Source organism: Chryseobacterium sp. FP211-J200, from assembly GCF_001643375.1.
Taxonomy (GTDB): Bacteria; Bacteroidota; Bacteroidia; order Flavobacteriales; family Weeksellaceae; genus Epilithonimonas; species Epilithonimonas ginsengisoli.
The window spans coordinates 57,672-111,890 of the sequence record NZ_LSHB01000004.1; the positions used below are offsets into that span (position 1 = coordinate 57,672).

General features: G+C 38.3%; 56 protein-coding genes and 2 tRNA genes (1 of these 58 cut by a window edge). 20 read left to right on the forward strand and 38 right to left on the reverse strand.

Annotated features, from left to right (window positions below):
* Positions 1 to 334, forward strand: partial view of a pantetheine-phosphate adenylyltransferase gene (coaD, locus tag AXA65_RS01485; RefSeq protein WP_063968369.1) — the 3' portion only. It extends 140 nt beyond the left edge of the window; 334 of the gene's 474 nt are visible here — the last part of the coding sequence; its start codon lies beyond the left edge, outside the window; the stop codon is at positions 332 to 334.
* Between the two features lie 42 nt (positions 335 to 376).
* On the opposite strand, the gene AXA65_RS01490 is transcribed toward coaD, so the two are convergent.
* From AXA65_RS01490 to AXA65_RS01510, 5 genes are all read right to left on the reverse strand, one after another.
* On the reverse strand, positions 377 to 586 hold the full coding sequence (locus AXA65_RS01490; protein ID WP_063968370.1) for a hypothetical protein: 210 nt from the start codon (positions 584 to 586) through the stop codon (positions 377 to 379).
* 95 nt (positions 587 to 681) lie between these two features.
* Positions 682 to 754 (reverse strand) — tRNA-Phe (locus tag AXA65_RS01495).
* A 69-nt stretch (positions 755 to 823) separates the two neighbouring features.
* A tRNA-Phe gene (locus tag AXA65_RS01500) sits at positions 824 to 896 on the reverse strand.
* Between the two features lie 94 nt (positions 897 to 990).
* Entirely contained in the window at positions 991 to 2,835 is a 1,845-nt protein-coding gene (locus tag AXA65_RS01505; RefSeq protein ID WP_063968371.1) for a lysophospholipid acyltransferase family protein, read from the reverse strand.
* Positions 2,836 to 2,842: 7 nt separating this feature from the next.
* Entirely contained in the window at positions 2,843 to 4,081 is a 1,239-nt protein-coding gene (locus tag AXA65_RS01510; RefSeq protein ID WP_063968372.1) for an aspartate kinase, read from the reverse strand.
* Positions 4,082 to 4,319: 238 nt separating this feature from the next.
* On the opposite strand from AXA65_RS01510, the gene fbp reads away from it, so the two are divergent.
* Together fbp and AXA65_RS01520 are read left to right on the forward strand one after the other, a co-directional pair.
* Positions 4,320 to 5,339, forward strand: coding sequence for a class 1 fructose-bisphosphatase (gene fbp / locus AXA65_RS01515; protein ID WP_063968373.1), 1,020 nt, complete (start codon positions 4,320 to 4,322; stop codon positions 5,337 to 5,339).
* 61 nt (positions 5,340 to 5,400) lie between these two features.
* Positions 5,401 to 6,408, forward strand: a complete 1,008-nt coding sequence (locus tag AXA65_RS01520) for an o-succinylbenzoate synthase (protein ID WP_063968374.1) — start codon at positions 5,401 to 5,403, stop codon at positions 6,406 to 6,408.
* 11 nt (positions 6,409 to 6,419) lie between these two features.
* On the opposite strand, the gene AXA65_RS01525 is transcribed toward AXA65_RS01520, so the two are convergent.
* Complete coding sequence (locus tag AXA65_RS01525) at positions 6,420 to 7,811, reverse strand: MFS transporter (RefSeq protein WP_063968375.1); 1,392 nt, start codon at positions 7,809 to 7,811, stop codon at positions 6,420 to 6,422.
* An 86-nt stretch (positions 7,812 to 7,897) separates the two neighbouring features.
* Here AXA65_RS01525 and AXA65_RS01530 point away from each other — a divergent pair, with 86 nt between their 5' ends.
* The 7 genes from AXA65_RS01530 (at position 7,898) to AXA65_RS01560 (ending at position 16,298) form a co-directional block, all read left to right on the forward strand.
* Positions 7,898 to 8,269 carry a winged helix-turn-helix transcriptional regulator gene (locus tag AXA65_RS01530; protein ID WP_063968376.1) on the forward strand — a complete coding sequence of 124 codons (372 nt, stop codon included), beginning with the start codon at positions 7,898 to 7,900 and terminating at the stop codon, positions 8,267 to 8,269.
* An 11-nt stretch (positions 8,270 to 8,280) separates the two neighbouring features.
* Positions 8,281 to 10,668, forward strand: coding sequence for a M1 family metallopeptidase (locus tag AXA65_RS01535; protein WP_063968377.1), 2,388 nt, complete (start codon positions 8,281 to 8,283; stop codon positions 10,666 to 10,668).
* 182 nt (positions 10,669 to 10,850) lie between these two features.
* Positions 10,851 to 11,129, forward strand: a complete 279-nt coding sequence (gene groES / locus AXA65_RS01540; protein ID WP_034977079.1) for a co-chaperone GroES — start codon at positions 10,851 to 10,853, stop codon at positions 11,127 to 11,129.
* A gap of 104 nt (positions 11,130 to 11,233) precedes the next feature.
* Positions 11,234 to 12,856: a chaperonin GroEL gene (groL, locus tag AXA65_RS01545; protein ID WP_063968378.1), complete on the forward strand. Its 1,623-nt coding sequence runs from the start codon at positions 11,234 to 11,236 to the stop codon at positions 12,854 to 12,856.
* 154 nt (positions 12,857 to 13,010) lie between these two features.
* Positions 13,011 to 15,056, forward strand: coding sequence for a M48 family metalloprotease (locus AXA65_RS01550; RefSeq protein WP_063968379.1), 2,046 nt, complete (start codon positions 13,011 to 13,013; stop codon positions 15,054 to 15,056).
* Positions 15,057 to 15,146: 90 nt separating this feature from the next.
* Positions 15,147 to 15,644, forward strand: coding sequence for a hypothetical protein (locus AXA65_RS01555; RefSeq protein WP_131797733.1), 498 nt, complete (start codon positions 15,147 to 15,149; stop codon positions 15,642 to 15,644).
* A 144-nt stretch (positions 15,645 to 15,788) separates the two neighbouring features.
* A complete protein-coding gene (locus tag AXA65_RS01560) occupies positions 15,789 to 16,298 on the forward strand; it encodes a hypothetical protein (RefSeq protein ID WP_063968381.1) in 510 nt (169 codons plus the stop codon).
* A gap of 31 nt (positions 16,299 to 16,329) precedes the next feature.
* On the opposite strand, the gene AXA65_RS01565 is transcribed toward AXA65_RS01560, so the two are convergent.
* Entirely contained in the window at positions 16,330 to 16,695 is a 366-nt protein-coding gene (locus tag AXA65_RS01565) for a diacylglycerol kinase (RefSeq protein WP_063968382.1), read from the reverse strand.
* A 259-nt stretch (positions 16,696 to 16,954) separates the two neighbouring features.
* Between AXA65_RS01565 and dnaN the strand changes: the two genes are divergently transcribed.
* The 4 genes from dnaN (at position 16,955) to AXA65_RS01585 (ending at position 23,175) form a co-directional block, all read left to right on the forward strand.
* On the forward strand, positions 16,955 to 18,085 hold the full coding sequence (gene dnaN / locus AXA65_RS01570; RefSeq protein ID WP_063968383.1) for a DNA polymerase III subunit beta: 1,131 nt from the start codon (positions 16,955 to 16,957) through the stop codon (positions 18,083 to 18,085).
* Between the two features lie 135 nt (positions 18,086 to 18,220).
* The gene (gene pheT / locus AXA65_RS01575; RefSeq protein ID WP_063968384.1) at positions 18,221 to 20,620 is read left to right on the forward strand and encodes a phenylalanine--tRNA ligase subunit beta; all 2,400 of its coding nucleotides are present in this window, start codon (positions 18,221 to 18,223) and stop codon (positions 20,618 to 20,620) included.
* Positions 20,621 to 20,917: 297 nt separating this feature from the next.
* The gene (gene hemN, locus AXA65_RS01580; RefSeq protein WP_063968385.1) at positions 20,918 to 22,294 is read left to right on the forward strand and encodes an oxygen-independent coproporphyrinogen III oxidase; all 1,377 of its coding nucleotides are present in this window, start codon (positions 20,918 to 20,920) and stop codon (positions 22,292 to 22,294) included.
* A gap of 53 nt (positions 22,295 to 22,347) precedes the next feature.
* Complete coding sequence (locus tag AXA65_RS01585; RefSeq protein ID WP_063968386.1) at positions 22,348 to 23,175, forward strand: alpha/beta hydrolase family protein; 828 nt, start codon at positions 22,348 to 22,350, stop codon at positions 23,173 to 23,175.
* A 29-nt stretch (positions 23,176 to 23,204) separates the two neighbouring features.
* Here the strand turns inward: AXA65_RS01585 and AXA65_RS01590 are convergent, their stop codons facing one another.
* A complete protein-coding gene (locus tag AXA65_RS01590) occupies positions 23,205 to 23,672 on the reverse strand; it encodes a hypothetical protein (protein WP_063968387.1) in 468 nt (155 codons plus the stop codon).
* Between the two features lie 100 nt (positions 23,673 to 23,772).
* On the opposite strand from AXA65_RS01590, the gene queD reads away from it, so the two are divergent.
* Together queD and AXA65_RS01600 are read left to right on the forward strand one after the other, a co-directional pair.
* Positions 23,773 to 24,225 carry a 6-carboxytetrahydropterin synthase QueD gene (gene queD, locus AXA65_RS01595; RefSeq protein ID WP_063968388.1) on the forward strand — a complete coding sequence of 151 codons (453 nt, stop codon included), beginning with the start codon at positions 23,773 to 23,775 and terminating at the stop codon, positions 24,223 to 24,225.
* Positions 24,226 to 24,310: 85 nt separating this feature from the next.
* Positions 24,311 to 24,940 (forward strand): OmpW family outer membrane protein, encoded by a 630-nt coding sequence (locus tag AXA65_RS01600; protein ID WP_063968389.1) that lies wholly within the window; start codon positions 24,311 to 24,313, stop codon positions 24,938 to 24,940.
* A gap of 48 nt (positions 24,941 to 24,988) precedes the next feature.
* Here the strand turns inward: AXA65_RS01600 and AXA65_RS01605 are convergent, their stop codons facing one another.
* On the reverse strand, positions 24,989 to 26,185 hold the full coding sequence (locus AXA65_RS01605; protein ID WP_063968422.1) for an exo-beta-N-acetylmuramidase NamZ domain-containing protein: 1,197 nt from the start codon (positions 26,183 to 26,185) through the stop codon (positions 24,989 to 24,991).
* 4 nt (positions 26,186 to 26,189) lie between these two features.
* On the opposite strand from AXA65_RS01605, the gene AXA65_RS01610 reads away from it, so the two are divergent.
* A complete protein-coding gene (locus AXA65_RS01610; protein ID WP_063968390.1) occupies positions 26,190 to 27,419 on the forward strand; it encodes an ABC transporter permease in 1,230 nt (409 codons plus the stop codon).
* A 322-nt stretch (positions 27,420 to 27,741) separates the two neighbouring features.
* Entirely contained in the window at positions 27,742 to 28,725 is a 984-nt protein-coding gene (locus AXA65_RS01620) for a PLP-dependent cysteine synthase family protein (protein ID WP_063968392.1), read from the forward strand.
* A gap of 137 nt (positions 28,726 to 28,862) precedes the next feature.
* Here AXA65_RS01620 and AXA65_RS01625 read toward each other — a convergent pair whose 3' ends face one another.
* The 5 genes from AXA65_RS01625 to AXA65_RS01645 are packed head-to-tail and all read right to left on the reverse strand — an operon-like array spanning position 28,863 to position 31,707.
* Positions 28,863 to 29,111, reverse strand: a complete 249-nt coding sequence (locus AXA65_RS01625; RefSeq protein ID WP_063968393.1) for a hypothetical protein — start codon at positions 29,109 to 29,111, stop codon at positions 28,863 to 28,865.
* A gap of 9 nt (positions 29,112 to 29,120) precedes the next feature.
* Positions 29,121 to 29,447, reverse strand: a complete 327-nt coding sequence (locus tag AXA65_RS01630) for a DUF2752 domain-containing protein (protein WP_063968394.1) — start codon at positions 29,445 to 29,447, stop codon at positions 29,121 to 29,123.
* A 49-nt stretch (positions 29,448 to 29,496) separates the two neighbouring features.
* A complete protein-coding gene (locus AXA65_RS01635) occupies positions 29,497 to 29,952 on the reverse strand; it encodes a hypothetical protein (RefSeq protein ID WP_063968395.1) in 456 nt (151 codons plus the stop codon).
* A 12-nt stretch (positions 29,953 to 29,964) separates the two neighbouring features.
* Positions 29,965 to 30,807: an isoaspartyl peptidase/L-asparaginase gene (locus AXA65_RS01640; RefSeq protein WP_063968396.1), complete on the reverse strand. Its 843-nt coding sequence runs from the start codon at positions 30,805 to 30,807 to the stop codon at positions 29,965 to 29,967.
* A 3-nt stretch (positions 30,808 to 30,810) separates the two neighbouring features.
* Entirely contained in the window at positions 30,811 to 31,707 is an 897-nt protein-coding gene (locus AXA65_RS01645; RefSeq protein WP_063968397.1) for a cyanophycinase, read from the reverse strand.
* 353 nt (positions 31,708 to 32,060) lie between these two features.
* On the opposite strand from AXA65_RS01645, the gene cphA reads away from it, so the two are divergent.
* Positions 32,061 to 34,688 (forward strand): cyanophycin synthetase, encoded by a 2,628-nt coding sequence (cphA, locus tag AXA65_RS01650; protein WP_063968398.1) that lies wholly within the window; start codon positions 32,061 to 32,063, stop codon positions 34,686 to 34,688.
* A 65-nt stretch (positions 34,689 to 34,753) separates the two neighbouring features.
* Here the strand turns inward: cphA and AXA65_RS01655 are convergent, their stop codons facing one another.
* From AXA65_RS01655 to AXA65_RS20055, 3 genes are read right to left on the reverse strand one after another with little or no spacing between them, the layout of a single operon-like run.
* Positions 34,754 to 35,071 (reverse strand): hypothetical protein, encoded by a 318-nt coding sequence (locus AXA65_RS01655; RefSeq protein ID WP_063968399.1) that lies wholly within the window; start codon positions 35,069 to 35,071, stop codon positions 34,754 to 34,756.
* A gap of 19 nt (positions 35,072 to 35,090) precedes the next feature.
* Positions 35,091 to 35,597, reverse strand: a complete 507-nt coding sequence (locus tag AXA65_RS01660) for an SDR family oxidoreductase (RefSeq protein ID WP_228391598.1) — start codon at positions 35,595 to 35,597, stop codon at positions 35,091 to 35,093.
* Positions 35,572 to 35,763 (reverse strand): SDR family NAD(P)-dependent oxidoreductase, encoded by a 192-nt coding sequence (locus AXA65_RS20055; RefSeq protein WP_228391597.1) that lies wholly within the window; start codon positions 35,761 to 35,763, stop codon positions 35,572 to 35,574. The genes AXA65_RS01660 and AXA65_RS20055 overlap by 26 nt, the downstream gene beginning before the upstream one ends.
* Before the next feature lie 123 nt (positions 35,764 to 35,886).
* On the opposite strand from AXA65_RS20055, the gene AXA65_RS01665 reads away from it, so the two are divergent.
* Entirely contained in the window at positions 35,887 to 36,270 is a 384-nt protein-coding gene (locus AXA65_RS01665) for a winged helix-turn-helix transcriptional regulator (protein ID WP_063968400.1), read from the forward strand.
* A 45-nt stretch (positions 36,271 to 36,315) separates the two neighbouring features.
* Here the strand turns inward: AXA65_RS01665 and AXA65_RS01670 are convergent, their stop codons facing one another.
* From AXA65_RS01670 to AXA65_RS01770, 21 genes are all read right to left on the reverse strand, one after another.
* Complete coding sequence (locus AXA65_RS01670; protein WP_063968401.1) at positions 36,316 to 36,912, reverse strand: dual specificity protein phosphatase family protein; 597 nt, start codon at positions 36,910 to 36,912, stop codon at positions 36,316 to 36,318.
* 79 nt (positions 36,913 to 36,991) lie between these two features.
* Positions 36,992 to 37,447 carry a hypothetical protein gene (locus AXA65_RS01675; RefSeq protein WP_063968402.1) on the reverse strand — a complete coding sequence of 152 codons (456 nt, stop codon included), beginning with the start codon at positions 37,445 to 37,447 and terminating at the stop codon, positions 36,992 to 36,994.
* A gap of 16 nt (positions 37,448 to 37,463) precedes the next feature.
* Entirely contained in the window at positions 37,464 to 38,045 is a 582-nt protein-coding gene (locus AXA65_RS01680; RefSeq protein WP_063968403.1) for a hypothetical protein, read from the reverse strand.
* Positions 38,046 to 38,072: 27 nt separating this feature from the next.
* On the reverse strand, positions 38,073 to 38,510 hold the full coding sequence (gene arr / locus AXA65_RS01685; RefSeq protein ID WP_063968404.1) for an NAD(+)--rifampin ADP-ribosyltransferase: 438 nt from the start codon (positions 38,508 to 38,510) through the stop codon (positions 38,073 to 38,075).
* Positions 38,511 to 38,532: 22 nt separating this feature from the next.
* Positions 38,533 to 39,903, reverse strand: coding sequence for a hypothetical protein (locus AXA65_RS01690; protein ID WP_063968405.1), 1,371 nt, complete (start codon positions 39,901 to 39,903; stop codon positions 38,533 to 38,535).
* Between the two features lie 45 nt (positions 39,904 to 39,948).
* Positions 39,949 to 40,140, reverse strand: a complete 192-nt coding sequence (locus AXA65_RS01695; RefSeq protein WP_063968406.1) for a hypothetical protein — start codon at positions 40,138 to 40,140, stop codon at positions 39,949 to 39,951.
* Positions 40,141 to 40,204: 64 nt separating this feature from the next.
* The gene (locus tag AXA65_RS01700) at positions 40,205 to 40,822 is read right to left on the reverse strand and encodes a hypothetical protein (protein ID WP_063968407.1); all 618 of its coding nucleotides are present in this window, start codon (positions 40,820 to 40,822) and stop codon (positions 40,205 to 40,207) included.
* A gap of 77 nt (positions 40,823 to 40,899) precedes the next feature.
* Positions 40,900 to 42,066, reverse strand: a complete 1,167-nt coding sequence (locus AXA65_RS01705; protein WP_086048032.1) for a serine hydrolase domain-containing protein — start codon at positions 42,064 to 42,066, stop codon at positions 40,900 to 40,902.
* A 357-nt stretch (positions 42,067 to 42,423) separates the two neighbouring features.
* Positions 42,424 to 42,906, reverse strand: a complete 483-nt coding sequence (locus AXA65_RS01710) for an SMI1/KNR4 family protein (RefSeq protein ID WP_086048033.1) — start codon at positions 42,904 to 42,906, stop codon at positions 42,424 to 42,426.
* Positions 42,907 to 43,044: 138 nt separating this feature from the next.
* Complete coding sequence (locus tag AXA65_RS01715) at positions 43,045 to 43,542, reverse strand: hypothetical protein (RefSeq protein ID WP_063968409.1); 498 nt, start codon at positions 43,540 to 43,542, stop codon at positions 43,045 to 43,047.
* Between the two features lie 12 nt (positions 43,543 to 43,554).
* Positions 43,555 to 44,151, reverse strand: coding sequence for a hypothetical protein (locus tag AXA65_RS01720; RefSeq protein WP_063968410.1), 597 nt, complete (start codon positions 44,149 to 44,151; stop codon positions 43,555 to 43,557).
* A 154-nt stretch (positions 44,152 to 44,305) separates the two neighbouring features.
* Positions 44,306 to 45,439 (reverse strand): hypothetical protein, encoded by a 1,134-nt coding sequence (locus tag AXA65_RS01725; protein ID WP_063968411.1) that lies wholly within the window; start codon positions 45,437 to 45,439, stop codon positions 44,306 to 44,308.
* A 142-nt stretch (positions 45,440 to 45,581) separates the two neighbouring features.
* Positions 45,582 to 47,030 carry a serine hydrolase domain-containing protein gene (locus AXA65_RS01730; RefSeq protein WP_063968412.1) on the reverse strand — a complete coding sequence of 483 codons (1,449 nt, stop codon included), beginning with the start codon at positions 47,028 to 47,030 and terminating at the stop codon, positions 45,582 to 45,584.
* Between the two features lie 74 nt (positions 47,031 to 47,104).
* Complete coding sequence (locus AXA65_RS01735) at positions 47,105 to 47,941, reverse strand: helix-turn-helix domain-containing protein (RefSeq protein ID WP_063968413.1); 837 nt, start codon at positions 47,939 to 47,941, stop codon at positions 47,105 to 47,107.
* Between the two features lie 31 nt (positions 47,942 to 47,972).
* On the reverse strand, positions 47,973 to 48,581 hold the full coding sequence (locus tag AXA65_RS01740; RefSeq protein ID WP_063968414.1) for a hypothetical protein: 609 nt from the start codon (positions 48,579 to 48,581) through the stop codon (positions 47,973 to 47,975).
* 126 nt (positions 48,582 to 48,707) lie between these two features.
* Positions 48,708 to 49,661, reverse strand: a complete 954-nt coding sequence (locus tag AXA65_RS01745) for a DUF6624 domain-containing protein (protein WP_063968424.1) — start codon at positions 49,659 to 49,661, stop codon at positions 48,708 to 48,710.
* 17 nt (positions 49,662 to 49,678) lie between these two features.
* Complete coding sequence (locus tag AXA65_RS01750) at positions 49,679 to 50,041, reverse strand: hypothetical protein (RefSeq protein WP_063968415.1); 363 nt, start codon at positions 50,039 to 50,041, stop codon at positions 49,679 to 49,681.
* A gap of 195 nt (positions 50,042 to 50,236) precedes the next feature.
* Positions 50,237 to 51,013, reverse strand: a complete 777-nt coding sequence (locus AXA65_RS01755) for a toxin-antitoxin system YwqK family antitoxin (RefSeq protein WP_131797734.1) — start codon at positions 51,011 to 51,013, stop codon at positions 50,237 to 50,239.
* 187 nt (positions 51,014 to 51,200) lie between these two features.
* The gene (locus AXA65_RS01760; protein ID WP_063968417.1) at positions 51,201 to 51,989 is read right to left on the reverse strand and encodes a GLPGLI family protein; all 789 of its coding nucleotides are present in this window, start codon (positions 51,987 to 51,989) and stop codon (positions 51,201 to 51,203) included.
* A gap of 238 nt (positions 51,990 to 52,227) precedes the next feature.
* Positions 52,228 to 52,818, reverse strand: a complete 591-nt coding sequence (locus AXA65_RS01765) for a DUF6624 domain-containing protein (protein WP_063968418.1) — start codon at positions 52,816 to 52,818, stop codon at positions 52,228 to 52,230.
* Between the two features lie 700 nt (positions 52,819 to 53,518).
* Positions 53,519 to 53,815, reverse strand: coding sequence for a hypothetical protein (locus AXA65_RS01770; RefSeq protein ID WP_131797735.1), 297 nt, complete (start codon positions 53,813 to 53,815; stop codon positions 53,519 to 53,521).
* Positions 53,816 to 54,219: the final 404 nt, after the last annotated feature.

Below are 54,219 nucleotides of genomic sequence, written 5' to 3' on the forward strand. Positions count from 1 at the left end.
GGAGCAACGTAAAGAGTTCATTAGAAAATCTTTCGCAAACTTCCCCAATGTAGAAGTGGATGATTTTGAAGGATTGACGATCGATTATTGTAAAAGTAAAAATGTGAATTTCATCTTGAGAGGCTTACGCAATCCAGCTGACTTCGAATTCGAAAAATCCATTGCACAAACCAACCGGGCTTTGACACGAGAAAACACGATCGAGACCATTTTTCTGTTGACGTCGTCCGGGAAATCCTACATCAGCAGCAGCATTGTGAGAGAGATCATCTCTTTCGGTGGTAATTATGAGATTATGGTCCCCGATGCGGTGAGAGTGGAGAAGAAGCAATAAAATAAAATCCTGAATATTGAAATTCAGGATTTTTTATTTAAATTAATTTTCCAGATAGTCGATTGCAAATTGCAACCGATCTTCCACTGATTGATCCAAATAAATATCAGGCTCAATTCTGATGTTATCAATTGGATATTCTGGCAAACGCATCACTTTGTAAGTTGGCAATAGAAGCTGGTATTCCTGGCATCCAAAATCCGTGTAGATCGCATTCCCATAGTCCAATGCGCCGTAACTTGGGATTCCCATTAGTTTTACTTTCTTGCTTTGTTTGACAATGTAAAAACATTTGTTGATTCAAATGCATAAACAAAAAAACCGCCTAAAAATTAGGCGGTTTTAAGTGGTTTCTCCAGGGATCGAACCAGGGACACATGGATTTTCAATCCATTGCTCTACCAACTGAGCTAAGAAACCATTGTTTTTTTTGAGCAATGAACTCATTTATTAGTTTCAAATGTTAATTATAAAATAAACATTCTATTGTGGTTTCTCCAGGGATCGAACCAGGGACACATGGATTTTCAATCCATTGCTCTACCAACTGAGCTAAGAAACCATCACTCGCATTGTTATTTTGAGTGGTGCAAAAATATAGCCTTTATCCTTACGATGCAAATTATATTGGAAATTAGTCAATATTTATACAAAAATCATTGATTTTCAGACGATTTTTTTTCAGTTTGGGATTTGAAAAAGTCACTCAATTCTTCCAAAACAGGTTTTATCGTATCTTCCGGAAGATCACTGATCCGGATGTACATCAATCCATCAATGGCGTCGTTGAAGTTTGGATCCACGTTGAAGGCGATCATTTTCGCATTTTGCTTGATATATTTCTTGATCAAAACCGGCAATCTAAGCTCTGGTTCCAGATCGTCTATGATCTTATCCAATTTGTTGAGGTCGGCATCAATATCTTCGAAGAACAACGCTTTATCGCGCTCTTTCATCACCACCTTGAATTCATTCTTTGGATGGATATATTGCGCAACAGCGGAATCGTAATAATGAGAACGCATAAACTCGATCATCAATGATTTTGAGAATTCAGAAAACTTGTTGCTGATACTCACGCCACCCATCAGGAATTTGTGTTCCGGATTTCTAAGGCAGACATGGACAATGCCCCGCCAAAGCAAGAATAAAGGAAACGGTTTTTGTTGATACTCGATCGAGATATAGGCTCTTCCCATTTCTATTACCTTTCGGAAAAATGGTTGCAATTCCGGATCATATTCGAAGAGTGAACTGGTGTAAAATCCATCTATCCCGAACTTCTTCATCACTTCGGAGCCCAAAGCCATTCTGTAAGCGCCAACCAGCTTTTTATCAGCATTATCCCAAAGGAAAAGATGGTGATAATGGTTGTCGTACTCGTCCAGGTCAAAAGGGAGATTAGTCCCTTCGCCAATAGCACGGAAAGTCAATTCTCTTTGACGTCCGATCTCTCTCATGATAAAGGGGATTTCGCCCGATGTTGTAAAGAATACATCGTAATCGCCGTGCGAGAAAAGTTTCTTGTTTTCTGTACTTTTAAGCGTATTGATTTCGTTCACGATATCTTCTGTTGGTGTTGCATCGATGATATTTTGAACGATATTATTTTGTTTCTGCAGCGGAAGCTTGAGTGCCATGTTCGGCAGTTTCAGTTTCTCGGTGATGCTTTTTCTCTTTTCATAGTAGGACTTCAGCATGTAGACCTTATTGTAAAGATAATCGCCAAGTTCTTCAATAGTTTCCTCCTCTGCCATCTGTTTCACGGAGATTGCTTTTCCGATCCTGATCCTGATGGGTTTGTCTCTTTTGCGCATCATTTCTGTAGGTAGCATCAGTGTTTGCAGGTCAGGATGTAATTTGGAAACATTATAAAAGATCTTGCTGTTGGTCGCATGGAAATACATAGGAACCACTGGTACTTTTGCTTTCTTGATAATTTTTAAAGCGGTTTTGCCCCATGGTCTGTCAAGGATCTCGCCGTATTCATTATTCTTATTGGAAACCTCGCCAGCGGGAAAAATTCCCAAACAACCACCTTCCGATAAATGTCTGAAAGTTTCTCTCATTCCCGATGAACTGCTGTATGCGTCTTTCCGCTCTTCAAATGGATTGACAGAGATCACAAAAGGTTCCATCGGTTTGATCTTGGATAGAAGGAAATTTCCCATCACTTTGAAATCCGGACGAACACTCAAAATGATCTTGCACATCAATATCCCATCCAATGCACCCAAAGGATGATTGGAAACAATGATAAAAGGTCCTGTTTTAGGGATCTTGGAAAGGTCTTCTGCAAAAACAATATAGCTGAGTTCTTGCGCCTTTACAAACTCATCAAAGAATTCCACACCTTTTGTGTGGATCAATTTGTTATAAAGTGCATTGACCTCATTTATTTTGGTAAGATTCATAATAGCGGACGCAACGGGTCTCTTGAGAAAACCAATTTTATCGAGTCCGGCTGCTTTTATCAAGTCTTCTTTGGAAATTAAGCTCATAGTGTTTTTACATGGTTACCATTTGGAAGGTTTTTTTGGAGATCTGCTCCAGAAGTACTTTTTTGTCTTTGTAGAATTTCTCTAACTTGTCCAATTCCGCATTTCTAACGGTAAACAAGGATACATTTTTCGTCATTTGTGTGATGAAACTCTGCTGTAATTCCTCATTGAATTCATTCGCGGTTCCGAATTTATCTTCCAAACATAAAGCTAATGAAATTGCTGAATTCTGCATCAAAGAAACTTTAATTTTATATTTTGCCAAAAGGGCGAAGATCAAACTCATGTGATCCTCGGCTATGAAAGAGAAATCGCGGGTTTCAACATTCAACAAAGTTTGATTTTCTTTCAGGATGTAACTTTCGATGGATTCATTTTCTGTGGAATTCCCAACCTTGGTTCCCGGTTCTTTCGGCTCTACAAAGGATTTTACAAAAAATGGAATATTTTTCTGTTTCAATGGCTGCAAAGTTTTTGGGTGGATGACAGATGCACCGTAATAAGCCATCTCGATTGCTTCTTCGTAGGAAATGAAGGACAACAATTCTACATTATCAAATTTCCTAGGATCACCGGTCATCACACCTGGAACGTCTTTCCAGATCGTCATTTCGTCAGCATTAAGGCAATAAGCGAAAATCGCTGCGGTGTAATCGGAACCTTCACGACCAAGAGTCACTGTAAAATTATTTGCTTCTGAACCGATAAATCCTTGAGTGACGTAACAATTGATTTTATCCAATTTGGAAATATTCTGTTCTGTTTCCTGCCAGTTGACGATTCCTTCTCTATAATTGCTGTCGGTTTTGATGTAATCTCTTGCGTCCAACCAATGGTTAAAGAATTGAATTTCATTAAGATATTCGCTTAATATTTTAGAAGAGATCATCTCACCACAACTTACAACCTGATCGTAAACGAAGTTGTAATTCGGAGATTTGTTTCTTCGCAAGAAAGAGTCGATGTCATCAAAAAATAATGAGATCTCTCCGAAAACCGGGTGGTTTTCTGAAAATAAACCTTTTGCAATGGCGATGTGGTCGTTCTTTATCAGTTCGATCTCCTTCTGGTAATCCTGTTTCTTGAAATAATATTCGACCACCTTTTCCAAGGCATTCGTCGTTTTTCCCATTGCAGAAACTACCAACAGACATTTTTCAAACCCTTGAGTTTCCAGAACCAAGGCCACATTTTTCACACCTTCTGCATCTTTTACAGATGCACCACCAAATTTGTAGATTTTCATTAGATTTTTAAGACTTAAAGCAGTTGATTTTAATATGACAACATTGTTAATTTATTATTAACCCCCAAAAATATCAATAATGAACGAAATATGAAAATTGACATTGATTTTTTTAATGCCTCAGAATGAAACATTAAACCATATTAATAAGAATATGATAAGTATCATCAATTAGTGATAAATTTTGTTTTATTTAATTAAAAAATATAATAGTTTTGTAAATCTGAAAATCAAAAACATGTCAAAGCAAGCTTTACAAACTCTGGGAGAATTCATCATCGATAAACAGGATGATTTCAAATATTCTACTGGAGAACTTTCCCGTCTTATCAGTTCTATCAGAATTGCGACAAAAATCGTCAACCGCGAAGTGAACAAAGCCGGAATTGCGGACATCATTGGGAACGTTGGAAATATGAATATCCAAGGCGAAGATCAGCAAAAGCTGGATGTTTTGGCCAATGACATCTTCATCGCCGCACTTTCTCAAAGAGAGGTTGTCTGCGGGATTGCATCTGAAGAAAGTGATGATTTCATCGAGGTTAAATGCACAGAAAACGCACACCTGAGCAAATATGTCGTTCTGATCGATCCTTTGGACGGTTCTTCCAACATCGATGTGAATGTTTCTGTAGGAACAATTTTCTCAATTTACAGAAGAGTTTCTGATCCAGGAAGTCCGGTGGAATTGAGAGATTTCTTACAAAAAGGTGTGAATCAGGTGGCTGCAGGTTATGTGGTTTACGGTTCTTCTACAATGATCGTTTACACAACAGGAAACGGCGTTAATGGATTCACTTTAGATCCTTCGATCGGGACTTATTACTTGTCTCACGAAAACATCAAGTTTCCAACTACAGGAAAAATCTATTCCATCAACGAAGGAAATTACGCCAAATTCCCTCAAGGTGTGAAAGATTATATCAAATATTGCCAGGAGGAAGAAGGCGACAGACCTTATACTTCACGTTACATCGGATCTTTGGTTTCCGATTTTCACAGAAATATGTTGAAAGGTGGGATCTACATCTATCCGCAAACCTCACATTCTCCAAATGGAAAGTTGAGATTGCTGTACGAGGCCAATCCAATGGCTTTCTTGGCTGAACAAGCGGGTGGAAAATGCAGCGACGGTTTCAAGAGAATCATGGAGATCGAACCGACAGAGTTGCATCAGCGTGTTCCGTTTTTCTGTGGAAGTGCCGCAATGGTAACGCAGGCTGAGGAATTTATGGCAAAAGCTGTGAGTCAAAACTAGAATTAATTATTTTAAATCATACAAAAGACCGATTTCTTCGGTCTTTTCTTATTTTTGTAGGATGAAGACTGCAACATTCAACCAATATATCTTAAACTTCAAACAGCCAAGTGGAACATCGCGTGGTATTTTGAATACCAAAGAAACTTATTTCATCGAGATCACGGAAGATGACAAAAAAGGAATTGGAGAATGTGCACTTTTCCGAGGATTGAGTTTTGATGACGATGACGATTATGAAAACGCTTTGGAATGGGCTTGCCGAAATATCAATTTGAGTTTTGAAGAGTTGCAGGAAGAACTCATCAATCATCCATCGATTATTTTTGGGATCGAACAGGCGCTTGCAAATCTTGATCAAGAAAAAGATATTTATTTCCCGAGTGATTTTACAGAAGGAAAAGATTCTATCAAGATCAATGGTTTGATTTGGATGGGAAATGCCGATTTTATGCAATCTCAAATTGAGGAAAAACTGAAAGATCATTTCACGTGCATCAAACTTAAAATTGGTGTTGATTGGAATTCTGAGAAAGAAGTCATCAAATCAATTAGAAATCAATTCCCGAAAGATCAGATTGAACTTCGCGTGGACGCCAATGGTGCTTTCTCTCCAGAACAGGCAAAATTGGTTTTGGAAGAATTGGCAGAACTGGAAATCCACTCCATCGAACAGCCAATACAAGCTGGAAACTGGAAAGCGATGGCCGAACTTTGCAAAAATACGCCAACGCCAATTGCTTTGGACGAAGAACTGATTGGCGTTTTAAATATCGGTTCCAAAAAAGACCTCCTCACAGAGATCAAGCCTCAATACATTATTCTAAAACCAAGTCTGATCGGCGGTTTTTCAGGCTCTGATGAATGGATCGATCTGGCGGAAAAAAATAATATCGATTGGTGGATCACCTCCGCATTGGAAAGCAACATTGGTCTAAATGCGATTGCACAATACACCTACCTCAAAAAAAATCCAATGCCACAAGGTTTGGGAACTGGCGGGCTGTTCACTAATAATTTTCCTACGCCTTTGATCCTGAAAAATGACCATTTGTTTTTTACAATTTGATGAATTGGAAATTAAAATTTTGAAGGTTTATTTTTTGATCTGAAATCTGAAATTAAAAATATGCTAATGGTAATCAACAGTAAAACAATCATGACTAAAGTTGCCATAAAATATCCATCATCAAAATTAAAATAAATCCGCCCAACCAAACTCACCCCGAATCCGATAGAAATCTGCTGAATCGTCAAATAAACGCCGCTCGCAAGCGAAGTGACTGAGAACGGCAATTTTCTCATCGCATTGGTAAACATAGAAGGCAACACAATTCCGCACCCGATTCCGTAGAAGAATAGAACTGCAGATATTGCTTGTAAATTGATTGTCGTTGAATTGACAACATAAAGATGACCAGTAAGTCCTAAAATCATTACAACTAAGCCGAAAATAATAAATTTCTCCTGATATTTATTTAAAAATCTCACAGATAAAAGAGATGCCAGAACATAACCAATTCCCTGACAAGTAAACAATAATCCTGTGGTTGTGGAACTCAAATGATGATGTTCTTCAAAAAAAATGGCGTTGATGAAAAAATAAGAATCCTGAACCAAATAATAAGTCACCGCCGCCAAAAGTGCTACTTTAAAACTTGGATATAGAAAGGGTTTCATATTGATCAAAACCTCTTTTCCTTTTTTAAATTTCCTTTTCTGATTTAAAATAAAAATAATCAAGCCTGCAACAGAAAAAAGCAGCAACAGAATATTGTTTGTCTTCCAGCCTTCTTCGCCGCCGATGACAATTTCGTACATCAAAATAATCAGAAGGGTGATCAATATCATTTGTGGAAAGATCTGTATGGATTCTTTTGTTTTAATTTCAACTTCTTTCAGATATTTATTCGCCAAAATAATGACCAAAAGTGAAATCGGAATATTGATAAAGAAAACAAGTCGCCACGCATCAAAACTAAAATGAAGGTCGGGAATGATCCCTCCCAAAACCTGCCCTATAACCGAAGCGATTCCTGCAATCGCACCATAAATTCCTAGAGCTTTCACTCTTTCTTCTTCAACTGTAAATACATTGGATATCAAAGCAACACCTTGCGGAACCATAAAAGCCGCTGAAATACCCTGAAAAAGCCGACTTATATTCAATGCAGTTGCAGAAGTAGAGCTTCCGCAAAAAAATGAAAACAACATGAAACTGAACATTGAAATGATGAAGGTTTTCTTGTGTCCGTATCTGTTCCCTATTTTGCTTCCCGTAATCAAAAAAGCACCGTAACCGATGATGTAAAAAACAATAATAAACTGCGTTTCGGCTGTACTTGCATTAATGGAATTTCTAATAGACGGAATCGCAATATTGACAATAAAAAGATCCAGAACACATAAAAAAATCGACATCGAAATGATAATTAAACTCAACCACTTGTTAAACTCTTGAAAATTTCTCATTTTTATTGATAATATTTTAACTTTACGACTTCAAAAGTAACAACATCAAAACCTGCAGTCAAGTAGGTGGAAAAGATAGACTCAGTATGAATTTTAGTACTAATTCTGATAATGAACTCGTTAGCTGCACGGAAAATTTTCTTTTTCTGGCAAATAATTGCTACGCAGAACATACTTTGAAGATGATCAACGGAAAATGGAAGATTTCTCTGATTAAAATCATCGGTAACGAATGTCCAAAAAGATTCGGAGTTCTGAAAAAAGAATTGGATAATCTAGCACAGGGAACCTTAAGTACGATTTTAAAAGAATTGGAAAATGACGGTCTTATTCTGAGAACGGCTTACGCTGAAATTCCCCCAAGAGTAGAATACAAATTAACTGAAAAAGGCATTGCCTTTTTACCAATTATACAATCAATGGAAGACTGGTGGCTAGCTTTTCCTGAAAACAAATAAAATTATTAATTATGAAATTTAAAATTGCTGTACTTTCAGTTCTAATTTCAATTGGTGCGTCGGCACAAAATATCCAGAACAATCCAGGGAGCAATCACGGGAACAAATTTGAACAGCTGGGAACAATCCTTCCAACGCCAAATACCTACAGGACAGCTTCTGGAGCGCCAGGGAATCAGTATTGGCAGCAACGTGCGGATTATGATATTTCCGCCTATTTGGACGAAGACAAAAGAAATCTGAAAGGTTCTGAAACGATTACTTACTACAATAATTCGCCTGATAACTTAGAATATCTCTGGCTTCAGCTGGATGAGAATCAGCAATCTTCTGTAAAAAATGCAGATTATCCGGCTTCATCCACATTGCCAAAAGGAGCAAACATTGATAAATTAAAAACTTCCGAACTTCCTATTAAAGATGATGGTTACGGTGTAAATCTCGAAAAAGTGACGGACGCCAACGGTTCTCCTATAAAATACGTCGTGAACAAAACGATGATGAGAATCGATCTTCCGAAACTATTGAAAGCTGGAGAGAAATTCACTTTCAAGGTGGACTGGAACTACAACATCCCGAACCGAATGGAAAAAGGCGGTCGCGGCGGTTACGAAAACTTCCCAGAAGACGGCAACGACCTTTACACCATGACACAATGGTATCCAAGAATGTGCGTTTACAGTGATTTCCACGGCTGGCAAAATCACCAGTTTACAGGTCGTGGAGAATTTGCTTTGGTCTTTGGAAACTTCAAAGTTGCAATGAACGTTCCTGCGGATCACATCATTGGTGGTACGGGAGAATGTAAAAATTACAGTGAGGTTTTGACTTCGGCTCAATTAGCAAGGTATAAGCAAGCTGAAAACGCAAATGAACCTGTTGAAATCGTAACACTTGATGAAGCTAAAAAAGCAGAGAAAAATAAATCTAAGGAAAGAAAAACCTGGAAATTCGAAGCGGAAAATGTCAGAGATTTTGCTTGGGGTTCTTCTCGTAAGTTCGTTTGGGACGGAATGCGCGTGACGATTCCTGAAAACAACAACAAAGTGATGGCAATGAGTTTTTACGGAAAAGAAGCGTATGGACTTTACAGAAAATTTTCTACAAAAGCTGTGGCTCACACCATCAAAACTTATTCTGAATTCACAATTCCTTATCCATATCCTGTTGCGCAGTCTGTAGAAGCCTCCAACGGAATGGAATATCCGATGATCTGTTTCAATTATGGACGAACTGAAAAAGACGGCACTTATTCCGAAGCCATCAAAAACGGAATGTTGGGCGTGATCATCCACGAGGTTGGACACAATTTTTTCCCAATGATCATCAACTCAGACGAAAGACAATGGTCTTGGATGGATGAAGGTTTGAACACCTTTGTAGAATATTTGACAGAAGAAAAATGGGATAATAAATTCCCTTCCAAACGTGGACCAGCTTGGACCATCGTAGATTATATGAAACTTCCGAAAGACGAATTGGAACCCATTATGACCAACTCGGAAAACATCGCGAGATTCGGACCAAACGCTTACTCCAAACCAGCGACTGGATTGAATATTCTTCGTGAAACGATTATGGGAAGAGAACTTTTCGATAAAGCTTTCAAAACGTATGCGCAAAGATGGGCGTTCCGTCATCCGGAACCTGCTGACCTTTTCCGAACGATGGAAGATGCGAGCGGCGAAGATTTGGATTGGTTTTGGAGAGGTTGGTTTTACAGCACTGATCCTGTAGATATTGCTATTGACAAAGTGACTGTTGCTCTTCCTGTTTTTGATGTTACTCCAACAAAAGCATTAGAAATTAAATATAAAGTCGACGCGCCACTTCAAAATGAATTTGAAGACATTTCAAAAGTCAAAAACAGAGAAGATAAAAACATCAAGTTTTATGTCGATGGCGACAAAGACGTTCAGGATTTCTATTACAGATATGATAGAGGACAAGAGAAAATTGATGCTTCAAAAGAATTTATCTTAAAAACTGAAACGCCGCAATCATTATCAAATGAAGAAAAAACGAATGGTGTTAATAAAAATATTACCGCTTATCAAATCGATTTTACAAATAAAGGAGGTTTGGTAATGCCAATTATTTTGGAATTCACTTTTGAAGATGGAACAAAACTTAATGATAAAATCAATGTTCAAATCTGGAGATCTAATGAGCAGAAGGTTTCTAAGACTTACTATTTCGGGAAGAAAATAAAATCCATCCAATTGGATCCAATGAAAGAAACCGCTGATATTGACACTTCCAACAATTATTGGGCAGCAACTTCGTCAACAGAGGCGCCTTCGAAATTCCAAGTTTTCAAACAGTCTCAAAGAGAAACTGCTAGAGGTGGCGCAAGTGGAAAAGTGAATCCGATGCAGGCTGCTGGAAAGAAAAATTAATTTTTTAAAACTTAAAAAAAGTCATTCATAACGAATGACTTTTTTTTTCTGCCAAAATTTCAGTCTCAAAATAAAAATCTGCCAAATCGAACAATCAACCATCAACAATCAACCATCAACAAAGTTGGCACATTGTTGGAGATGTAGGAATGAGAATAAATATTAAAAAATCAAATATAATTATGTCAGTAAATTTCAAACCATTAGCGGACAGAGTTTTGGTAGAACCAACACCTGCAGAAACTAAAACAGCATCAGGAATCATCATCCCAGACACTGCAAAAGAAAAACCTCAAGAAGGAACAGTTGTAGCAGTTGGTCCAGGTAAAGTAGATGAGCCAACCACTGTAAAAGTTGGTGACAAAGTGCTTTATGGAAAATATTCAGGAACAGAACTTAAGTTTGAAGGGAAAGATTATCTTATCGTGAAAGAGGGCGATCTTTTAGGAATTATTGGGTAACAAATTTGTAAAAAAAGTAAAAGCTACTCACGTAAAATGATTTAAGTTTTCGTGAATGCAAAATTCATTAATACATTGTACAAAGTACATTAATACAACAAAAAATGGCAAAAGAAATTAAATTCGATATTGAATCAAGAGACGCTTTGAAAAGAGGTGTTGACGCATTGGCAAATGCAGTTAAAGTAACTTTAGGACCAAAAGGTAGAAATGTTGTCATCGAGAAATCTTTCGGTGCGCCACACGTTACCAAAGATGGTGTAACAGTTGCAAAAGAGATCGAACTGGAAGACAGAGTAGAAAATATGGGTGCTCAAATGGTGAAAGAAGTAGCTTCTAAAACCAATGACATTGCTGGAGATGGCACAACTACCGCTACAGTTCTTGCTCAGGCTATCGTAAGAGAAGGTCTTAAAAACGTTGCCGCTGGTGCAAACCCAATGGACTTGAAGAGAGGAATCGACAAAGCTGTTTTGGCTGTGGTTGAAAACTTGAAGTCTCAGTCTCAGGAAGTTGGAAACAACTCAGAAAAAATCAAACAAGTGGCTTCTATTTCTGCAAACAATGACGATACGATCGGTTCTTTGATCGCTGAAGCTTTTGGAAAAGTAGGGAAAGAAGGTGTAATCACTGTTGAGGAGGCAAAAGGAACGGATACAACGGTAGATGTTGTAGAAGGAATGCAGTTTGACAGAGGTTTCCAATCTCCATATTTCGTGACCAATCCAGAGAAAATGGTAGTTGAATTGGAAAATCCTTATATCTTATTGGTTGAGAAAAAAATCTCATCTATGAAAGAATTATTACCAGTTCTTGAGCCAGTTGCACAAGGTGGAAAATCTCTTTTGATCATCTGTGAAGAAGTTGAAGGTGAAGCTTTAGCAACTTTGGTGGTGAACAAATTGAGAGGTTCTCTTAAAATTGCGGCTGTGAAAGCGCCAGGATTTGGTGACAGAAGAAAAGCAATGTTGGAAGATATCGCAATCTTGACAGGAGGAACTGTAATCTCTGAAGAAAGAGGTTTCACAATGGAAAATATCACTATCGATATGTTGGGAACTGCTGAAAAAGTAGTGATAGACAAAGACAATACGACGCTTGTAAACGGTGGTGGTGAAGAAGCTCAGATCAAAGGAAGAGTTTCTCAGATCAAAGCTCAGATGGAAACAACCACTTCTGATTATGATAGAGAAAAACTTCAGGAAAGATTGGCTAAATTGGCTGGTGGTGTAGCTGTACTTTACGTAGGTGCTGCTTCTGAAGTGGAAATGAAAGAGAAAAAAGACAGAGTTGACGATGCATTGCACGCAACAAGAGCTGCTGTAGAAGAAGGAATCGTTGCTGGTGGTGGTGTTGCTTTGGTAAGAGCAGTTGCTGCCCTTAACTTCGAAGGTGCTAATCCTGACGAAACGACTGGTATCAAGATCATCAAAAGAGCGATTGAAGAGCCATTGAGACAAATCGTTACCAATGCTGGAGGCGAAGGTTCCGTAATCGTTGCGAAAGTAGCGGAAGGAACTGGAGATTTCGGTTACAACGCAAAAACTGATGAATACGTGAATATGCTTGAAGCTGGTATCATCGATCCAACTAAGGTAACTAGAGTTGCTCTAGAAAACGCAGCTTCTGTTTCTGGAATGCTATTGACAACTGAATGTGTGATCACTGAAGTGAAAAGTGCTGAACCTGCAATGCCAATGGGCGGCGGAATGCCAGGAATGATGTAGTCTTGAAGCTATATAAATAAACATTAAACCGTTCAGATTTTTCTAAGCGGTTTTTTTGTGGATTTTATTTGAAATTAAATTTAATGTCAAATTATTCGAAAATTTTAAATGGTTTTTTTATTTTTATTAAAAATTAATAACTAACTGAAATTCCATGTTGATTCAAGCTTCAAATGACTTCCGAAAGAAAGGTCAAGCCGCCATTTTTTCTATCATCCTTTTCATCATTGTTTATATCTTACTTTTCATCTCAGCCATTGCCTTGACGGTCGCCTGCGTGACTGGAGGAATTATGATGATTGCCGCAAAGCCAATGTTTTTCACATTGATGATCGGACTTGGACTAGCGAGTTTCGGATTGTTGATCTTTTATTTTTTAATTAAATTTCTTTTCAAAAAACACATCAACGACAGAAGTTTTCTCACCGAAATAACACAAAGAGACGAACCTGAACTTTTTGCCATGATCAGCGAGATCGTGAAAGAAACCGGAACAGATTTTCCGAAAAAAGTTTACCTGAGTTATGATGTCAATGCAAGTGTTTTTTACGATTCCACTTTTTGGAGCATGTTTTTACCGATCAAGAAAAACCTCACCATCGGAATTGGACTTGTCAATGCTTGTACAAAACAGGAACTGAAGGCAATTATCGCCCACGAATTCGGTCATTTTTCCCAAAGATCGATGAAGGTGGGAAGCTATGTTTATAACGTGAATCAAATCATTTTTAATTTAGTGAATGACGATGAATCCTACAGAAATACGATTCAAAATTGGGCAAATGCGAGTGGCTATTTTGCAATTTTTGCTGAGTTGGCGCTGAAATTCACCCAGGGAATCCAATGGGTCCTGGCCAAGATGTATTCTTTTGTCAATATCAGACATATGGCACTTTCCAGAGAGATGGAATTCCACGCCGATGAGGTCGCTGCAAATATCGCTGGATCGTTGGCTTTGGAAGAATCTCTTCTGAGAATGGACCTGGCGGACAATTCCTATAATAACGTCATCAATTTTTACGAGAGCAAGATCAAGGATAGCAAAGCCAGCAAAAACATTTACAAAGAACAAGCTTTCGTCATGGGATTTTTGGCAAAGGAAAGCGAGTTGGAAATGAAACATGATCTTCCGGTGGTAAAACTTGAGGAAGCAGGGATTTTCAACAAATCGAAACTGAATATAGAAAACCAATGGGCATCGCATCCATCCACAGAAGACCGCGTAGCCAGACTTAGAAGACTGAATATCCAAAAAGAATCTGATAACAGGACGGCAAGGTCATTATTCAAAAATTTTGAACAAACGGAAGAGAAGTTGACCCAAAAACTGTTCTCAAATGTCCAATATGAAAGTGAAAGATCGAATCTGGAATTTGATCACTTCAAAGAAGAATTCGAAACCACTTACAACAAAGACACCTTTGACAAGATCTTTAATAATTATTATGACAACAAAAGTCCGGACCGTTTTGATCTGGAAACATCAATTCCTTCTGATGAAAATTTAAGTTTCGACGAGCTTTTTGGCAAAGACAAAGTGGAGATCGCATACAATCTGATAGCCTTGGAAAACGACAAAAATACAATTGAGTCCATTTCCAAGAAGGAATTAAAGATAAAAACCTTCGACTACGACGGCACGAAATATAAAGCTTCTGAAGCTAAAAACCTGATCCCGAAGTTAGAAAATGAGATCAGATCTTTGAAGGAAGAAGTCACCGCAAATGACATCAATATCTATCATTATTTCTTGAGAAAAGCGAAGGAACAGAATAGGGAATATGAGTTTCGAACTTATTACTCTGATTTCGTCAATTACGAAGCATCTTATGAAGAACAATTCAAGTTATATCTGGAGTTGAATGACGCATACGCTTTTGTGAGTGTGACGACACCTTTTGAACAGATCAAAAAGAACTTCAGAAAACACATTCCACTCGAATCAAAACTAAAAGATGAACTAAAAAACATCCTCACAAATCCTTTATTGGAAAGTGATATCACTGAGGAGGCCTGCAAAGATCTGCAATACTACGTGGACAACCAGTTGATCTATTTTAATAACAACGAATATTTTAATGATGATCTACAACATCTATTTTTCGCGATCAATAGTTACCAATATTACACTGCGAGAAATTATTTTCTTTTGAAGAAAAGACTTTTGGATCAAATGTCGATCTTGGAAAAAAATGTTTGATGCTGGTTTTCAAATATTGGCCTGCAGATCTTCTGTGCGGTTTTTTTATAATTCATTTTAAATCTTTAAATTTAGAAAAACAAAAATACCATGATTTTAGACCTTTTATTACAAAGTTTTAGTCATTATTCATTTTCAGATTTTTATATGATAGATTCTTTCCGGAACGATGATGATTTTTTAGTATGGCTTCTATTAATGGGTGCTTTGTTTTTTCTTTTGGCACTTATTGTGGGGACGGCTCTGGTGATCATTTTTTTTCTTATTCTGTTTTTCCTTGCTACTGGCGGTATTCTGTCGGCCTCTGTTTTGGTCGGTGTGCAACAAAGGTCTGTGAGCAAAGGTTTTAAGACCTTGTTTCTATCCATTTCTATTTTAGGAAGCACTATTATTTCCCTGATATTCTTTTTGATCGTGAACTCGATGAAGGATTGGTGGGAAAACAATATTGCGATCTTTGCAGGGATCCTTTGCGGTGTGCTTTCGGGTTGGCTTTTGGGGCTTCTGATCTTCGAAGCGACCAAAAAACTAGCGATTTTGATTAAGGACAAATATGAACAGCGAGCAAATTCCAAAACCATCAGATAACAAAGATTCTTTACTTTAAAAAATTTCTGAAGTTCACGTTCGCTGATTGTTTTGGATCAAATATTGCATAGAAATAAAACAATCATGTGACCTCGTAAAAAATATATTAATACTATGGCTGTCAAGATTTTACAAATCATTTTAATGACAAATATACTGATAGGTTGTGAGAAAAATGCTGGCGGAAAGCAGACAGAGGTAGAGAATTCTAAACAACTGAAAGAGGAGGCCATTAAGGAATTTGTAAGTCAACTGAAGCCAAAAGATACGCTTTTTATTGTCACCTCAAGAATGTTGGGTGTCTGCGGCAATGATGAAAGGTATGATGGTAATACAACAGTGCAAGAAAAACTTGAAGAGAAGAAGTACATCCGGGATAATCCGTATTATGTGGATGTTCAGAAAGATTTTTTGGAGAAATATGATATTGGCAAGTCGGTCGTCATCACGGGAAGCGCTTTTGATAATGAATTCTCGTCAAATCTTATCACTTTTAACAACGACTCTTTGAAAGTGAAAAAAAACGTTTACGACATTCAATTTTCAGACGTTAGGAAAGATACAGTTACCGTTTCAGGTTTCGATTTTATCAATAATAAAAATGCTTTGCAATTCAAAATGGTGTTGCGAAATTCACGTTGGAAAGTATTGTGAGAAACGTAATTGTTTCTAAGTAAAAAGATTATCAATAAACAAATAATTTAAAATAAGGCCAGTAAACCAAAATTCCAACCACAATTGCAGCGATTGTCGCCAGTAAAACCGCTCCGCCAGCCAAATCCTTAATAATTCCAATTCTTGTATCAAATTCGGGTTGGATGTAATCACATATCTTTTCAACGCAAGTATTCAAAGCTTCCGTCACCAAGACGAAGAACGAAACCAGAATGATCAACGCACTTTCAAAATTTGAAAGTCCCAAATAGACAATCAAAAAAAGATTAATGATCAATCCCAAAATATGGATCTGGAAGTTTCGTTCGTTCCTTAAGATCCACAAAATTCCACGGATCGTGAACTGAACGCTTTTATGAAATGGCGGTTTTTTCATCTTGATTTTTATAATTAAATGATGGTGTTTTTAAATCTTTGATGAGTTTTACGTCTTTGTGAACCTTTAAAAATATCTTCAATAATTTCAAAAAAATCTTGGTGGACTTTGCGTTCAAAAGAATCATCATTAATAAACTTTGACAAAGTTATCCAAACTTATTTTACTCCAAATGAATAATTGTTAATAACTAAATAAATACAGCTTTTAAAATCACATCAAATTCATTATCTTTGTAGAATTGAAATAAATACAGTTTATGAGATTTATTGTTGCCAGTGGCGATTTGCAAAAAGCTTTACAGACAGTTAGCGGTGTGATTTCCGGTTCACAGTCTAGACCAATTTTGGAGAATTTTCTTTTCGAGTTAGATCAGAACTTGTTGACTGTTACCGCATCAGACGGCGAAACAACACTGATCACTTCTCTCGAGGTGAAGTCAGATGACAAAGGAAAAATAGCAGTTCCGGGAAAGATCTTTCAGGATTTCTTGAAAACTTATGGAGAGCAGCCTTTGACTTTGGCCGTGAAAGATTCCGAAGACGGGAACGGAAGCGTTCTGGAGATCTTGGATGAGAAAGATAACTTTGCAGTAGCGCTTGACAATGCAGACGATTATCCGGAATTGCCGGAGTTCGATGCGTCTCAAAAAGTGACCATCTCTGGTGGCGTTTTGGCAGAAGCTCTGGCGAACACTTTGTTTGCGACGAGTAACGATTCTCTTCGTCCAGTGATGACAGGTGTTTTATTTCAATTCAAAGAAGATGAGACCAATTTTGTGTCCACAGATTCTCACAGATTGGTGGTTTACAAAAGAACAGATGTCACGCATCCTGAGACTTTGGAATTCATTATGCCGAAAAAACCATTGGCTATCTTCAAAAATATCCTGAACAACTCAACAGAAGATGTGTTGATCGAGTTCAGCGATAATATGGCAAAATTCACTTTTGGGAACAACACTTGGATCTGTCGTTTGATCGATGGGAAATATCCAAACTACAACGCGGTGATTCCAAAAGAAAATCCAAACGTTTTGACCATCAACAGAGGTCTGCTTTTGAGTTCTATCAGAAGAGCGTCCATTATGTCAAACAAATCGACCAATCAGGTAAGATTCAAATTGTCTGGAAACGTGCTTCATCTTCACGCAGAAGATACAGAATACGCAAACAAGGCAGATATGCAGATTCCTTGCGATTACAACGGCGATGATATCAACATCGGTTTCAGTTCAAAATTCCTGACAGAGATGTTATCCGTTTTAGCTTCTGACGATGTGACGATGAAAATGTCTCAACCAAACAGACCAGGAATCGTAGAACCAGTTGACGGATTGGAGGAAAACGAAAGTATCCTGATGCTGTCAATGCCAGTGATTGGACTTTAAAATCATCATCGGTTAGTGATAATTGATTATCAATTAAAATAAAATACAATTTGAGATTTGATGATTCAAGTCTCAAATTTTGTTTAATAAAAACCTCGGACATCAGACTTCTGACTTCCGACAATAATATAAAAAATGAAAATCTCAAATAATTGGCTTAAGGATTATATCAAAACTGAACTTTCTACAGAGAAAATCAGTGCTTACCTAACAGACATCGGTCTGGAAGTGGAAGGCGTGGACAAATTCGAAAGCGTAAAAGGTAGCTTGGAAGGAATCGTTGTTGGCAAAGTTTTGACTTGCGAAAAACATCCGAATGCAGATAAACTCAACAAAACAACAGTTGATGTTGGAGGCGGAAAAGTTCTAGAGATCGTTTGTGGTGCGCCAAATGTGGCTGAGGGACAAACCGTTCCTGTTGCAGTGGTTGGAACCAAGATATATGCAAAAGACGGCACTTCTTTCGATATCAAAAAAGCAAAGATCCGTGGCGAAGTTTCCGAAGGGATGATCTGCGCAGAAGACGAATTAGGCTTAAGCGACGATCACGGCGGCATTATGGTCTTGGATTCAGAGAAATTTGAAGTTGGAAAAAACTTCGCTGACTATTTTCAATTGATAAACGATGAAGTTTATGAGATCGGATTGACGCCAAACAGAACCGACGCAATGTCACATTACGGCGTTGCCAGAGATTTGCAGGCTTTCTTGGTTTCCAATAATTTGAAATCTGAATTTACTAAAATTGCATCCAAAGTTCTTACGATCGAAGGTTCTCACGATTTCAAATTACAAATAGAAAATTCTGAACTCACGCCAAGATATTTGGGTGCTGTCATAGAAAATGTAGAAGTTAAAGCTTCTCCAGATTGGTTGAAAGCGAGATTGAAAGCAATCGGTCTTTCGCCGATCAATAATGTAGTGGATATTACCAATTATGTTCTTCACGGCCTTGGACAGCCGCTTCACGCTTTTGATGCAGATAAGATTGCAGATAAGATTGTGAAAGTTGGAACAGTTCAGGAAGGCACAAAATTCAAAACTCTCGACGGCGTTGAGAGAACTTTGAACGGTTCCGAGATCATCATCAAAGACGGAAAAGATAATCCACTTTGCATCGCCGGCGTTTTTGGAGGCAGCGAAAGTGGCGTTTCTACTGAAACCAAAACGATATTTTTAGAAAGTGCGTACTTCAATCCAGTAGCGATCAGAAAAGCTTCGAAATTCCACGGACTGAATACCGACGCATCTTTCCGTTTCGAAAGAGGTGTGGATCCAAACAATGCAAGAACCGCTTTGACACACGCGATCCAGTTGATCGAGGAATTGGCTGGCGGAAAATTGGTTGGCGAGATTCTAGAAAGTTATCCAGAGAAGATCAAAGACCACTACGTTGTTTTCAGATATTCGAAGATCGATCAGATCTTGGGGACCAAAATTCACAGAGAGAAAATCAAAGAGATTTTAAAATCTTTGGAGATCACAATTCTTAACGAAATTCAAAACGGATTGGAATTATCGATTCCAGTTTATAGAGCCGACGTCACTAGAGAAATCGACGTCATCGAAGAAGTTTTAAGGATCTACGGTTACAACAAGATCGAAGCGCCAAAGAAAATTTCATTCACGCCTGTAAAATTGGACTTCGAAGATCAGGACGCTTTGGAAAACGCTTGGGCAAGGACTTTGCAAGGAAACGGCTTCAACGAGGTGATGAACAATTCTTTAACTTCTGTAAAAGACGAAACCGATGCGGTAAAGTTATTGAATCCACTGAGCAACGATCTTGCATTTATGAGAAAGTCTTTGTTAGAGGGACTTTTAGGAAATGCGATTTACAATATCAATAGAAAATCTGCCGACATCAAGTTTTTCGAATTAGGGAAAATTTATCATAAAAAAGAGAAGTACGAGGAAAGAAAACAATTGGCAATTTTGACGACTGGGAGAGAGGTTACAGAAAACTGGCTTCAGCCAAAAAGCGCGACAGATTTCTACCATTTGAAAGCTTACGTAAAAATTCTTTTGGAAAAATTAAACCTTGACCTTCACGAATCTGCTCTGGAAGACCCGCGTTTTTCCGATGCTTTGGAAATCAAGGCAGATGGTAAAACTTTGGCAAGATTAGGAAAAGTTTCCCCACAATTGTTGAAGGATTTCGACATCAGCCGAGACGTTTTCTACGCAGAGATCGAACTGGAAAATTGCCAGTCTTTCAGAGGCAACGAAAACCTGAAATTTGTCGACATTCCAAAATTCAACAAGATCAGAAGAGACCTTGCGTTGCTAGTAGACAAGACGATTTCTTACTCAGAATTGTACGAGTTGGCGAAGAAAAACAAATCGCCTTTCCTCAAAAAGATCAATCTTTTCGACGTTTACGAAGGCAAGAATCTTCCGGAAGGCAAAAAATCTTACGCAATGAGTTTCGAACTCCTCAACGAAGAAAAAACCCTTGAAGACAAAGATATTACCGAAGTAATGAACGCGCTCATCAAATCTTTCACAAAAGAATTGAACGCAGAATTGAGATAATTTAAATCAATCTTCAAAACACACAAAACCCTGTCAGAATTTCAAACACTGACAGGGTTTTTTCTTTAACGCCTTTTTAGGAGCTTGATCCCGCTATCCACTATATCTTTTTTGCTTTCATAACGTTTTGTCATCCAAAGTAAATTTGTACCAAAAAGCAAAAAAGGATGCCGTTCCTATCGGGGCTACGGACTTTGTCGTTTTATAGAAATTTGGACATCCATTATAGAAACTACCAATCAAAAGTCATCCTAATTCAAATTCATTCCAAACTCAATTTTTGTAACTTTGCCCCCAATGAATTCTTTAGTTGACAAATATAATATTCCAGGTCCGCGTTACACGTCTTATCCAACTGTTCCATACTGGAACGAGGCAGATTTTACTGCAGACCATTGGAGAAAATCAGTGATAAGGTCTTTCTCGGAAAGCAATTCTGAGGAAGGCATTTCCATTTATATTCACTTGCCTTTTTGTGAAGCGCTTTGTACGTTTTGTGCATGTCACAAAAGGATCACAAAACAACATTCTGTAGAAGTTCCGTACTTGGAAAGTGTCTTAAAAGAATGGAAATTGTATCTTGAATTGTTCAAACAAGATTCCGGTAATATTAACAAACCAAAGCTGAAAGAACTTCACCTTGGAGGCGGAACACCAACTTTTTTTTCTCCAGAAAACCTGAAAACACTTTTGCAGGGGATTTTTGACACCGTTGAAATTGCTGAAGGTCAGGAATTTAGTTTTGAAGGCCATCCGAATAATACGACCAAACAACATCTTCAAACCTTATTTGATCTAGGCTTTACGAGAGTTAGTTTCGGCGTTCAGGATTATGACCCGAAAGTTCAGAAGGCGATCAACAGAGTTCAGCCTTTCGAAAATGTCGAAAATGTGACCAATTGGGCAAGAGAAATTGGATACAAGGGCGTGAGTCACGATTTGATCTTCGGATTGCCACATCAAACATGGGAAGCCATGGAATTCACCATACGTAAAACCATGGAACTGAAACCTGACCGATTGGCTTTTTATTCCTATGCGCACGTTCCGTGGGTAAAAGGCGTTGGACAAAGAGGTTTTGACGAAAATGACCTTCCAAGTGGCGACGAAAAAAGACGACTTTACGAAGACGGAAAAAAATTGTTGGAAGATCTTGGTTACATAGAAATCGGGATGGATCATTTCGCTTTGGAACACGATGATCTCTATCAATCTCAAATTCAGAAAAAATTGCACCGTAACTTTATGGGTTACACATCCAGCAAAACCCAATTGATGGTAGGTTTGGGAATGTCGGCGATTTCAGATTCCTGGTATGCATTTGCACAAAATGTGAAAACGGTGGAGGAATATCAAAAGTTGGTGGAAGAAGGACAAATTCCGGTTTTCCGAGGCCATATTTTGGATGATGAAGATCTGAATATCAGAAAGCATATTTTGAATCTGATGTGTCAATTAGAAACCAGTTGGGATATTCAAAATACTTTTCCAGAGATTGAAAACTCCATTGAAAAACTGAAAGAAATGGAATCTGATGGATTGGTTGAGATTTTAGAAAATCAAATTAAAATCACTGAAAAGGGTAGGGCTTTTACGAGAAATGTAGCGATGGTCTTTGATCTCAGAATGTTGAGGAACAAACCGGAAACACGGATTTTTTCGATGACAATATAATATTTAAAGGAAGTTTTCATTAACTTCCTTTTTTATTTTAATCCAATTGCAAAATGAACTTGATCAAACAAAAAAATATTGTTCTAAAAAGTGAAAGAGAATTCTTAGCAGACGCATTCTTTCTTGAATCTGAAAAGAAGCTTCCTTTGATCATTTTCGTTCATGGCTACAAAGGTTACAAAGATTGGGGAACTTGGAAGCTGATGGGAGAGAGGTTTGCAAAAGCTGGATTTTATTTTGTCAAATTCAATATGTCGCATAACGGAACAACGGTTGAAGATCCAAACAACTTTGCGGATCTGGAAGCTTTTGGGCAAAATAACTATTCCAAAGAAGTACGTGATCTGGAAGTTGTCATTGATCATTTCAAAGATCAAAAAGAAGTAGATTCTGAAAATATAACTTTGATTGGTCACAGCCGAGGTGGCGGAATTTCAATCATCAAAGCCTTAGAAAATAAAAATATTACCAAATTAATTACGCTTGCAAGTATTTCAACTTTAGACAGATTTCCTAAAAATGAAGCCTTCGAAAACTGGAAAAAAGATGGCGTCTATTTTATAGAAAATGCCAGAACCAAGCAAAAAATGCCCCATTATGTTCAATTCTTCGAAGATTATGAAAATAATAAAGAAAGATTTGATGTAGAAAATGCCTGTAGAAATTTAAAAATTCCAGCCTTATTCATTCATGGTTCAACAGACGAATCTGTCACAATCGACCACTCAGAAGATCTTCGCAATTGGACAAAAGATTCTCAATTCAAAATTATAGATAATGCAGGTCATACCTTTGGCGCAAAAGAGCCGTGGGAAAGTGATACTTTACCAAAAGAATTAGATGAAGCCGTTGAAACTTGTATTGAGTTTCTAAAGTCCTAAAACTTTATCCCTAAATTATTAAGAAAAATTTATTTTTTCTTTTTGATCAGATTGTTGTTCTCTATCCAACGTTTGTTAGTGTTGATATCTTTGAGGTACCAAATGTCACCAGCATTCATAATATAAAGATTGTAAACCAAAGGCATTGCTATTTTTTTACCTTCGAGGAAATTGGCATTGACAGAAACTGCATTTTTCTTTCTGATATAATCGCCGGTGAAAATATTGGAAAAACTCTGTCCGCTGGATTTGTCGTCAATAAGTTCAATCAATGTCAAAGTCCCATCAGCATTCAATTCCAAAACGTGACGTTCTGCGTGGTCCTCAAAATCTTCTACCAAGACGAACTTTTTACTTTTCAGTTCATAGTTCGATGCATCTTTTATTTTTTTACCTTTTTCCTCGATTTTTTCAAGGATCTTGTTGATGCCAGAGAAGTCTTGTGAATAGAAGTAAACGGAAGAAAGTAAACTTAAGAAGAGAATTGTTTTTTTCATTATAATGTTTGTGTTTTATGTTACAAAAATAGGCAATTGCAAAGATGACGCCAAGTGTTTTCTCAAAATAATAAAAAGGATTTTTGATTATCTTTGCAGAATGATAAGGATAACCAAGATCTTCACTTTCGAGACCGCTCACGTACTCTACAATTACGATGGCAAATGCAAAAATATGCATGGCCATTCTTATAAATTATTTGTCACAGTCAAAGGAGAACCGATCAATGACCTTGATAACCAGAAGAACGGAATGGTCGTGGATTTTGGCGATATCAAGAAAATTGTAAAGGAAGAGATCGTTGATATTTGGGATCATTCTGTTTTGGTGAATGGCGCTTCTCCTCACAAAGCACTTGGCGAAAGTTTGCAAGATCAAGGTCATAAAGTGATCTTCTGTGATTACCAGCCAACTTGCGAGAATATGCTGTACGAAATTGCCTCCAAGATCAAATCAAAACTTCCAAGCCATGTTCAGTTGGCATACCTCAAACTTCACGAGACCGAAAATTCCTACGGCGAATGGTTGGCTGAAGAGAATTGGTTTGAATAATTAATAATTTTAGGGTGGTTTTTTTAAGTAATATTTGGTATTTTAATAAATTTTAATACATTTGCACCCTAAAATTAAACAGACTATGAAAAAATTATTCGTTCTAAGTGCGCTTGCGCTTGTAGGATTAGCAAATGCACAAACAGAAAAAGGGTCTTGGGTTATAGGTGGATCTACTACTTTAGGTTTTAACAGTGCAAACACAAAATATAAATACGACGGTAACTCCACAGACGGACCTAAGGTATCTACTTTTACAATTACTCCATCAGTAGGCTATTTTGTAATTGATAAATTGGCTATTGGTATTGATCTAGGATATAAATCCCTTACTACAAAAATGGAGGATACTTTTATGGGTACAAACTATTCCGCAAAAACTACATTGTCCACATTTTCTATCTTGCCAACGGCAACTTATTACTTTAAATCGGATTCAAAAGTTTTACCTTATATAGGTGCTGGTGCAGGATATTCAACTTCTAAAGAAAAATTTACGCAGACAGGAACAGATTCAAACGATTATGAAGATAATCTGAATGGTTTTGCTTGGAAGGGAAAGGGAGGAATCGTTTTTCTTGTAACGCCTTCGATTGGTATAGACCTTGGTGTTTCTTACATGGGAACCAATGGAAAATATGACGATGACAGTGACGCGAAGGTTCAGACAAATACTTTCGGGGTCAATGCTGGTATTTCAGTTTTCTTAAAGTAATAGAATAAAAAAAATAGACAAAAAAACCTCGCAATTAGCGAGGTTTTTTTAATTTGGATAGACGATATATTTCTGTCTAATTTTCTCAAAGTTTTCTAGATCCTTTTTCCAACTTTCTTTGATTTCTTTTTCAGATTTTCCCGCGATCATTTGCTTTCTTAGTTCGTCACTTCCTGCCAATTTATCAAAGAAGAGATTTTTAAGGAAGTAATTTTGTTGTGGGTTTTTGTAATCTTTGTACGACTTCAGAAGCCATTCAAGATTCAAACTACGTAGGTCTGTGGCGTAATTGCTAAGGTTTTCTCCATAGCAAAGCTTTCCATTGAGGAAAGGGTCTTTGGCGCCAGAAGTTGGTTTCGGAGTGAATTGGTAATCAAAACCTTTTGTCCAAGGACTTCCATAGATTTGAAAAGGCAATTCTGTTCCGCGTCCCACAGAAACCTGTGTGCCTTCGAAGAAACAAAGACTTGGATAGAGATTGATGGATTTATCATTAGGCAAATTTGGAGATGGCTTATCCGAAACACCATATCGTTTTTGCTTGTGATAATTCAGCATCGGGATCACAGTGTATTTTGCAGTCACATTATTCTTCAGCCACTTTTCACCGTTGACCATTTTTCCGTATTCACCAATTGTTAATCCATAAACTACAGGAACGTTATGAAGTCCAATAAAACTTTTCCATTGGTTTCGCATCATCGGGCCATCTGTGTAGCCGTCGTGTGGATTTGGTCTGTCGAGGACGATGACCTCGATATTATTTTCAGCCGCCGCTTCCATGATGTAAGTTAAAGTCGAAATGTAAGTGTAGAATCGAACGCCAACATCTTGAATATCAAACAAGATCACATCTGCACCTTTCAGATATTCTGCTTTTGGCTTTTTGTTGTCGCCATAAAGTGAAACGATGGGTAAACCCGTTTTTGTATCAACACCGCTTTTCACATGTTCACCTGCGTCAGCAGTCCCTCGGAAGCCGTGTTCTGGTGCGAAGATGGATTTGATCTTGACTTTATTCTCAACCAAAAAATCAACCAGATGTTTTTTATCCTTCAAAAGACTGGTTTGGTTGGCTGCGATGATCACATTCTTGTTCTTCAAAAGTGGAAGATACAGTTCTGGCCTGTCAGCTGCCGTTGCAAAGCGGTCTTTTGCAGCATTCTGAGATTTTATAAATGGGATTGAACTAAAATAAATTAGCAGGATAAAAACTAAAGTTTTATTTTTGAGGCTTAAAATCATTGATTTGAATTTTCCGTTATATTTCTCGAAAAAGATAGCGTTTTCCAAAGATAACAAAAATAATCTCTCGAAGGTCATCGTCTATATTGGCAGACTTTCCGTAGCGTTGGGCATCATTGTTTCTTTGATCACGATATCAACAGGTCTAGGCTCCAAAAAAGCCATAGAAGACCGGATCTCTAATTTCAGCGGAGATATTTCTGTGAAATCCACACGTTCCAATTCTTCCTATAATTCTTCTGTTTTGGAGACTCAGGGTTTGGATATCAAGGCAGTGAAAAAGATTCCTGGCGTTGCTGGTTTGCAGTCTTACGCTTCTGTAAGCGGAATTTTGCGGACTGAGACGAATTTTGCAGGTATCATTCTGAAAGGCGTCGGAAAGGATTTTGACAAAGCCAGATTCCAACCGTTTATGATCTCGGGTTCCATTCCGGATTACAAAGAAGAGGGTTACAATAACGAAATTATCTTGTCGGAAAAAATAGCAAACGACCTTTCTCTGAAACCCAATGACAGCATCGTCACTATTTTTTCAAAGGAGGACCAAAAACCGATCTACAGGAAGTTTGTTGTCAAAGGAATCTACAAGACCGATATCAAACTCGTAGATGACCTTTACATGATCGGCGATATCAACCACGTTCGCAAAGTGATGAACATGGAGGAGAAGCAAGTTGGTGGATTGGATATTTTCTTGGATAACACAGACAAAATAGATCAGGTTTTCCCAGAGATAGAAAAATATATAGGCTACAAAAACTACGCTGAAAAAGTAACGGAAAAGTATCCGCAGATATTAGATTGGATCAATATCTTCAATCAGAATATCTCTTTGATCATTACGATCATGATCATAGTTGTAGTCATAAATATTATTATGATCTTGTTGATTCTCATTATCGAGAGAACCAATTCCATTGGGGTTTTGAAAACATTGGGAGCCTCAAATGCACAGATCAGGTCCATTTTTATCAATTACACATTATTGATCATGATTCCCGGATTGTTGGCAGGGAATGTGATAGGAATAGGATTGCTACTGATCCAGAAATATACAGGATTTATCAAATTAGATCCAGAGAATTACTTCATCAGTACAGTTCCGGTGGACCTCAATCCGATCTACATCATTGCGGTTTCGGTCTGCATCTTTATTGTTTCAGGAATAGCGATGATCTTGCCTAGTTATCTGATCAGTAAGATCTCTCCAGTGAAAGCCATCAAATACAGCTAAAATATAAATAATGATCGATAGATGATTTTTAAACAAACGGTACTTGATCATTTATCAAACACAGTTAAAAATAATAAATGTAATTTGGGCAGCATGATCCGTCTTCCACTCCCAATCTTTTTGCCAAGGCTTTTCCAGCCACAAAAAAGGATTTCCGTTCAAGCCGGGCTGCAGATTTGTTATAAAAATAATATTTTGTCATCATTTGAAACCAATTACAAGTAAAAATATCGAACACAATTAGAAATATCAGATAAGTGATAATTGATTCTTCAATCATCGTCAATCATTTATCAACTATCAATCATCAATTATAAAAATTATGAAATATTACAACAATATCGTAGAAACCATTGGTAACACACCATTGGTCAAGATCAACAGAGTTTTGGGAGAAGATTTCCCTGCTTTGGTTTTGGCAAAAGTTGAAACGACAAATCCGGGAAATTCTGTAAAAGACAGAATGGCCCTGAAGATGATAGAAGATGCCGAAAAAGACGGGCGTCTAAAACCAGGCGGAACCATCATCGAGGGAACTTCCGGAAACACAGGAATGGGATTGGCATTGGTTGCTATTCAAAAAGGTTACAAATGTATCTTCGTGACCAACTCAAAACAATCTAAGGAAAAATGTGATATCCTTCGCGCAGTAGGTGCAGAAGTGATCGTTTGCCCAACCGATGTGAAACCAACGGATCCGCGTTCTTACTATTCGGTTTCCAAAAGATTGGCAAAAGAAACAGAAAACGGTTGGTATGTCAATCAATATGACAACCTTTCCAACAGACTGGCACATTACGAAAGTACTGCGCCAGAGATCTGGGAACAGACAGAGGGAAAACTGACGCATTTTGTGGCAGGTGCTGGAACAGGCGGTACAGTGACAGGTTGCGGAACATTCTTCAAAGAAAAAAACAAAGACATCAAAGTGATCGGTGTTGATACTTACGGTTCCATCTTGAAAGAGATCCACGAAACAGGTGAGATTCATCTAGAAAATGCCTACACGTACATCACAGAAGGTATTGGTGAGGACATTCTACCAGAAAATTACGACATGAGCGTGATCGACCACTTCGAGAAAGTGACAGACAAAGACGGTGCGATCTATGCAAGAAGACTTGCAAAAGAAGAAGGGATTTTCTGCGGTTATTCTGCGGGAAGTGCAATGTCAGCTTTGGTTCAGATGAAAGATCAGTTCACGAAAGATGATATCATCGTCGTTTTACTTCACGACCACGGCAGCCGCTATGTTGGGAAGATCTACAACGACGAGTGGATGAAAGAAATGGGCTGGCTGGATTAATAATTATCAATTGTTAATTATAAATTATAAAAACCGTCTTGTTGCAGAACAGGACGTTTTTTAATTTCTAGGAGCTTGCTTTAGCTCGTTTTATATTGAGAATTAGCTGTAGCCGAAATTGGGACTACTCATTTTGTTTAGAAAATTCCGCCACCAATAAATAATCTGATGAATCCAAAAAATGCAGCAGAGGCACACATGACGATTCCTGCCAAAGCATTTCCTTTTGGTAGATTATCCTCCTGAACATAGGCAACGATGCTAATAATCAATCCAATTCCTGCGAAAGGAATATTGATCCAGTTGAACGCGCCCAAACACGGGATAAATCCGAGGAACATTCCTAGGATTGATAGGATTCCCATCACAAGACTTATTGTTTTCATAGTTTTGTTTTATAATTTTTTGAATAAATATTTAAAAAAGATAAGCGAATTTAAGATTAATAAACCAAATACAAACGGACTTAATCTATTCAACGCAAAAGCACCGCTGAAATTCAGTTTTCTAAGTTCAATAAAAGCGCGTGTCGAGCCGCAAAGGAAACATTCTCCACCTTTAGCTTTGTACTCGCAAATTGGTACTTTGGAAAGGATGATTTTCTCATCCACAAAAAATAAAATCAATAAAATTACAATCGAGAAAATTGCTGAGATTTGCCAGACAATCAGGATTGCTTTTTTGAGTTCTTGGTTTTCGTAGATCGTTTGGTTTGGGTTCATCTACTTTTGATTTAAATCAGCTAGATTTTGTTTTAGCAAGCTTAAATTTTTAATTAATTAGTCTGTTGTCATTACCATATAATAAAGCAATTCCTTTTTGTTTATTTGATAAATCTAAAAGGTTTTTCTGAAAATTATCAATTGCAGCTGGTTCAACAATAATTTCAAATTTCACCTTGCTTTTTTCTTCATTTCGAAATTCAGTGTTTACGTTATCTTCTAAAATAATGTGAACACCAATCTTTCCAAAACCATCGATACAGTAAAATTTGAGACTACAAAAGGCATATCCATTTTGTTTTCCTAATTCATACATCAATTGTTTATCATCCTTTGGAAAACCTATTAGTTTTTGGGCAAAATTATAAAGAGATTCACTGGTGTCATAAACTTCAGTTGTTCCAGAGAACCTTTTGTTGGAAGCTGTAACTTTTAATTCAAACATATGCTCGTCTCTCCATATTATTTCAAGCTTTAAATATGATTTTAAGTCATTTACTTCCATTATCAAGCTTATTTACCCGAAAATCTCAAAATCAACCCCATCAAAACTAGCAAAAACCATCGTTGGATAAGAATCCTGATGGAAGATATTTCCTTCAGAATCAATTCCGATAGCGCCGGCAAAACCGTCAATTTCTTTTAACTCTTCAAAGGTTCTGTCAAAGGCATTTTCTATAGTCAGACCGTCTGTAACTCGCGTAACGATTTTCGCTGAGGTTGCATTGCTGACAATATCTTCACCAACGCCTGTACAACTTACCGCACAAAATTGGTTGGCATAATTTCCTGCAACAGTTGCAGAATCCGAAATCCTTCCAGGGATCTCAAAACCTTTTCCGCCAGTGGATGTGGCAACGGCCAATTTTCCATGTTTATCTAGTGCAACAGCACCAACGGTTCCTTTTCCGCCAGTTTTTAGTTTCTCTTCGTATTCTTTTCTTCGTTTAGGAATTTCGGTTGAGAAGTCTTCAAATCCATTCGCAGTGGCGTATTGTTTTGCGCCGTTTCCGCCAAGAACGCGGTCATCTTCTTTCATCAATTCCTTAGCAACAAAAATCGGGTTTTTCACATCCTGAATATTGATGACGCCACTCATTTTCTGGGTTTCGCCATTCATGATCGCCGCACTCATTCGGATCACGCCGTCACTTTGAATCTGTGAACCAATGCCTGCATTGTATAGCTCGTCGTCCTCCAAAAGCGAAACCGCATAAGCAACGGTGTCAAAAGCCGAGTTGTTCTGAAGAAACTCGTAGGACTTTTTTGCAATGGCTTTCAGTGACTCTTGTTTTGCAACTTTCACTTCATGGCTTTGACTGCTTTCTGAGAAAAAACCACCGTGGATTATTATTTTCATAGGTTATGAGTTCGGGATAACTTGTGGAATAGGATTATATTGTGAATTGACAATCGTCATCTCTCTGGTTTTCATATCGAAAGTATCATTCATAGAGAGTACATCCACAATCAGATTTTTGATAGATATCGGTTGGCCAAGGTCCACATTTGTCAGGTTGGTATCTTTGATCTGAAGTCCATCAACGATGATCACCAAACCAGAACCAATCGCTGTCATTTTATCATCTTCGATGAATAGACCTGTGTCTTCTCCAAGACCAATTCCCAAAGTTCTCGGATTATTGACAACAGCCTGAAACAACCTCCCAATTCTCCCCCGCTGAACAAAATGCGTATCGATGATCACATTTTCTATAAAGCCCAAACCTTGCGTAGTTTTGATCTCTCCTTTCAACAAAGCTTCGGAGCTGGAACCTTGGTAGATCATATTTTCAGAAGCGGCAGCGGCGCCGGCAGATGTACCTGCGTAGATAAAGTCTTCGGTTTGATATTTTGTGAGAATGGCATCGTGAAATCTCGTTCCACCCAAAATGGAAGTGAGACGCAATTGATCGCCACCTGTGAACATCACCACATCGGCCGCATTGGCTCTTGCAACGATGGCGTCGCTATTGGCTTGTTCCCGATTTTGAATGTCCAGGATATTGCAATTTTTCAGACCCAGATATTCGAAAGCTTTTTTGTATTCTGGTCCCACGATGTCTGGGATCTGAGAGGCTGTGGTGATAACTTCGATGACAGAATCTTCTTTGTTTTTAGATTCATCGATGATCTTTCTGAGGATTCCTCGTTCAAAAAAGTTGAGGTTTTTTTCGACGTTTTGGTCAAAACTGGTCTCTGTAAAACTACCTTTGTTCACAGCGCCTCCAATGATGACTAGTTTTCCTTTTGATTTCATAGTTAACAAAAATAATAAATCATAATAGAATATACCGCATAATTCCAGGGTAAAAATTAGGCTACAATATTTAAAGTTTTAATTATTAAATAGTTGTTTGGTGTAAATATTGGTTTTAAATTAACATATTGTTAATTATTTTGAATAATTGATAATGATAATCTTTAATAATAAAATAATTATTTCTGATTTTTCTTTAATTAATTGCTTTTCTATTATCTTTGATAAAATTGAACTTAAAAGTGAATTTGACCGAAGGCTTTTTTAAGACAGAAATTATCTGGATCTTTATTATAAAGCATTGATTTCAAATCCAATACCCAAAGTCTAAATTATAACAGCTACTACTGAATATGAAAATCGAGAAAATACAGGTCCTAAGAGGTCCAAATATTTGGAGCATCACCAGAAAAAAATTGATACAGATGCGTCTGGATCTAGAAGAAACAGAACATTTCCCTACCAATAAAATCGATGGTTTTCGAGAAAGGATAGAACAATTGCTTCCATCACTGATCTCCCACAGGTGTTCCGAAGGCTGCGTAGGCGGTTTCTTCAAACGTGTGGAAATGGGAACCTGGATGGGCCACGTCATCGAGCATATAGCTTTGGAGATCCAAACGCTGGCAGGAATGGACGTTGGATTCGGAAGAACGCGTGAGACCAAGACGCCGGGAGTTTACAATGTCGTTTTCAATTACAGAGAAGAGCAGGCTGGTATTTTTGCGGCGGAAGAAGCGGTAAAGATTGCAGAAGCACTGATGGCTGCAACGGAATATGACATCGAAAAATGTATTCATCATCTTAAAGAACTGCGTGAAAGCGAAAGACTAGGACCATCTACTGGAAGTATTGTTGAAGAGGCCGTTTCCAGAAGGATCCCTTGGATCCGATTAGGAAAAAACTCTTTGGTCCAGTTGGGTTATGGGATCAATCAACAGAGATTTCAGGCTACCATTACAGGAAATACAAGCAGTATTGCAGTGGACATCGCTTGCAACAAAGAATTGACAAAAAAAATGCTGGAAGATGCGGCGATCCCTGTACCATCAGGAAGTTTGGTCGTAGATGAGGAAGGATTGGAATCTGCAATCAAAAAATTCGGATATCCTTTGGTGATCAAACCCCTGGATGGCAATCATGGGAAAGGAGCATCCATTAATGTCAATGATTATGAAACAGCGCGTATCGGATTGGAGCACGCTCAGAAATACTCCAAAAAGGTTATTGTAGAAAGATATATTACCGGTTTCGATTTCAGAGTTTTGGTCATCAATCATAAAATGGTTGCGGCTGCGAGACGAGTTCCTGCCCACGTTGTAGGCGATGGCGAATTGAACATCCAAGCCTTGATAGATAAGGAAAATATGGATCCAAGAAGAGGTTACGGACACGAAAATGTCTTGACTGAAATCGATGTCGATAAAGACACCAACGAGCTGCTTGAAAAACTGAATTATAGCCTCGAAACGATTCCTCACAAAGGCGAAATTGTATACTTAAAATCGACTGCAAATCTTTCAACTGGCGGAACATCCATTGACGTCACAGATATGATCCATCCGGAGAATGTACAGATGGCAGAACGTGTTTCCAGGATTATCGGACTGGATGTCTGTGGCATCGATATCATGGCGGAAAACCTAACGCAACCATTGAAGGAAAGCGGCGGTGCGATCTTGGAGGTGAATGCTGCACCAGGTTTCAGAATGCACCTTGCGCCAAGTGAAGGCTTACCAAGAAACGTAGCAGCACCAGTTGTAGATATGCTCTATCCACCAGGAAAAGAATTCAGGATTCCGATCATTGCATTGACTGGAACCAATGGAAAGACGACGACTACAAGAATTCTTGCGCATATTGTCAAAAATAACGGAAAAAGAGTAGGATTCACAACTTCTGACGGAATCTACATCCAAAATACATTACTTCAAAAAGGCGATACGACCGGCCCACAATCTGCTGAATTTATCCTGAAAGATCCAACCGTGGAATTTGCTGTCCTGGAAACGGCGAGAGGTGGGATTCTTAGATCTGGACTTGGTTTCGGAACATGCGATATTGGCGTTTTGACCAACATCAAGGAAGATCATTTGGGTATCAGCGATATTCATAATCTTAAGGATCTCACGAGAGTGAAACGTGTGGTTCTTGATAGTGTGAAAAAAGATGGCTGGTGTGTCCTGAATGCCGATGACGAATATTCTATGAGATTGGTCGATGATCTGAAATCGAAAGTCGCCCTGTTCAGTTTGGATGAGAACAATCCGCACATCAAACGTTTTGCGAAAGAAGGCAGAATTACCTGTGTTTATGAGGAAGGATTTGTGACCATCAAAAAAGGTGAATGGAAGATCAGAATTGAAAGGGTGAAAAATATCCCGATCACGATGGAAGGGAAAGCGAAGTTTATGATCTCCAATGTTTTGGCAGCATCTTTGGCAGCTTATGTTTATGGCTTCGAAATTCCAAATATCGCTTTGGCGCTCACAACGTTTATCCCAAGTGCACAGCTGACGCCTGGAAGGCTGAACATCTTCAACTTCAAAAACTTCAAAGTGATGATCGATTTTGCACATAATCCAGCGGGTTATGAGGCGATTGAGGATTTCCTGAAAAGTGTTGAGGCCAACAAGAAAATCGGAATTATCTCTGGTGTGGGCGACAGAAGAGATGGCGATATCCGAGAGATCGGGAAGATTGCCGGAAGAATGTTCGATCATATCATTATCAGAAACGAAAAACATCTGAGAGGAAGACCGGAAGAAGAGATCAACGGTCTCATCATCGAGGGAATCCAGGAAGCGAACAGAAACATCAGTTACGAATGCATCCCGAAAGAGATCGACGCTTTGAAGCACGCAATGAGTCTGGCAGAGGAAGGAACCTTCATCACGGCACTCAGCGATGTGATCAACAATGCTATAGAATTGGTTCAGGAATATCAGAACAAAGAAGTTCAGGACGAACGAATCTACTAAACTTTTAACCTGTTTAAAACAAAACCGCTCTGTTATGGAGCGGTTTTTTGTATTGATGAAATAAATTATGATGTGATCTTTAAGGAGTCGATCAATCCGTTTTTCATTTTAAAATGATAAGCCAGGACAATCGGACTACCTGGAAAATTGCCTGAAACTTCGGCCTTCAGAATTTCATCCGTTTCTGAATATTCCAAAGGTTTCATCACCGTTTGGTATTCCTGATTGGCTTTTTCTATCCATTGCTGGATCTCTGTTTTCCCATTGTGCGTTTTTCCTTCGTCGAAAACCACGGCGGTTTCAGAAAAACAATTGGCGTAAGCATGGCTATCAAAGTTATTTTGTGCCTGCTCTAGATCTGTGATTACTTGTGGTAGGTTCATATTTTTTGTTTTAAAGTGATTAAATAGTTGGAATTGTTCCACCGTCGATGATATATTCTGTTCCGGTGAGATAATTGGCTCTCGGCGACACCAGAAAACCTACAAATTCGGCAATTTCTTCTGGCTCAGCTGGTCGTCCCATCGGGATTCCGCCCAAAGCATCCATTACGCTTTTCGTAGCTTCTTCGATGGTGGGATTGGAACTTTCAGCGATTCGTTCCATCATTCTGACGGATGATTCTGTCATGATCCAGCCTGGCGAAACGGTCAAAACCCGAATGCCTTTGGACGAAACTTCTTTGGATAGACCTTTGCTGTAATTGATGAGACCAGCTTTTGCGGCAGCGTAAGGTAATGTCGAGTCGTAAAGTGGCAATCTACCTTGGATAGAGGCGATGTGAATGATCACGCCACTTTTTTGCAGGAGCATTTGGGGTAAGAATTCCCGGTCCAATCTGATGGGTGCCAGAAGATTGACATTAAGGCTATGTTCCCAGTCTTCAGCTGAGGTCGGCAGAAATGAAATGTAAGTTTTCTGTTTCCGTTTCGGGTCTGTTTCTTGCTGTGATGATAACTATTGCGCCAGCTTTCAGAAGTCTTTCTGCGGTTGCTTTTCCTGCACCTTTTGTGCCTCCTGTTACCAAAGCGATCTTGCCCGATAACTCATTGTTGAAATTAAATTCTTGTACCATTGCTTTATTTTTGTACAAATTTCTGACATACTTCAACATTGCACAATTACGGAAATACGATTCATATAGGGAACAATTTTTCCCCTATTGCACAATTTGGAACATAGGTTTAATTTTGCTTCTATGTATGAGAGAAAGATTTTACCCAACCTGAACTGCGGTCTCGATCTGATCGGCGAAGTGCTCTATGGCAAATGGAAGATCCGTTTGTTATGGTTTATCAATGAAGGTCATCTGAGGCCAAGCGAACTGCAACGTAAGATTCCCGATGCGACAAGGCGTGTTCTGAATATTCAGCTGAAGGAATTGGAAGAGCACGAGTTGGTTTCGAAGGTCATTTATCCGGTGGTTCCTCCAAAAGTAGAGTACAGTTTAACAGATTTTGGAAAGACCTTGATCCCGGTCATTTCAGTTCTTGGCAATTGGGGCGACGAGAATGGAGAGCGTCTGCAATCCGTCATTATGAAAAGATATACTTCCGAAAGTTCTGAGAAGGATGAGTTATAAAAAACCGCTCTGTCACTAGCGGTTTTCGTTATTCAAATTCAACGCTTATTTGTAAGTTTTAGATAGGTCTCTCTTTCTGTAATTGGTCAGATACATTCCTTTATCAGAGTTTTTTGAAAAATTTCCGCTGAGCTCCCAAAGGTAACGGGCCTTGGCTCTTGCAGCTTCATTGCTGAAGTTTTCGTACTCAATTCTGTAGATGGAGCTGAAGAGGCGAGAACGCCCAACGCCGTGGTGGCAATGTATCAGAACAGGATAATTCTTGGGGTCATCCATGATCTTTAGAAACTTTTTGACGGTACTGTCTTGTGGGATCTGGTCGGTAGGCAGATTGAAATAATGGACACCTGCGATCTTGTCGATTGCATTTTCTTCCGCACTAACCTGTTTTTTGGTTTCGGGGTTCAGTTCTGTACGTTCGAGACCATCACGCAGATCGATCACTGTTTTGATGTGGTTTTCACCTAAGACCTCGGGCAATTTTTCGGGAGCGATGACGCCGGAATTGTAGACTTTATTTTCTGATATCGTTACCAGATTGTACCGCACTTTTTTCTGATAAAAAGCAAAACCGGCAATCAATACTAAGACAGTGGCTACTACAATTAATGTTCTTTTGAGTGCTTTGCTTTTGAAATTCATGCGGTTGTAAGGAGTAAGGTTTGAAAGTTACGAAGATACTTTTTTCGATTGAATTCAAATTTACCAATTAATTCTTACTTCAATTAGTCAGTTTAATGATGCTTTCAACTTTCTCGGTTTCAATATCGAAAGATACTGTTTCTCTGTTGTAGATGGGGCTGTCAACGCCGTGAACAATGGTCTTGTCAAACGATTGGAGGTCAAGAACTCGGAAGGTCTTCGAATAAATTTTAAGTTCTCTGTGTTTCACGTCAACGATTCCAAGTTGCTGAATTGTCCCTTTGGCTGGGTCACGTTTCCATATTGGGATGGCAATCAGTTGTGCATCTGTATGCCAGACAGGCGGTCCGCCACACCAGTTATGGACTTTGACTTTTTCACCATTACCTTCTAGGCAGCACGGTCCACCCAGAGGCGCACCCATGGCAATCTCATTCAAATCATAATAGACCAATTTGGATAAAAGGTTTGGTGAAGCAAGTTCTTTGTCGGTATTGTGAAAATTCCAGGGGTTGGGATGTAGATGATCTGCCATTTTGACTTTGTACTTATTATTTAAGTTTTAAAAAAAGCGCTGCAACTTCATGATGTTTTTCCAGCGGAACAGCCGTGAAAACATAACTGTCCGAATCTATATCAAGGATCTCCAAAGAATAATCCATTGGTTTTAGTTCATCGTCATTGATTTTAGCAAGGACTTCTGAGGTGTCGAGACTGTCATATTTCAATTCTTCCGAAAGGGTCGTATAGTTTTTAACCTTCATGATCCTGTTGATTGCAAACCGGATTTCACCTTCGTCTTCCTTCCAATCTATTTCTGCCATTTGATCTTGATCTTGTAGCGTGTCTATCAATACAAATTTTGGTGTCAATAAGGCATCATCTGGAAAAGTAAGGCCACGGTCGGACAGTATGAACTCATCATTTTCATCATAAAATGATCGGGGATCTTCGAAGGCTTGTTTTAATTTCAATTTCAAATCGGTTTGTAAAGATTCTGAAACCACGATCTGATGGACCACATTTTCGTAAGTCTTCACATCAGGTTGTTTATCGGCAAAGGATTTGTCGGTCACACTCTGCGCTTTTTCGTCTTGATTTTTTTGTCCAAATAATTTTGAGAAAAGTCCCATAAGGATATGCTTTATGAATTATGTTGTTTATTCGTCGTTTAGCGAATCGATTCCTTCGGTACTAAGTTTTTCCAAAGCTTCTTTCATAGCCTTTACCTTATCTTCTGAATGGCCTTTCCAAATGGTCAATTCACCTACCACCCGAAAAGGTGCTGTTGACCGGTAAGATTTAGTCGGGTTGCCTGGAGATTTTCTGTCATTGAGATCGGGATCGTCCTCGATTTCGCCCATTGGTTCCACCAGATCGATTCTCCCACGGCCTTCGCCTACTGTCAATTCTGCGCCCCAAATCGCGGCGTCCAAAGTGGAACTGAGAAAAATGTACTTGGCATTTTTTCTTTTCGCGAAGTTGGAGTTATTGCCAGGTTCTATCAAGTCACCCAATGTGAGGCCGGCCTTTGTCCCGTGGAAATAGGTTTGGGGAAAAGGAGTTGGACTTTGCTCTCTAGTTTTACGCGCTTCCATTATTAAAATTCATTTAATTTAATTAATCGCCGCCACCACAACCGCCGCAGCTGCTGCATGAACTTCCACAGCTGCTTCCACAAGATGATCCGGAGCTTCCGCTGTCATTTCCAAACTGGTCATTCTTTTCTTTGTAACTGATCACTGGGATAAAAGCTGCTGTCAACACGGCTGAACCCATCAGGAAATACTGCCACTGCCAATCGTCTTTCACAGGCCATTTTGGTAATATGTCTGTTTTGTACAGGTTCGGGATGGTTTGGGTACATAGCATTTTGGTAAGTCTGTTCAAATATGAAATAATCAAGACGGTCAAAATAAGCGTCACCATTAAAATTTGAAGTACAGGTCTTTCTCTCATGATGCCGGTTGTAAGTCTAGTGATTCCTAGCATTAGGACAATGGTCAAAATACCAAAGTTCATGTAAAACAAGTTCCCAAATTTCTTCGACTTATTCAAATATTTCTTAAATGCATCCATACATTTGGCGGTATTCCAGAATATAGGTTTGTTCAATAGTTGCCTTAATAAGGCGGGATAAGATGGTCTTCCCAGCTCACCTAACACGGCGACGGTCTGAAGTTGCTCTTTAAAACTTGCGTTATCGGGGTTGATGAGGCCAATGGTTCTATCCGGGTTGATATAGATCGTGTTGTTGTCTATCATTTCGTTGACGGTTCCATTGATGATGTGGTTGAGCTTCTGTGTTTTGAGGTAAACAAGTTCATAAGGTTTCAGATGATAGACAAATGAATCTTTATCAAATCCTGTCAATATGTTTCTCAGCTGATTTCGATTGTAAAACTCAAGTCCGGCAAATGCTAAGAGGCATAAAGCTATAAATCCGATGACGAAATAAGGGTTGTGAATCTCCACATAGATGGGGCTCAGTAGAAAATAACAAGGCGCTATCAGGGCAATGAAACCAAGGGTGCCAAACACCAGAAAGGTTCTTATTTTAAATTTGGCTTTATCCAGATTCAGGCTTTCAAACATACCTTGATATTCCCAGATGCCTTTGGGTTGTTCACCGAAGACTGATGTGTACAGTTCCTGGGTCCTTTCCTTGGCTTGTCTGAATTTCGCAAATTCCTCTCTGTTATGTGTTGATGGAATGTGCTGAATCTGTTTTCCGATCAAGGTACAGAAACTCGAGTAAGATTGTGTGAAGATCAAATGCTGATGCCAAACAGTATCTACAATTTCAGACGGCGAAACCATCATCTCCGAGGTTGCTGCCAGATACATAAACTTCCTGTATTCCAAAATGGCAAGTTCCGTAAACGCTTTCGTCCAGTAGTTTTCGTTGGCAAGGCGCGTTGTAAATCCATATTCACTAGGTGGATCATCAAAATCAAATTGTAGTATGTGGTCCCAAAGTTCTTTGTCCATAGAGAATTTTAGTTGATGGATAGTCTAATGATATCAGGTGAGGTGCTACTTCTCCGCACCCTTCCGATAGTTCCTCACCAGCACAGCGACCGCAAACAAAAAAGTGACAGCGTAGAGAATTGACAAGGCAGGCTTCTCAACCGTCATTGTTTTAAAATCGATTTGTTTGTACAATGCGGCACCAACAATGATGGCAACGATACTCATCGTGAATATTGGGGCTTTGCTGTTTTCCATAGTTTTAAATATTAGTTTTCAAGTGGTTTTTTATGTCACTAAAATAACAATTATTTCTGACAGGTCACTTTTCGCTGATAGAAATCAATCTGTTATTTCGTAGATCAAAAGTAATGGTCTTATTCGGTCCGCCGTAGAAAATGGTAATGGCTATGGTAGTGTCTGTCTCAGATCTCAGAAGGAGATCCTTTGCCTCGCTGATCTTCAATTCAGGGTTCAGTTGTGTCTCAAACTTGACATCGATTTTGTCTTTTCTAAAAGCTTCGAGTTGCATTTCGGTACATTCCAGTATCTTTTTCTCCAATAATCCATGTTTCTCTATCACTTCCAGCCAAGGGTAAACCATGACACCATAACCAACAATCTGTCCGCGGTATTTTTCATTCAGGTCTTTGTCTATTCTCAAGCCAGCTGAGGTCATGGACAGGATGAAGGTGTAAAACGGCAATCCCATTGGGATGATACTAAGGATCAATGCCACGATCATCAAGCCCAAAAATACTTTAGCCAATATCTTTTTCCAGAATACAACTATGACGACCAGACTCATCAAAAACCAAAGCCAAAACAACAGAATATCACTGTAATATCCCGCTAGACTGATCTGGTAATGATAATACGCAACACAATCCGCCACTAGCAAAACGGACAACAAGATGAAGATGTAAACACTTGCTTTCATAGGTTGAATTGGGATTAAGTTTTACAAGCTTTTGACTTTTATGAAATACTAAAATACCAATTATTTCCTACAGCTGATTACTTTGAAGCTGAATTGGCCTTCACAGTTTTCAGCCAACTTTGATAGATCGGGTACCAAACGCGGTCGCCATTGGATCCGTTACAAAGGACAATGATTCCGCTCTTTGTAGCAAGGTCTAAAAACAATCCGGCGCTCCAGCCCACATTCTCACCCGTATGACCGATGGTTCGGAACTCTTCATATTTCATAAACCGATATCCCAATCCACTTTCACCTTCATTGGAGGAAGGGAGGACAGGTGTTTCCATCAGTTGGATGGTCTTTGGTTTCAAAACTTGATTCAATTGTTTAGGATTTTGCGTGATGGACAGTTCTGCAAAATGAGCCAGATCTGTGATTGTGGTTTGCAGTCCGGCTGCTGCTTTTTCGGTAAAGATCCTATTTTTTACAGGGTTGCCCAGCTCGTCGTAGGCGGTGGCTGAGTTTTTCATCATCTCTTCTGTCCATTCGTAACTGGTGTTTTTCATTCCCAATGGCAGAAAGATATTTTGCTTCATATAGCTAGAAAAATCCTGTTTGGTTTTCTCTTCCATAAGCAGTTGTGCTAATGTGTAGCCACCGCCAGAATATTCCCATTTGGTTCCAGGCTCACTGGCGAGGTGTACTGTTTCGCCATTCCGTTTGGTTTTCCCGTTAAGAGATTCTTCCAGACTTAGGAGTTTCGTCCCTTGATCCGACCCGCCATAGCCGTGAACAGAAAGTCCTGCTGTATGACTTAAGATACGCCTCAATGTTACTTTTGATTTATCAAATTCAGAGTCAGGCAGATGCCAACGGGTAAGAAATGGGTCTACGGGATCATCCAGTTTTACGAGACCCTTCTCTGCCAGTTGTACAAAACCCCACGCAGAAACCAACTTGGAAACAGAACCGACATTGAAGATCGTTTCCGGTGTCACAGGCTTTTTGCTTGCCAGATCTGCATAGCCTATGGATTGTATCGAGGCAACCTTTCCATCTCGGATCACCGCTACGGCGATGCCAGGAACATAATGTTTCACTGTAAGTTCCTTGCCCAATTTTTCAATTTCGTGATAGAGTGGCTCGGTCTTGTAAATGTTGGTGGTCTGTCCTATCTTCTTGGTTGAGCAGGACAGCATTGTCAAACTTATTAGTAGAAAGACAGTGGCGAGATTAACTTTTGAATGAATGTTATTTGTCATAATTTAGACGGTCTGCTATTATCTTTAAAGTGTTGAAAATCAATCTTATAATTTGGTTATCAAATGTCCGAAATAATATCAATCTAAAGTAATAAAATTCTCAATGATTAATTTCTCCTTCAATCAGTTTGAGTTGTTTTTCGTAACAGAGCTGAGAAAAATCTATCGGCAACCATCATCGTCATGAAAACTCCGATCATTAATTCGAAAAGATGATCTGCCACACCAGTAAAATCTGCGAGATTAAAAAAAACTACTTACCCTCAAAAAACTTTACTGCCTCCAAAATATTCTGATCCTGCATCGTATCATCAAAATTATCCTGCTTCGATTTTTCATAGATTTTTAAAGTTGAGATCAAACTACAAATCGGTCTTCAGGAACAAGTCCATTGAAAAAATCTTGAAAGCTATCGGCGATATGGACCTCATCTCCACGTTCCACATCGATCCATTTTACAGTAGGTTCCGTACTACCGCGGTAATCTAATGTGATCCACCAGTGTCCTTCACCGGTGAGTAAGACCTGTCTTTCCGGAAGTCCCCATTCGTTTGTCAGGTAAGGGGTTTGCAGTATATTAAGTGCCGTATCCACCGAGTGATCTGTCACGATACCAAACATGTCGGATAGCGGGATGTGATCTTCTGCCCAAGAGGTTTTTTCTATCATCGGAAATGCAAAGCCTTTGGTATATCCGCCATTTTGCAGACGTAACAGTTCTACGAACAATGCAGGAAGTTTGACATCCAGACCTTTTTCGGCACTGGCAAGCATTTCGTCTGTCAGCGGAGGGTGGTTGTAGGAATTATGGTCCCAGAATTCTGATTGATTGATGCTCACAGTTTTGGTGTTTTTTTAAGTTGCATTTATTTTCTTGCTAAGCTTCCCAAATATCTGAATAATCAGTTGAACTTCAAAACAAAAACCGCTTACAAAAGCGGTTTAAAAGTTTATCGATGCATTTCAGATGCGATTCTATTACAGGGTCTTGCGGACGGTCACATCCGGCGCTTGGCCTTGCGGCACGATGAAAATCGCATTGTCGCTCACAGAACCACCATTATCTAGGAAATAGCCCGATACCACAGGAATCACGAAGCTTTGGTATTTTCCGTCTTTGGTGTACGCCCAATAGGTCACGTTCAGGTTCTGAGGATTCATCTTCAGGGTCAGTTTTTTAGACGTTAGTTTGGCGCCGGTGGCATTGATGCAATTCAGTTCCACCAGTTCTGTGTTGGTCACCACTTGCGGGGCGTTGCTCATCCTCAGGTTGAAGTCCTTTCCAGAGTTGTTCACCAAGGTTGCCGAGACCTTGTAGCGGTCGTAGTTTTTCCCGCCTGCCGTCACAGATTCTTTGTTCAGGATATTGAAGGTCACTGCCAATCCGTCAACCGTTACTGTTTGGCCGTCTGTGATCTTCTGGGCTCCTATGCTCGTGAAAACCATCAATAATAAAAGAGGGATCAGCTTTTTCATAATAGGGATATTTTAAAAGTTATGTTCTGCTTGCTTATCTTCGAAGATGCCTTGTGCCTCTTCGCTTGGCTCGTTTGAAGAAGCGGGTAGCAAAGAAGGGTTGGACGGATATTTCCCGTTCTCATCGGTCAGTGATTTCCACGCTTTCCCGTCTTGGACATAGAGGGTTTTCCAACCATTTTTCATTTCGGGGTCGGCATACAGAGGTGGTGTGGTGACCGTGAACTTTGTAATAGGTTTCAGATGGTCATCCAGCAGGAGCACGGTGCAGCCGCCGGTTCCACAGAAGTAAGGCGTGTAGAAACTCACGAAGACCTCCATCTTCCCGTCGCCGTTGAGGTCGATCTGTTGGTGGCGGAATTTCCGGTCGTTCATGGGGATGGCTTTCAGGTCGCCGGATGTCAGGTATTCGCTGGCGATGTAGTGCGCAATTTTCTCTGCGGTATCTTTTTGGTCTTGTTGTTCCAACTTAGGTTTGGCGGTGACCGTGTCACTCAGGGAAAGTTTCTGAGGTTCTGGTGTTGGGCTGGTTTCCTTTTTATTGCATTGGAGCGTCAGGAATGCCACAGGCACCAAAATAAGAGCTCGGGTTATGAGATGCTTTTTCATAATCAGAGTTTATTCCCCGAAGTTACGTGATTTCTTCAAAATCTTTGATGACAGATGTCAAATAATCTTTAATTTTTAGGAAAAATAAAACCGCACTTGGGGAAGGCGGTTTCATGTGATCGATATCGTGGGTTTGTAATCCGTGCAGTTGTTGTTATTTTATCGAGATTTCCTTACTTTTAGTCACTTTCGGAATGTAAATAAGATAATCATAACCCTTGATAACTCGCGATAAGTAGACATTATCTACTTTCAGCTTGTTTTGTAAAATAGATTTCTTTAAAGGTCTTAGATCAAAACAGTGCCATTGATCATCTTTTGCCACATTTAGAAAAGATTTAAAACTCGTGTCATCATCTTCGTCTCCTTTTCCAATGAGCATGATGTGTAGTGACTTCCTGTAATTGGCCTCTTCGATATTAGAAATTAAGTTGCCAATATCATAGATATCGGTTTTTGTTAAGATGGTTTCTCCTTTTGGTACATGGACAGCACCAAATTTGAAAAGATTTTTTTTGCTTTTCCATTCGGGCATTTGCGTCAGCAAGATGTTTTTCAGCAGTTGGATCCTTAGCGGATGACTTCTTTTAACATAGATGTCTCTGCTTAACTTCAGGTCTTCAATTTCTTTTCGTTCTTTGTCAGAAAGTTTTAATTGCAACAGCAGATCTATTTTTTGAAGGCAATCTTCGGACAACAGGTAGTATTTTTCAAGACCCTCTTTAGGTGCAATTAGTTTGGAATTCTGAAGCATTTGCCCATAGATCTCAATCGCTTTTTTATTTTTCGAAGTTTCTTTTAAACGTGAAATGATCATCTGATCTGCAAAAACGCTGATCTGTTCCACGCCAAATATTTTGGTATTGCGTTTAACCAAATTCTTAAATAAATCAAATTCAGGCTCATACTCCAAAAAAGAAAAGTTGGTACTGTACTTTTTAACAAAAGAATTAAGCTGTTCATCAGACAGCGACTTAATTTTTGTTTCGATGATATCTACAGAATAAGGGTCGACCTCAAGAAAAAAGTTGTCAAACTTAACCTCATTGGTAAGAGCGTTGGTGAAATAAGGAATTTCGTTTGTAAAATGGGTTTCTCCCAACAAAACCGAATTAGATTGTTTTATTTCGTTCATCAAAACATCCCATCCTTTTCCCTGAAACGAAATGTTTTTATCAGGTTGGAAAGCAAAACCATTCTTTTCAGCTAAACTGTCAAGGACAATGTTTTGAGCATGGTTAAAATTTGCAATGAATAAGGTAACAAGTAAGAATAGAATTTTTTTCATTTTATAGTTATCGAAGTTTTATTGTAGTTGCTCAGGCGTTCTTTTGATATAAGAGGTTTCCGGGCTAAATTAATGTTATTTTTCCGTTTAGACTAGTCCTTACAAATACAGACCAGTTTTTAAGATTGATCATCCCGTACAGTTATTTCATCAGCAATTTATATTTTAATTGGGTATTATGGTCATCCGGCTCTTTTTCAAGGTATAACTTCAAGTATTCAATGGCTTGTTTTTTTTGACCTGAAATCCTGTATGCCTCACTGATGTAATAATAACCATTAGTTGAATTGGGGAAAAAGTGAAGATTTAACTTAAACATATCGATGGCCTGATTCGTCTTTTTTTCGAACAAGAACTTATAACCATATCTCTCAATCAGATTTTCTCTTAATGAATATTTCTTTGAATTTAGTGCTATTTCCTTAATGCCGGCTTCATAACCTTTGTCGTATACGGTCTTGATGATATCTTTGGTATAGAAAAAATTGTCGATGGATGGTGCTGAACCTACCAATTGTTTTTTGATCAGATTACTAGCTTCCCAATAATTTTCGACTTCTCCATTGGTTAGAATGACGACGGTGTAACCCAAATCCGGATAGATCATGAGTTCACAAGCAATACCATCGTGTCCGCCGGTATGTCCAAAGATGCGATGACCGTTGATTTTGGTTTCTTCAAATCCATAGCCGTACATCCCTTCTCTGTATTTTACTTTGCCCGATGTACAAAGTGTAACACTCTCTTTGCACAATAAAATGTTGTTTTGTAAGGCATTGGCAAAATTCAACAGATCATCAGCTGTGGAATAGCCACCACCGGCAGGCGTTCCTTTGGCTAAATTTGAGAAAATATTATTTTTCCATTGTCCCGGTTCTTCCAATGACATGGTGTAGCCGATCGCCAAATTCGGAATCGCATGTTCCAACTCGTAAGCATCCGTATTGATCATTTTTGCAGGTTGATAGATGTGTTTTTTTACGTAATCAAAATAATTCTGACCTGACACTTTTTCAATGATCAATCCTAAAACCATGTATCCGGAATTACTGTAGTAGAAGGCACTACCTGGCGCAAAGGCTAGTTTTTTATCTACAAACAAAGGAGGATAATCAGAAACTGTTTTGATGTTGACTTTTGTAAGCTTGTCATATTCCTCCCAAAAACTCTGCATTCCTGAAGTGTGCGTCAATAATTCATGGATGGTCACAGAGTCGGCCACCGTTTTATTGGGATAATCGCTGAGATATTGGCCTACTTTATCCTGAAGCGAAATTTTCCCGGATTCCACCAGTTGCATAATAGCGATTGCTGTGAACATCTTGTTGATAGAAGCTAGATTGAACTTCGTGTCCGGTTTATTTTTAACACAGTCCGGCAAATTGGAAAAACCAAAGGCTTCTCTGTAGATTGGTTTGCCATCTTTCGCAATAAGAACGACTCCGCTTAAGTAATTTTCTTTTTCAAGGTTTTTTAAGTGAGTCTTTATCGGATCAACGATGCTTTTCAAATTTTGTGATCGGACCGCAATAGGTTGAAAAAGAGCTATAACGAAGACAGCTGTGATAAAATAGATCTGACGGATGGTCATAGGGTTTTCTTTTATGATTAAGCAACAAAACTACTTCAAGCCGAAAAGTATAAATTGTACAATTGTAAACCTGGCTATAAAAACAGCCAGTGAATTTGTTTTTTTTCCAGCGCCGTCGTTTTTTCAAAGAAAACCTTGGGCGAAAACCCTGTTACTGATTTGAATTCTCTTATCATATGAGACTGGTCAAAATAATCAACACCATACGCGATGTCTGTTAAGTTGTTTCTTGCCGTATTTGATGCGTATTTGTTGACCGCATTCCTAAATCTTAATATCTTTTTGAATTGAGATGGTGTTTTACAGATATGTCTGCCAAAGTGTTTGTTCAATGTGGTGCGCGAGATATTATTTTTTACGCACAGTTCTGTAATCGTTAAAACGTCATTTTCATCAGACATCATTTCAGACAAAATGGTCTCAAGGAAATTGTGCTGAAATCCTATTAATTTGGACAACCAATACTTTTCAACAGCCTCAATTTTTTCGGTGTCATCTTGCAAAGAAAGAATGTCGATCATCGCTTTTCTGTAATCCTCAAAAGGTGAAAATTCAGAAAAGTTGGAGCTGTTGTAACGGTTTAAGTCCTGCTCCAAAAATGCATTGATGGCCAATGGTTTGAAATAGATCGTGATCTCGTTTATTTTCCCTTCGTATTGCACATACACAGGCTTGTTGAAATCAGACACCAAATTGGTTTCCACCTCGTTGTCATCACATTGCCCGATGATCAATTGATTTCCTTTAGTCATCGCTCTTGATTTTTCACTGCTTGATACAATGGTGAAAATAGAGGGGAAGGTGATGTATTTCGCGGGTTCTTCTTCAGCGGTATGGGTGGTGAGGATATAAATACTTTCTATGTATTTTTTAAGCAAAGGATGGGAAGGGGAAAAGACTTTTATTTTCATAGGTTGCCAGTGGACTTGGATTCACCGCTGCTCAGTAAAATTGTTTCACCGTTTCAATACTTCCAGTTTCTTTGTCTACAAACAAGTAAACACTTCCATCGTCGTGAAATGTGTCGCCTTTTTTGATATCCACCTGTCCCAAAAAATACATTGGTCTATCATTTTTCATCAGCCAATTTGGGTTTTGTATCCACTTTGACGGTTTCGTTTGATATTTGAAAAGTTGCGCAATGTTTTTCTTGATCATTTGCTTCTTGTCAGATTTGGATAACGATTGGTCCGTTGGCAAAATATATTTTTCAAAAAAGTCGGGTTGGATGTCAAGATATTTTGGACTTGTGGCAAACAATAAATTGTAGTCTTCCGAATATTGCTTGGTTGAATTTGCTTCAATATTCATCTTCTCTACAAACAAATGGACCGCGCCTTGTGCATTCAGTCGTCCATCTGCACTGTCGTAATTCTGTTCCGCTAAAAATAGAAATGGGCTTGAGTCCTGAAGATAAGTGCCAGACCAATCGACGGTTTCGTCTGAAAGTATTGCTTCCAATTTCTTGTTGGTGTAGATCTCGTGCGCGAAGTCTTTGCTTGACAGCTTTCCTTCTGCAAAGTGGACTAATATTTTAAATTCGTCTGTCATAGGCATTTCTATTCTGTCGTTGGTGCGAGGCTCTGGTTCGTAGCCTATGCAATTAATATTGCTTTGCAGATTTTTAGTTATTCACGAGCGAGAAACTCGTGTCAGCGTGATTAGCAGACATTTTTTCTATTTATGTAATTTCTCTAATTCAGGCAACTCACTTTTATACTTTTCGACGTCCCAAACCAAATTCCAAGTCTTAACATAGTCAGAGATGGGGCCTAAGCCAACTTCTGTTCTTCTTTGATCGACATGGTCAGGATCGATCAAAGGTAAAACATAATGCGAATTATCTTTTGGATTGATTCCTATCTGACTGCCGTATATTTGTTTTCTACCTTCTCGGATTTCTATTCTGTCGATCAACAAAGCTAAAGAACCTGAATTTGCATTTCCTTTGGTTACAGCTTCTCTCATCATGGGTAAATATTTTTTTTGCGTTTCCAGATCCGAATGTTGAATGACAAGAAATATGGCGCTATTGGCTGGTGCGCCTATTTTGTCTTTGCCAACCCAACCTTTTTCATCCAATATTTTTTTTACTTTTAATAAGCTGATTGAGTCACTCCGAAGCATTTTTTTCCGAAGGTCTTGCATTTCTTGGGAATCATCACTGTGGGTTTTTAGCGTTTCGTAGATCTGCTTTCTGTATTTTTGGTCTTCCTCCAGAATGGCCAATAATTCTGCTTGCAATGGTTTGTCATAATTCGCTTCTACCAACGCCAATTTTTTTTCTAACTTTTCAATCGTTTTTCCCCATTCTTTTTTGGAATGCAGATTGTCCAGATCAGTATCAGACTTCAAATGCGTTAGATTGGTCCAACCGTTTTCTATAGACAAGTTCAACCATTTGAACGCTTTTTGTGTATCTCCGGCTAAAGAAGATGCGCATGCGCCATTGTACAAGTGACTTGGATTTTTGCTTTCGGTTTTAAAAGCTTTATCATAGAGGTCAGTAGACATTTTATAATCTTTCGCTTCATATGATCGATTCGCTTCACCTATTAATGTTGAATAGTCTTGAGCATTGATGCCTGTGAATAGAAATAATAATAAAAAAGTATAAATATAGTTTCTCATTTTTTTTTGTATTAAATTTAGATGTTTTCGTTCTGTTTTCGCTTGTAATTGTCCAACCATATTTTAAAACCCATTGCTTCTGAAGAGTCTCCAGCAGCTTGTTGTTTTATTATTTTCAATGCTTTTTCTTCAATTGTATTGTCTACTGGAACACATTCTAAAATATGAACTGCTGCCCAAACATTTATCTTGTTTTCATTAATTTCTAATAAGTTGGCAAAATCGTCAATTGTTTCCGGGGTTTGTTCGTAACCAATTTTTTCTGATATCTGATACATTTTATCGACTGATTTGTTATGAAGTTGAACGGATTTCTTGTCGCCATAATCTGTCAAAGCACAATTCTTTGTAAGCTCGATATATTCCTGAATTAAGTTCATTATTTATTCTTTAATGTCATTTTGAGCATTCTTTAAAAGTCTAATTTTTGTACTTCAAATCACACCAGATGTCGTGGATTTGTAATCTGTGACTTTATTTATATGTGGATGGAAAGCACGGATTGCAAATCCGCGCTATCAGGGATAATAATAAAAAAGTATAAATATAGTTTCTCATTTTTTTTTGTATTAAATTTAATATTTTTCCGTCTTTACTAAGTTGCCTTTATCGTCATAAAATTTCCAGTTGCCACTTTCTTTTCCATTAGTATAGTTTTCTGTCTTTATCAGATTACCCTGTTCATTATAGAATTTCCATTCCCCATCATATTTTTGATATTGGTTATAGAGTTCAAAATGTTCTAATTTTCCATTTTCATAGTAATACTTCCACTCTTCGATTTTCGCACCTCTGTTATATTTTCCAATACTTTCCAGCTGTTCATTGTCGTAGTATTCTTTCCATTCGCCAGTTTTAAACCCATCTTCGTCATACAGCCAATTTCCTCTTGATTTACCATTTTCCTGGTATAGTTTCCATTCACCCACATGATATCCATCTTTATATTTTCCAACAGCCGATAATTGTCCGTTTTCAAAATAGACTTTCCACAGACCTGTTTTTTCGCCATTTTCGTAAGTTCCAATTTCTGCCAGTTGTCCATTTTCGTGATATTCTTTCCATTCGCCGGTCATTTTTTTATTTTCATTAAAAGATACACCACCTCTTAATTTTCCATTTTTCCAGTACCATTTCCTTTCTTCATTTTTCTTTGTGTCGTACTTACTGAGAGTAGACAATTGAGCATTGTCGAAATATACTTTCGCTTCGCCCGTCAATTCACCATTTTTGTCCAAAAAATAGTGTTCTTTAACTTGACCGTTTTTATGATACGTTTTATGTTCTTTTCCCTGTCCGTTGCAGACATTGAAAATTGATAAAATGGAAAATAGAAATAATAGTTTTTTCATAAGATTTTCTGTTGTTTCAACTTTGGAAAGCTTTTGATTTATTATATCACACAATGTTTCGTTGCTTGTCGAAGGCGGGCAAACCGAAGCCGAAACCTTCAACTAAAATACAAAATTGAACCGAAGCACAAAACGTGAACTGATAACTTTCCGACCGCTATTGCCAAACCCTTCTTAGCAAAAGTTTTTATTTGTAGTTTATTTTGTGATCTAATTCGATGGGGTTGTTTTCTTTTAGAATATAATTTTGCATCTCTTTAACTTTTATAGAATTATCCACTGTATTACCTTTCGGATCGGTGAATGTAACTGTTTTCCAACCTTTTGACAATATATCATAGGGGTCATTAAAATAGGATCTTGCCAATATTTCATATTTTTTCCAATCGATCTTTACTGTTTTTGTCCGTGCGTCAAAAATATTATTGCCTTTTTGGACTTCTATCAAAGTAAATGAATAGTCATTGTTTGAATCCTGAAGAGAAACAATCAACCCAGGCAAGCCGTTGAAGATATAGGGACCGTCAGAAAAAGGTAATTCTGTAGTAAACCAAGCGATCCAGGTTCTCCCGCCATAAGTTGTTTCGGCTTTTTGAGATCGATAGTTTCCAATGACTTTTTGTTCAGAACTTATTTTCCAGTTTAATATTTCCTCAACAGGTAGAAGATAATCTGTCCCCAAATAAGTGATCACTTTTTCAATTCTTTTTTGAGCAAGATTCTTTTTGACATAGAATTGGTTTTCAACGCCCATTTTAAAACTTCCGGTTCCATTGTTCAACCTTACTGAATCTGATTTTCTGTCTAGTGAATCTCTAAAAATCGACATATTATTTTTGAGGTCCAATATCATCTTCTCGGAACTCACATCATCTGGTTTTTCTGAATTCAGTTTGTATTTTGTTTCGTAGATAAAACTTATTTTTTGCGAGAAGCAAAAGGTAGAAATTCCAAGGAAAAATATAATCAATTTCATTTGTGACGGGTGTTTGTTTAAAATATCTGCTAGCGGTTCGGGGCACTTGATGTCGCGGATTTGCACTTAGTGACTTTTACCTTGGTGGATGGAAGGTATGGTTTACAAATTCGTGTTATTGTGGTATTCTGTTCTGTCGCTGGTGCGAGGCTCTGGCTCGTATCCTCTTGCAATTAATGTAGCTTTGAAGATTTTAAGTCGTGCACGAGCGCGACGCTCGCGCCAGCGGAATAGTAGTTTAATTCGGATTGAACTGAATATTGAAATACTTTAAATAATCCTCTATTGGTTCCAATCCCATTTCTTTTCTTCTTTCGTTTACAGTTTCAGGATTTTCTAATTGATACAATTTTCCATTTTCTATTTGTGAACCATATATTTGAGGTCTTCCTTCGTCCATTAACATCCTATCTTTCATCAATGCGTATTGCTGTTTAGATAAGTCTCCATTTGCAACCGCTTTCTCTATTTGTGGAAAATACTTTTTTCTGATTTCTCCAGTACTATGTTGCAGTCCCAACCAGATTGCATCCATTTGTCTTTGACCCACCTCCTTTAATGTTGGCATACCACACTTTTCAATAATGCTAATCACTAATTCTTGATTCCTATGATCTTCTTTAGCGTATTTGATCAGTTCATTTGATTTTCTAATCCTTTGGTCACTTTTTAAAACTTCGCTCAAGATTTGACGTTTTTTGCTGCAATCGACTTCAATAATATCTACTGAACCTACATAGACAAATTTATCCTTATTCATGTAAAGGAATATTGATATCATTAAAACAAGAGCGGTTAATATGCTGAATAATATTTTTTTTATTTTCATTTCTATTTTTGGTTTATATGACACAAAAGGTTTCGTGGCTTGGCGATGGCAGGCAAATCGAAGCCAAAACCTTCAACTAAAATACAAAACTGAACCGAAGCACAAAATGTGAATTTTAGACTTTCCGCCAGCTATTGCCAGATTGTAGAATAAGGTTCTTCCTTCTGCCGCTGGTGCGAGGCTCTGGCTCGTATCCTCTTGCAATTTATATAGCATTGAAGATTTTAAGTAGTGCACGAGCGGTACGCTCGCGCCAGCGGGGGAATTTATGCCCAAAAGTAAAGGAAAACACGATAAAACCTGGAAAAACCACCAAATTCACCAACAAAAAAAGAGACCTTTCTGAAAGTCTCCTGTATATCTTTAAAATCCTTCGTCGGTAAACCCATAATGTTGAAAAAAGCTCCCGAAGCTTCCGTTCAACAGGGTTTTCATTGTTCGTGCTTCGCACGCAACGAAAACTTAGCTATTAGTAGCCGTTTTTTCTTTTTGTTCGTTGTATAATCAATATTATCAATAATAGAAATATTATATTTATTGTAATTGCCTGTACTAGGTATTTTAAGTCCACTAGACTTATGCTTTTAAATCCAGGATTTGTAAATCGATGAGTTAACCACAAAAAAGTTATTAAAAGTAATATTCCGAGAGTTGTAATAAATAGATATTTTATTCCTTTTAAAATCCTCATTCTTGTATGTTACTTTTGTGTTTCACGTCCTTGATATTTGTTGTTGATAAATACTAAATAGTGAGACATTGCTAATATGTCTCGATTGCCTTTTATTTTAGTTATTAAATATCTCGTTTCTGTTTCGACTTTATTTGGTTTGTTCCAATCGATTTCAATAAATTCAGGTTGATTGTTTTTTATTGTTTTAATATCTGTACCAATCTTTATTTCATCTGCCCATTTGATTGTATCATTATAATAATTCTTGCAAGATGTTAAAAAGGTCAGCGAAAAAAATGTCAATATTAAAAATAGTCGTGTCAATGTTGTCGGTTTTTTAAAATGGCTACTAACGTTTTGGGGCTTTGCGATGGTGGGGCAATCGAAGCACAAATCTTCAATTTTGCACAAAAGTTCAATCGAAGAAATACCGTTGAACTTTGCAGTTTCGCCCCACTATTGCAAAACCCTTGTTGAACTAAACCTTCGGTAGCTTTCCCAATCGCATAAATCAGTTACTTTGTAAAGTTAATTAAAAAATCAATAGAATGGCTACAAAAAAAAGAGTTTAGACGAGCTCAGAGAAAACAAAATCATCAATCAGGCAAAGCGCGAAGTGCCTGGTTTTACAGAACTTTTAAGCCGTTTTGAACGTACGGTTTCGGTGTTGGGACGCATTCAGAGCACGATCAATAATTACTCCAGACACGTCGCGGCGGTGTCGCTGC

Excerpts from the sequence above, each read along its gene's own strand:
- AXA65_RS01490 (WP_063968370.1), bottom strand. The coding sequence starts at position 586 with ATGGGAATCCCAAGTTACGGCGCATTGGACTATGGGAATGCGATCTAC.
- AXA65_RS01505 (WP_063968371.1), bottom strand. The coding sequence starts at position 2,835 with ATGAGCTTAATTTCCAAAGAAGACTTGATAAAAGCAGCCGGACTCGAT.
- AXA65_RS01510 (WP_063968372.1), bottom strand. The coding sequence starts at position 4,081 with ATGAAAATCTACAAATTTGGTGGTGCATCTGTAAAAGATGCAGAAGGT.
- fbp (WP_063968373.1), top strand. The coding sequence starts at position 4,320 with ATGTCAAAGCAAGCTTTACAAACTCTGGGAGAATTCATCATCGATAAA.
- AXA65_RS01520 (WP_063968374.1), top strand. The coding sequence starts at position 5,401 with ATGAAGACTGCAACATTCAACCAATATATCTTAAACTTCAAACAGCCA.
- AXA65_RS01525 (WP_063968375.1), bottom strand. The coding sequence starts at position 7,811 with ATGAGAAATTTTCAAGAGTTTAACAAGTGGTTGAGTTTAATTATCATT.
- AXA65_RS01530 (WP_063968376.1), top strand. The coding sequence starts at position 7,898 with ATGAATTTTAGTACTAATTCTGATAATGAACTCGTTAGCTGCACGGAA.
- AXA65_RS01535 (WP_063968377.1), top strand. The coding sequence starts at position 8,281 with ATGAAATTTAAAATTGCTGTACTTTCAGTTCTAATTTCAATTGGTGCG.
- groES (WP_034977079.1), top strand. The coding sequence starts at position 10,851 with ATGTCAGTAAATTTCAAACCATTAGCGGACAGAGTTTTGGTAGAACCA.
- groL (WP_063968378.1), top strand. The coding sequence starts at position 11,234 with ATGGCAAAAGAAATTAAATTCGATATTGAATCAAGAGACGCTTTGAAA.
- AXA65_RS01550 (WP_063968379.1), top strand. The coding sequence starts at position 13,011 with ATGTTGATTCAAGCTTCAAATGACTTCCGAAAGAAAGGTCAAGCCGCC.
- AXA65_RS01555 (WP_131797733.1), top strand. The coding sequence starts at position 15,147 with ATGATTTTAGACCTTTTATTACAAAGTTTTAGTCATTATTCATTTTCA.
- AXA65_RS01560 (WP_063968381.1), top strand. The coding sequence starts at position 15,789 with ATGACAAATATACTGATAGGTTGTGAGAAAAATGCTGGCGGAAAGCAG.
- AXA65_RS01565 (WP_063968382.1), bottom strand. The coding sequence starts at position 16,695 with ATGAAAAAACCGCCATTTCATAAAAGCGTTCAGTTCACGATCCGTGGA.
- dnaN (WP_063968383.1), top strand. The coding sequence starts at position 16,955 with ATGAGATTTATTGTTGCCAGTGGCGATTTGCAAAAAGCTTTACAGACA.
- pheT (WP_063968384.1), top strand. The coding sequence starts at position 18,221 with ATGAAAATCTCAAATAATTGGCTTAAGGATTATATCAAAACTGAACTT.
- hemN (WP_063968385.1), top strand. The coding sequence starts at position 20,918 with ATGAATTCTTTAGTTGACAAATATAATATTCCAGGTCCGCGTTACACG.
- AXA65_RS01585 (WP_063968386.1), top strand. The coding sequence starts at position 22,348 with ATGAACTTGATCAAACAAAAAAATATTGTTCTAAAAAGTGAAAGAGAA.
- AXA65_RS01590 (WP_063968387.1), bottom strand. The coding sequence starts at position 23,672 with ATGAAAAAAACAATTCTCTTCTTAAGTTTACTTTCTTCCGTTTACTTC.
- queD (WP_063968388.1), top strand. The coding sequence starts at position 23,773 with ATGATAAGGATAACCAAGATCTTCACTTTCGAGACCGCTCACGTACTC.
- AXA65_RS01600 (WP_063968389.1), top strand. The coding sequence starts at position 24,311 with ATGAAAAAATTATTCGTTCTAAGTGCGCTTGCGCTTGTAGGATTAGCA.
- AXA65_RS01605 (WP_063968422.1), bottom strand. The coding sequence starts at position 26,185 with ATGATTTTAAGCCTCAAAAATAAAACTTTAGTTTTTATCCTGCTAATT.
- AXA65_RS01620 (WP_063968392.1), top strand. The coding sequence starts at position 27,742 with ATGAAATATTACAACAATATCGTAGAAACCATTGGTAACACACCATTG.
- AXA65_RS01625 (WP_063968393.1), bottom strand. The coding sequence starts at position 29,111 with ATGAAAACAATAAGTCTTGTGATGGGAATCCTATCAATCCTAGGAATG.
- AXA65_RS01630 (WP_063968394.1), bottom strand. The coding sequence starts at position 29,447 with ATGAACCCAAACCAAACGATCTACGAAAACCAAGAACTCAAAAAAGCA.
- AXA65_RS01635 (WP_063968395.1), bottom strand. The coding sequence starts at position 29,952 with ATGGAAGTAAATGACTTAAAATCATATTTAAAGCTTGAAATAATATGG.
- AXA65_RS01640 (WP_063968396.1), bottom strand. The coding sequence starts at position 30,807 with ATGAAAATAATAATCCACGGTGGTTTTTTCTCAGAAAGCAGTCAAAGC.
- AXA65_RS01645 (WP_063968397.1), bottom strand. The coding sequence starts at position 31,707 with ATGAAATCAAAAGGAAAACTAGTCATCATTGGAGGCGCTGTGAACAAA.
- cphA (WP_063968398.1), top strand. The coding sequence starts at position 32,061 with ATGAAAATCGAGAAAATACAGGTCCTAAGAGGTCCAAATATTTGGAGC.
- AXA65_RS01655 (WP_063968399.1), bottom strand. The coding sequence starts at position 35,071 with ATGAACCTACCACAAGTAATCACAGATCTAGAGCAGGCACAAAATAAC.
- AXA65_RS20055 (WP_228391597.1), bottom strand. The coding sequence starts at position 35,763 with ATGGTACAAGAATTTAATTTCAACAATGAGTTATCGGGCAAGATCGCT.
- AXA65_RS01665 (WP_063968400.1), top strand. The coding sequence starts at position 35,887 with ATGTATGAGAGAAAGATTTTACCCAACCTGAACTGCGGTCTCGATCTG.
- AXA65_RS01670 (WP_063968401.1), bottom strand. The coding sequence starts at position 36,912 with ATGAATTTCAAAAGCAAAGCACTCAAAAGAACATTAATTGTAGTAGCC.
- AXA65_RS01675 (WP_063968402.1), bottom strand. The coding sequence starts at position 37,447 with ATGGCAGATCATCTACATCCCAACCCCTGGAATTTTCACAATACCGAC.
- AXA65_RS01680 (WP_063968403.1), bottom strand. The coding sequence starts at position 38,045 with ATGGGACTTTTCTCAAAATTATTTGGACAAAAAAATCAAGACGAAAAA.
- arr (WP_063968404.1), bottom strand. The coding sequence starts at position 38,510 with ATGGAAGCGCGTAAAACTAGAGAGCAAAGTCCAACTCCTTTTCCCCAA.
- AXA65_RS01690 (WP_063968405.1), bottom strand. The coding sequence starts at position 39,903 with ATGGACAAAGAACTTTGGGACCACATACTACAATTTGATTTTGATGAT.
- AXA65_RS01695 (WP_063968406.1), bottom strand. The coding sequence starts at position 40,140 with ATGGAAAACAGCAAAGCCCCAATATTCACGATGAGTATCGTTGCCATC.
- AXA65_RS01700 (WP_063968407.1), bottom strand. The coding sequence starts at position 40,822 with ATGAAAGCAAGTGTTTACATCTTCATCTTGTTGTCCGTTTTGCTAGTG.
- AXA65_RS01705 (WP_086048032.1), bottom strand. The coding sequence starts at position 42,066 with ATGACAAATAACATTCATTCAAAAGTTAATCTCGCCACTGTCTTTCTA.
- AXA65_RS01715 (WP_063968409.1), bottom strand. The coding sequence starts at position 43,542 with ATGAAAAAGCTGATCCCTCTTTTATTATTGATGGTTTTCACGAGCATA.
- AXA65_RS01720 (WP_063968410.1), bottom strand. The coding sequence starts at position 44,151 with ATGAAAAAGCATCTCATAACCCGAGCTCTTATTTTGGTGCCTGTGGCA.
- AXA65_RS01725 (WP_063968411.1), bottom strand. The coding sequence starts at position 45,439 with ATGAAAAAAATTCTATTCTTACTTGTTACCTTATTCATTGCAAATTTT.
- AXA65_RS01730 (WP_063968412.1), bottom strand. The coding sequence starts at position 47,030 with ATGACCATCCGTCAGATCTATTTTATCACAGCTGTCTTCGTTATAGCT.
- AXA65_RS01735 (WP_063968413.1), bottom strand. The coding sequence starts at position 47,941 with ATGAAAATAAAAGTCTTTTCCCCTTCCCATCCTTTGCTTAAAAAATAC.
- AXA65_RS01740 (WP_063968414.1), bottom strand. The coding sequence starts at position 48,581 with ATGACAGACGAATTTAAAATATTAGTCCACTTTGCAGAAGGAAAGCTG.
- AXA65_RS01745 (WP_063968424.1), bottom strand. The coding sequence starts at position 49,661 with ATGAGAAACTATATTTATACTTTTTTATTATTATTTCTATTCACAGGC.
- AXA65_RS01750 (WP_063968415.1), bottom strand. The coding sequence starts at position 50,041 with ATGAACTTAATTCAGGAATATATCGAGCTTACAAAGAATTGTGCTTTG.
- AXA65_RS01755 (WP_131797734.1), bottom strand. The coding sequence starts at position 51,013 with ATGAAAAAACTATTATTTCTATTTTCCATTTTATCAATTTTCAATGTC.
- AXA65_RS01760 (WP_063968417.1), bottom strand. The coding sequence starts at position 51,989 with ATGAAATTGATTATATTTTTCCTTGGAATTTCTACCTTTTGCTTCTCG.
- AXA65_RS01765 (WP_063968418.1), bottom strand. The coding sequence starts at position 52,818 with ATGAAAATAAAAAAAATATTATTCAGCATATTAACCGCTCTTGTTTTA.